Source organism: Polaribacter sp. 2305UL8-11 (assembly GCF_058147165.1).
Window position 1 is genome coordinate 1 of the sequence record NZ_JBYVJW010000012.1, and the last position, 57,671, is coordinate 57,671.

Consider the following 57,671-nt stretch of genomic DNA (forward strand, 5'->3'; position numbering starts at 1 on the left):
TGTCCTGTTCAAATTAACTTTGGGAATATAACAAATCTTGATGTAAAAATTACCAACCATTTTTTGCCACATTACCCGAAAAATATATATAATTGATTTTGAGTAAATAAGATTTCTCCATTACAGTCGAAATGACAAATTTTAATACTTTTCAGACAACCTCTTTTTATTTTTTACAATATAAAGTTTGCAATTATAAAAGGTATTCCCATAAAACATAAATAGCTTAGAAATACAACTAAAAAAGACATTGCTCCTGTACCAAAAGCGTCTTTTGGGTTTTTAAATACTTTGTATAACAAATATGAGATATAGACAAATACCAGAAAATTAAAAATAATTAACTCTCTGTTATAAACCAATCTCGTTAAAATAGCAATAATAGTTGCGTGTCCTACAATAAATGAATTGATGGCTAAATGCTCAAAAAAATTAAATTTTTTAAAAAATAGTCTTGTAAAGATTGATGCGTAGATGATATATGTAAGCCATAGGAATTTCATTTTATTTTTCATAAAATACCCTAATTTCATACCCATTTCTTGAGCCCCAAAAACATCTACTTTTGAAAGTTTAGGAGATGCACCTTTTGGTAAAAAAGAATCTATAAAAAGATAAACACTAATTGTTATAATAGCATAACTAATAGGGTTTAAAATATAGCGTCTTTTACCATTAATATATTTTAAAATTGTTTTTTTAGGATAAAGTGTTAAATGTTTAAGATTATATAACAACCCTTTATCCATATCAACAAAACCAGAAAAAACAGATTGTAAAGTTGATTGAAATGTTATTCTTTGTATGTGCTTTTTTTCGCCACAAGAAGGACAAAAATCTCCTTCAAAATTAATGTTGCAATTTATACATGCCATAAAATGAGCTCTTATTCTTTATAAACACCCATTTCTGCATATTTATCCATTCTTTTGGCAACTAAATCTTTGTCATTCAAATCTTTTAACTCTTTGTAAGCAGCAACAATTTGGTTTTGCACTGCGTTAAAAGCGCCTTCTCTATCTGTATGTGCTCCACCAACTGGTTCTTGTATGATTCCGTCAATTAACTTTAGCTTTTTCATGTCATTACCTGTTAATTTAAGAGCTTCTGCTGCTTGCTCTTTAAATTCCCAACTTCTCCATAAAATTGAAGAACAAGATTCTGGAGAAATAACAGTATACCAAGTATTTTCCATCATATACACTCTATCTCCTACTCCAATTCCTAAAGCTCCTCCAGAAGCTCCTTCACCAATAACAATAGTTATAATTGGTGTTTTTAAACGAGTCATTTCAAAGATGTTTCTTGCAATTGCTTCTCCTTGTCCACGTTCTTCTGCTTCTAAACCAGGATATGCTCCAGGTGTGTCTAATAAAGTAACCACAGGAATTCTAAATTTCTCTGCCATTTTCATTAAACGCAATGCTTTTCTATATCCTTCAGGATTTGCCATCCCAAAATTTCTTAATTGACGTGTTTTGGTATTGAACCCTTTTTGTTGGCCAATAAACATAAAAGATTGATTGCCTATTTTACCTAAACCACCAATCATAGCCTTATCATCTTTCACATTCCTATCTCCATGCAATTCCATAAAAGTATCACCACAAATAGCTTTGATATAATCTAATGTGTATGGTCTGTTTGGATGTCTAGATAATTGGACTCTTTGCCAAGGTGTTAAATTTTTATAGATATCTTTTCTAGCTGTAGCTAGTTTTTTTTCAATTTTTTTGCAAGTTGCACTTACATCTACATCACTTTCTTCTCCAATAATTTGACACTTATCTAATTGATCTAGAAGCTCTTTAATTGGCATTTCAAAATCTAAATATTCCATATTGTAGTTCTCTGATTTTAGTTGTTTGGAGTAACAAACATACTATAAAATTTAATGTTTTTATCAAAAAGTGTTTACTTTTTTCTAACAGTTTTGTTCTTAATTTTCTGTTTTAGTGCAGACTTATTCTTTATAATACCGTTTAAAATTACTACAAATAAAACAATAAATGCACCTAAATAAAATTCTGGATTCATTTTTTCTTTATCTCCAAAGATAAAAAGTGCTAAAATAATGGCGTAAATAGGTTCTAAATTTATAGTAAGCATTACTGTGTAAGGAGATAGGTATTTCATCACTTTAACAGAAGCAATAAATGCATACGCTGTACATACGCTGCTTAAAATAAATAGATAAATCCAATCCATTTTTGCTAATTGAAAAAATGCAATTGAAAAATCAGCATTAAAAAACAAGTAACAAGCTACAAATAAAGTACCAAATAAAAGTTGGTATAATGAAATTGAATTGGCATCATATCTTTTAATAAAAAGTCCATTTAAAACAGCAAATAAAGCACCTAAAAATGAAGATATTAATGCATAAATAATTCCTAATTTGTATTCACTCTCAAAATTAAAGATGATGTATAAACCTGCAATAACAAGAAGTCCAAGAATAATTTCTAATAATTTTATTTTCCTTTTAAAAAAAACAGGTTCTATTAAAGAGGTAAAAAAGGCTCCTGTACTCATTGTTACTAAAGCTATAGAAACGTTAGATACTTTGATGGCTTTGAAAAAGAAAATCCAATGAATGGCAATGATGATCCCAGACACCAAGAACTTTAGCAATCCTTTTTTATCTACATAAAAAGATTTCTTTTTTATTAAAAAGTAAAATGTAATAAATAAAACAGCCAAAGCCATTCTAAAAAAAACAAGTGGTATTGCATTTATAGAAATTAATGCTCCCAGAATTGCAGTAAAACCCCATATAAAAACAATTAAGTGGAGTAAAAGATAATTTTTAAATTTACTTTCTAGCATTTATATATAAATAAACAGCAATACAACCAAAAATTATATTAGGAGTCCAAACATAAATAAAGGAGTTTACACCTGCAACTGCTCCCAAAACTTCAGAAATTTTCATTAAAAAAATATACATAAACATAATTCCAACTCCTATTGCTAAATTTACTCCTGTACCTCCTCTTTTTTTCCTAAAAGCCAAGGCAACAGCTATAATAGTTAGTATATAAGTTGCTATTGGCAAACTCGTTCTTTTGTGTAGTTCTACCCAATAAGCGTTTAAATTTTTTACACCTCTTTTTTTAGAAATGTTTATAAATTTCATTAACTCATTAGAGGGCATTTCTTGTGATAATGCAGATTGATAAATTAAATCTTTTGGTGTAAAGCTTAATACTGTATCTATTTTATTGCCAGAAAAAATACTATCCTTTTTTTTATAAAGTAATCGTTTTCTCCAATTTAAAAGCGTAAAAGTAGAGTCTTTTGTATTGTATCTTATACTATTTGCACTAAACTTAGATTTTAACTTTATACCATCATAAATTTCTGATGTAAAATCATATCCAGAATTACTACTCGTGTTAAAACTTCTAATAAAAATGTAAGTGCTATCTGTTAATTGCAAACTAAAGTCAGAAACATATTTTAGGGCATTTTTTTGTCTGGTATTACTAATAAATTCTTTTTCAAACTTTTTTCTTGTTTTACTACTATTAGGAACCACAAAATGGTTCATTAACAAAGAAATTATTGTAATTAAAGTTGCTCCAACAAAATAAGGATACAAGAAACGCGTAAAAGAAACTTTTGCATTTGTTATTGCAATTATTTCTGTATTGTTAGATAGTTTAGATGTGAATAAAATTACTGCAATAAATAACGCCAAAGGCATAAATGTATTTGCATAATAAATGGTAAAATTTACATAATACTCTTCTACAACTTGATTAAAACCCAAATTGGGATGCTCTAAAAAATTATCAATTTTTTCAGAAATATCAATTGCAATGGCAATAGGAATTAAGATTAGTAAGGTAAAAATAAAGGTTACCAAAAATCTTTTTAATATGTACCAATCTATTATCTTCACTTAGTGTTGTGTAATTATGTAACTGTTTAATTGTGTAATTGTTTACTGCAACTGCAAACTAAAAACTACAATCTCTTGTCCATTTGTTTTACCATTTTATCTTTCCATTCTCTAAAATCTCCTGCTAAGATATGTTTTCTTGCTTCACGAGTTAACCAAACATAAAAACCTAAATTATGAATGGAAGCAATTTGTTTTCCTAACATTTCTTTTGAAGCAAACAAATGGCGTAAATATGCCTTAGAATATAAAGTATCTACAGCAGTTATTCCCATTTCATCTATTGGAGAAAAATCTTCTGCCCATTTTTTGTTTTTAATATTAATGGTACCATGTGCTGTAAATAACATTCCATTTCTTGCGTTTCTGGTTGGCATAACACAATCGAACATATCTATACCTAAAGCAATATTTTCAAGAATATTTATTGGAGTTCCAACCCCCATTAAATAACGTGGTTTTTCTTTTGGTAAAATTGCTGTAACTACTTCTGTCATTGCATACATTTCTTCTGCAGGTTCTCCTACAGAAAGACCTCCAATTGCATTTGCTTGCTGATTTGAATTCGCAATATACTCTGCAGATTGTTTTCTTAAATCTTTATAGGTACTTCCTTGTACAATTGGCATAAACGTTTGTTCGAAACCATATTTGTATGGTAATTTTTCTAGGTGATTTATACATCTATCCAACCATCTATGTGTCATGTGCATAGAACGTTTTGCATAATTATATTCACAAGGATAAGGTGTACATTCATCAAACGCCATAATAATATCTGCACCTATTGTACGTTGTGTTTCCATTACATTTTCTGGAGTAAAAAAATGCATAGAGCCATCTATATGACTTTTAAACTTTACGCCTTCTTCATTGATTTTTCTTCGTCCAGAAAGAGAATATACTTGGTAACCACCAGAATCTGTTAAGATATTTCTATCCCAGTTCATAAACTTGTGTAAACCTCCTGCTTTTTCTAAAATATCTAAGCCAGGACGTAAATATAAATGATAGGTATTTCCCAAAATAATATCAGGATTTACTTGTTCTTTTAACTCTGTTTGATGCACTCCTTTTACAGTACCAACAGTTCCTACAGGCATAAAAATGGGTGTTTCTATTACACCATGGTCTGTAGTAATGCTTCCTGCTCTTGCTTGACTTTTTGGGTCTGTTGTTTTTAAGTCGAATTTCATTGCTGGCAAAGATACTATTATTTAAGAATTGATATAGCAATGAGTTGTTATATAAAACCAAAAATTAATGGTTTGAAATTGCTGGCAAAAATGTGCGTTAAGGATTGACGTGGAAATCCTTTTTTGGAGGTACGAAAAAAAAGATTGTAACAAAAGCCTGACCTGAAAGGAACGCCCTAAAAAAAAAAATTATCTTCGTTTCTTTTTAGATGAAAAACTACTATTTTTTCTTTTATTTTTTGGTGATGATTTTCTAAAAGATGCACTTTTTTTATTAAAATCGTTTTTAGATGGTGCTAACTTTTTCTTAGTAATTTTCTGTTTTGGTTTTTCTTTAGGTATAGAAGCTTCTTCTGTTTTAGAGGATGAGGAAATCATTTTATTAATTTCTTGCATTTCCTCTTCTGTCAATTCTCTCCAGTCTCCAGTTTGTAAATACCCCAACTGTACGTTCATAATTCGAGTACGTTTTAGCTTTGTTACTTGGTAATCTAAATAGTCGCACATACGTCTAATTTGACGATTTAAACCTTGTGTTAGAATAATTTTAAAGATTTTATCGCTAATTTTTTCTACTTTACATTTTTTGGTTATTGTACCCAAAATTGGGATTCCATTTCCCATTTTTTGAATAAAATCATCAGTTATCGATTTGTTTACAGAAACAAAATATTCTTTTTCGTGATTGTTACCTGCTCTTAAAATTTTATTTACAATGTCTCCATCATTTGTTAAAAAAATTAAACCTTCTGATGGTTTGTCTAAACGTCCAACAGGAAACAACCTTTCTGGATAATTAATGTGTTTTATAATATTATTGGGTTCTCTATCATCTGTAGTAGAAACAATACCAACTGGTTTGTTTAAGGCAATATATAACGTTTTATTTTTTGGCTTTACAAGACGACCATCTAATTTTACAACATCTTTTTTACCAACTCTATTTCCTAATTGAGTTGGTTTTCCATTAATAGTAACTCTACCTTCATTTATAAATTTTTCTGCTTCTCTTCTAGAGCATATTCCAGAAGAACTGATGTATTTATTTAGGTTTGTTGTTTTTTGATTATTAGAATCCAAAGAAAAATATTTAAGGCAAAAATAAGTAAAGTTACATTAGTTCTTGATACAATTTTTTATCAAAAAATACTTGAACAAACATTCTTAAAAATCTAAAATTCTATGGTTCTAAAAGTTAAATTAATTCTTGGAGAATTTACTTTTTTTGTAGGTGGTAATCTATGCAACCAATTGGTTTGAGTCCCTTTTTTCATGACCAACAAACTTCCATTTTCTAGAATGATATCAACTCTTTGTTTGTTTTGTTTATGTTTAAAAGAAAATTTACGTTCTGCACCTAAAGATAGTGATGCAATTGCTCCGTTTTTCTTCAACATTTTTTCTCCATCTGAATGATATGCCATTCCTTCTGCTCCTGAATGATATAAATTTAACAAACAAGAATTATAGGTTTCTCCTGTTTCCTTTTCTACTATTTCTTTCAATTCTATTAATTCTTTGGTAAATAGATTTGCTGTTTTGGTTACTTTAGAATAGGTATATGAGAACTCTTCATGTCCATACCAAGCAACTTTTCTTTTGGTAATTATTTTTTTACCAAAGATAATGGCTTCATCATTTTTCCATAGAATTGTTTGCATCAATTGGTTGTAGTAAAAATCACATTGCTTTCTGTTTAAAACAATTCCATGGTAATTTGTAATTCCATCAAAAGGGAGAATGTTTTTTACTTTTTCTGTAGAAAATAAATCCATAAATTAAAGGTACAAAAAAACCTTAAAAATTAATGACAAACTTTAATGATTGCACTTTTTTATAATCGGTTCAGTTTTGTATAATAAAAAAAATCAAAAAACGTCCTAATTTGTATCCTCCTATTGTTTTAGAACTTCTCTAATCTAAAAACTATACTCTCTTTTTTTTGAAGTACTTATTATTGTATTTTAAAATAAATATGATCATTCTTCAAGATTTTATAAAAAAACTGGGAATTAATTTAAGTAATAATTGTAAAGAAGCACTTTCAAAATATTCCATTCTAAAACTAAAAAAAGGAGAATATTTTCTTAAAGAAGGTAATTTATCTAACAAAATAGGCTTTTTAATAAGCGGAAAAATTATTCATTATTATAATATTGAAGGTAAACAAGTTACAAGATGGGTTACAATAGATAAAAATTTTATAACTGGTTTTGTAAGTTTTGTAGAAGAAACACCTAGTTTAGAAAATCTTTTATGCATTAAAGATGTTGAAATAATTATATATAGTAAAAGTTATTTTATAAATACTTTAATGAAATTTGAAGAAATTCAATTTGCTTGGAGAAAAATTTTAGAATTCAATGTAATTGGCTATGAAAATCGTATTTATCAAATGCTAACAACCAATGCAGAAGAAAGGTATTTGAATTTTCTAAAAACACACCCTCAGTTTATATCTCAAGTTCCTCAAAAATACATCGCATCAATGTTAGGGATAGAACCTAGGCATCTTTCAAGAATTCGTAAAAATATTTCAAAAAGCAATTAAATAGACATTTGTCCTTTTTACGAAAGAATTAATATATCAATTTTGTAAGATTAAATCATTTAGCTATAAAATTAAAAAATGGATAGAAGAGAATTTATAATTGGGTCTACTGCATTAATTACAATGACTACATTATCTTGTTATGGTTATGGGACATCTGAAAAAAAATTAAAAGATAAAATAAAACGACCAGATCCCAATAATTTTAAAGACCCCATTTTTAAAGCCATTGCGTATGGTGTTAGCGCATCTAACCCTCATAATACACAAGCTTGGAAGTTTAAAATTCTCAATGATAAGCAAATGCTTCTTTTTGTAGATGTACTAAGAATTTTACCTGAAACAGATCCAACAACTAGACAAATTCATATTGGTTGTGGTTGCTTTTTAGAAACTGCTTCTATTGGCATGACACAAGAAGGCTATTCTTCTAAAATAGAATATTTTCCTAGTGGAGAATATAATATTACAGAAATAGGAGAATTACCTGTGGCAAAATTATCTTTAACAGAAGATATTAATGTTACAAATTCTCCTTTAAACAAAGTGCTTCTTAATAGACGAACCTCTCGATTGCAATTTTCTGATGAAATTATAGATACTAAAACTTGGAATATTATCAATCAATTAATTAATAATAAACATAATAATATTAAATTAATAACAGAAACAAAAATTTTGAATACTATAAGTCCAATTTTATCTGAAGGTATGAAAGTGGAAAGTTACACTTATAGAACCAATGAAGAGTCTAGAAAATGGTTTAGAGAAAATGATGAAAGAATAGAAAGTGAAAAAGATGGAATTAACTTATCAGGAAATGGTATTAAAGGGATAAAAAAATGGTTTGCAGAAAGACAATTAAAAGGCCTTTCTTCTGAAACGTGGAATAAAAAGGAAATAATAGATTACACTTTAAAAAATCATCATAAAAAAGTAAATTCTTCTGCAAATATTATTACAATTACATCAAATTCAAATACTATGGTTGATTGGGTAAAAGCAGGGCAAGATTATTCTCGTCTTCAATTATCATGCTTACTTAATGGTTTTTTTATGCATCCTTTAAGTCAGGTTTTGCAAGAGTTTGATGAAATGAAACATTTAAAGTTAAAATTTGAAACTGCAATGGGAGTAAAAGGAAATGAGAAAATACAAATGGCTTTAAGGTGTGGAAAATCAAGAAAACCTTATCTAACCTATAGAAGAGGTATAAAAGATATGATCGTTTTATAAAATTAAAAAAAATAGACTACCTAATTTTATTTTATTATTAATCTAAAGAGTTTAAAACCTTTTATTTCAATTTTAATAAATATTTGTGAGATATTTATAAGTGAGTTAACAAAATTAAAAAGGAAAAAAAATCTCTTTGAAAAGAAAATAGACTGATATCAGTCTATTTTTTTTAGATATATTTAATAATGAATGAAACAATAGTAGGTTTAGCAATTATTGCAAGTATTTTTATAGGGTATTTTATAAGTATCTCATTAGTAACTACATCTTTTTATAAAAGTCGTGCCAATAATTATCTTTCAATATCGCTATTCTTGATAGCAAGCATAATATTTATAGGTTTTTTTAGCACAAATAATCTTTTTTTTGCTTTTTTAGACAATATAGTTTTAGACCTTCTACTTGGTGCTACTATATTTTCTTATTTTTTAATTCATATTAAGCATCCACTCCTTATTAAAAACAGTTATAAATATATCTATGCACCGTTTTTAATTTCTGTATTGCTCGAAATTTCTATTTCTTTTTCAGAGTATTTTTTAGGCTTAAATAACTCATTTTTTGACCTATTAATAATGAATATTAAAGAAATAACATCAATAGTCTTTAATTTGTTTTTAATTTTTTATGCTAGGAAATTAATATTAAACTCAAAAAATATTTTAAAAGATAAAAAACGATGGTTATTAAGATTTAATTCTTTTATTATTTGTATTATAGTATGTTTTGCTTTAGCTTGGTTAGAAGAATATATATTTTACTCTAGCTATATTTATAGTATTCTATGGATACTAATTGGTTTATTATTTTGGTGGGTATTATATTATGGAATATTTAGACTTCAAATAATAGTTCAAAAAGAGGAAATACATAACTATTTAAGTTCAAAAAAAACACCTATTGTTCGTACTAAAAAGAAAATAAACAGCTCAACTACTTCTAAAATTATTACACAGCTTTATAAGTTAATGGAAGAAGAAGAATTATATAAAAACCCTCTTTTAAGCAGATTAGATTTAGCAACTAGATTGGAGACAAGTGAAGGATATTTATCTCAAATTATAAATCAGGAAATAAATAAAAGTGTCATTCAATTTGTAAACGAGTATAGAATTGAAGCTGCTAAAAATTTATTACATGATTCAGTATTTAATAAATATTCTATAGAAGCTATTGGCTTAGAAGCAGGTTTTAAATCTAAGAGTGCTTTTTACAGTGCCTTTAAAACAAGTTTAGAAATGTCTCCAGGAGCATACAGAAAACTTCAAAAAACTTCCTAATTCGTTAAAACTTACTATTTCAGTACTTCTTACTACTAGAATTTAACTTTTTGTTTTCTTTTCAAATTTACATTTGCAGCATATAAATTTAAAACATAAACAATGAAAAAATTAGTATTAGTAGCTATTGTGGCTATTTTAAGATTGTCAAATGTAAATGCGCAAGAAGTTAAATTTGGAATCAAAGGAGGTTTAAACTTTTCAGAAATTAATTGGAATAATTCAGGAAACCGTTATCGAAACTCAGATTTTAATCTGGGCTTTATGTCAGAAATACCTATCTCTGAAAAATTTTCTTTTCAACCGGAATTGTTGTATTCTGGACAAGGTGGCTCTTCAATTAACTTAAACTATTTAAACATTCCTTTAATGGGGAAATATTATTTAGCAGAAGGACTAAGTATAGAAGCTGGACCTCAAGTAGGTTTTTTACTTTCAGCAAAATCGAATGGTACAAACTTAAAAAGTTCGTTTAACAAACTTGACTTTGGTGCTAATTTTGGTTTAGGCTATAAACTTAAAAATGGGCTTAATTTTGGAGTAAGGTATAATCTAGGGTTATCAAAAATTAACAATACAAATACGGTTAGCCAATTTTCTGGCAAAAGTAAGAATAAATTATTTCAATTATCTATTGGTTACTTCTTTTAGAAAATTAATAACTTTAAATGTAAAAACCCAGGTTAATAAACTTGGGTTTTTACATTCTTTAAATATCATTTTTAAAAATCTAAAAATATAGTAACATATAAAGTATTTATTTTCAAAAGATTTAAACTAAAATAGTCCTGATTTGTTTAATCCTACCATTCTAGTACTTCTACAGCAACAAAATCAGTCTTTTATACTTATTCTCTCTATATTTTTGCTTACTCAAACCTAAAAAATTAATTAAATGAAAACAATATTTTCAAAAAAAACAAATCAAAATAATAATTCGATTTCAAACCTAATTATAATTATACTATTTACAATTACTACAATATCATGTTCAAAATCTGATGATATATGTACAGCAACAAATCTATGTGGAGTATCGCAAGAAATTAAAGATTTAATTTATTTTAAAGGAGAAGAAAACGCTTCAACTGTTATACTTAATGTACAAGGTGGTCCTAGTTCTACTCTCAGCACAAATGAAGTTGATACTTTTTTTGGAGGAGCATTTAATACAACTAATATTTTAATGGCTAATGTAAAACAAACGCTGATGTTAAACCCTAGTATTCTAGAAGGTAATGATATTACATTAGACCAAGCAGTTAATTTTAATACAGAAAGTGTAGAAATACTACATAAAGTTGTTAAATATTTTAAAGATCAAGGTAGAACAGTTTATGTTTTAGGAGTATCATATGGTGCTTTTATAACACAAGATCTTATTGTAAAAAAAGGAATAGATGTAGCTGATAAATATATAATTGTATCTGGCAGATTAGATATGAATGAGATTTTGTGGCAAGGGTTAGCTGAAGGAAAAGAAGCAGGGTTTGTAAATGGAGTTACACCAATGATAGAACCAGCTCCACATCCTGATGTAGTTGAAAGAAATGGTTTAAGATTGCAAGCAGGATTTGGAAAGAACAGATATACGCAACTTTTAAACACTATAAATGATTTATCAAATTTAACATACGTTTATGGTACAATTGATGAAGCTGTTGGAACTCTTACTGCTGAAGAAGTTACCTTTTTAGAATCTAAAAATGCCAACATAGTTTCGGGTCCTTATGATCATACAGACACTTATGAACTTTTAATAGTTCAGACGCTTATTGATCAGTTTGGTGTACATCTTAATTAATAAAAATATACTTATAAATACCTCATTTATTTTTAGAATATTAAAATTTAGTAAAAAGAACACAAATTAGTAAACAATGAAAAAAAACATATTACTATTCGTAATCATATTATTATCAATAATAAATGTAAACGCACAAAAAGAAATAGAATCTTTAACTTACAAAGACACTCAAGATTATACTTTTTTTAAAAAGATAAAAAATAGAACATTAGTAAAAAAATATACCACAATTAATAATAATGTAATTAAAATTGGTGATACTATTGTTTTAGGCAAACCAACCTCTGAAGAATTAAAGACTAGAACTTATTCTTTAGGTTATGGAACTAAGTTAAGAGGAGGATTATCAGATTCAAGAACTACAAGTAAAAAAACGTATGAATTTATTCAAATGGGAAGACCTGCTGGCTTTGGAAATATTATGACCTCTCTAGCTGGTGAATCTCAAATAATGGCAGATATTAAATTAAAAAATACAAAAGCAATTGTAAAAGAAATAAAAGCATATCACAGAGGTAGTAAAAAGAAACCTTTATACCTAGTTATGGTTCTAGGAGAAGTCAATGGTAGAGCTTTTGGTCTAAATAAATATTTAAGTGTTATGGATACTGAGTTAGCAATTGAACTAGGTGAAGTTTTACTAAAAAACAGAAAAATGACTAGAAAAGAAGCAATTTTAAAATTAAAAGAAGCCAAAGAGTTGGTAGAAATTGAAATGATGACAAAAAAAGAGTTTGAAAATTTAAAAAACAAATTACGTCCAATTATAATGAAAAAAACTTATCAGAATTAACCTCATTATATCAACAAAAAATAATCAAATACGTTATAAATCATAAAATAAACAAATGAAAAAATTAAATACTTTATTTTTTGCAATTTCTGCTTTATTGAGCTGTTCTCATAGTAATTGTGAAGGAGAATATAATATTCCATCTCAAAACTTCACTTTTGAAATTATTGACAAAATTAGTGGAGAGAATTTATTTTCAAACGGAACTTTTGTTCCTGAAGAAATACAAATAACTAACACTCTTAATAATCATCCAGTTGAATTTTCATTCATAACAGAAAACAACATACATCATATCCAAATCAAATCAGCTTCTTTAGAAACAAAAATCATAAACCTCAAATTTGTTATTTCGAATAATCATCTTTTTGATTTTTATTCTAATGGTGAATTAATTATGAAAGAATGTTTTAGTTATTTTAAATATAAAGAAATAACAATAAAAGAATCTGAATTTATAATAGACGCTCAAACAGGAGTTTATAAAATTCTTGTAGAGTAAAAACAATTTATAAAATGTCCTAATCCGTAAAATCATTTATATCAGTACATTTAAAATCTTAAAATTAACATTTCATTTTTATTTGAAACATAGATTTGCATCTGTTAATTTAAAAATATAAAATCATGAAAAAAACAAATATAATCTTATTACTTCTAATGTTATCATTCTCACTAATGAGCTTTAGTTATACAAATAGTAATAAACCGAAATCAATAGATATAAATACTATTAGTAATTTAAAACAATATGTTGGTGATTACGTCTATGAGGCAGCTGGAATTACATTAAAGATTTACACAAAAGAGGAAGAGAATAATACCAAACTTTATTTTTACGTATCTGGAGATAGAGAAAGTGAATTAGTTAAAACTGGAAAACACAAATTTTCTTTTAAAACAGAGAGAGAATTTAAAGTAGAATTTAAGAATTTAGAAAATGGTGTTTTTAATGAATTAATTCTAATACAACCACAAGGTACAGTAAAAGCAGTTCGTAATGGAAAGGCAAAAATTGATGATTTAATTAGTATTGATGACAAACTTATCGAGAAAAACTTTTCAGGAGTTATTTTAGTCGCTAAAAATGATAGTATCATATTTAACAAAGCATATGGTAAAAAAAATAGTGAAAAGAATGGGCTAAATGATATAAATACTGTTTTTGATATTTGCTCTATAACAAAGCAATTTACTGCTGCAGGAATAATGAAGCTGTTAATGCAAAACAAAGTTTCAGTTAATGATAAATTATCAAAATACTTTGATGCTGTTCCTAAAGACAAAAAAAATATAACTATTCATCAGTTGTTAACACATTCTTCTGGTTTAATAAGTGATGTAGGAGATGATTATGACACTATTACAGAAGAAAAATTTTTAAAAAAAGTATTTAAAAGTAAACTAATAAGTTCAGTTGGAAAAAAATTTAATTACTCTAATATAGGATATAGCTTACTTGGTTTAATCATTGAGAAAGTTAGTGGATTGGATTATGAAGCTTTTTTAAACAAGGAAATTTTTAAACCCTTAAAAATGAACCATACTGGTTATATAATACCAGAATGGAAAAATAACGAGGTCGCTAACGGTTTTTTAAATGGAAATGAAGCTAAAAAACCAAACGAAGAAAACTGGAGTAAACAAGGCCCATATCTAAATTTAAAAGGAAATGGAGGTATCTTAACAAGAGCAAGTGACTTATTACTTTGGAGCAAAGCTATACAAAACAAAACAATACTAGATGAAGTAACAACCTCTAAATATCTCTATCCGCATTTTCAAACTAATAGTTTGTACAGTAATTATGGTTATGGATGGGGAATAGAAAATAGCAATTCTGAAAATAAGTTGGTGGTTCATGGTGGTGCAAGTGATCTATTTGGTTCAGATTTATGGATATACCCTAATAAAGGAATTACCATCATTGTATTAAGCAATATACAAGAGGAGTATATCTATTCAATAGCTAGAAAGATATCAAATTTTTTATTAGCAAAGTAACAATACTAAATTATACAACAATTATAACTTTTAAGTTAAAACAAAAATGAAAAAAGCAAACATAACTTTATTACTTCTAATGCTATCATTAATACTAACAAGCTTTATTTATAAAAATAGCAACAAGTATCCACCAATGTTAACTAGACATGACAAAAAGGAAGTCGAGTTTCTCAAACTTGCTAAACAATTCGAAAAATATATTTGTCACTTAAACCTACCTGATTGCGAAGGCACAATTATTGCAGATCAATGGGTGTTATCAGCCGCTCATTGTGCCATAGAAATTGTAGATAAATTTAATGCTGGACGAAAACATTTTGTTATTATTAACGGAGATGAAATTGAAGTAGATAAAGTTATAATGTATCCAACTTGGATGACCAGACAAGCTGGTGATGATGATGATATTGCCCTTATACATTTAAAAACAAAACCCAATAATGCGATGCAAGCAAAATTATATATAGATAATGACGAAGTAGATAAACTAATCTATATGGTAGGAAGAGGTGATAAAGGCAATGGGTTGATTGGAGTAAATGGTAACGATGGTAAACAAAGAGGAGCTACAAATAGAATTGAAAGAGCAACTAAAAAATGGTTGTATTGGACATTTGATCATCCAGACACAAAAACAAAATATCTTACAGAGTATGAAGGGATTAGTGGACCTGGTGATAGTGGAGGTCCAGCTTTTATCTTAAAAGATGTAAAGTATACTTAGCAGGAATTAGTTCAGGACAAGACCAAAAAGGTGGAGATGAAGGACTTTATGGTGTAGAAGAATTCTATACAAGAGTATCGCATTATATAAAATGGATTAATGATGAAATGACAGGAAATGGTGCTGTTTCTAATGAAATGCATAGAGTAAAACCGAAAATTGATGCTATTGACCCAAGACCCAAAGCCATATCTATAAATGCTACTACTTTAAAACAATATGTGGGTGAGTATGAAATGCAGGGTATAACTATAAAGGTTTACACAAAAGAGAATGATACTAAGCTTTATTTTTTATTGCCAGAAAATCCGGAATTGGAATTTATTGCAACTAAAGAAAACGAATTTTCTTCTAAGATAATTGAAGGATTTAAATTAGAATTCAAAAAACTAAAAAATGGCGTTTTTAATGAATTAATTATAATACAACCAGAACCTAACGGAATATTAAAAGCGGTTCGTAAATAAAAAAGAATTAAAGTCAAATGGTAGTAATTTTAAAAACAAAATGTATCAATCAAAATTTTCTTTTACATTTATATTAACTTTCATATTAATCTCAAATGTTGGCTTGTCTCAAAATTTAATTTTAAAGGGGACAGTTATGGGAATTAAAAGTGAAAAATTAGCATATGTAAATATTGGAATAAAAAACAAAAATATTGGAACCATATCTAATAAAGATGGTAATTTTAGTTTAAAAATAGATAAAGAAAACAAATCTGATAGTTTATCTTTTTCATATTTAGGTTATAAACAACTTAACATTAAAATTTCTGATATTATTAAGAAAAACATCAGTGAATTTATTCTTAAAGAGGAACTATTCTCTTTAGATGAAGTTATCATTATTTCAAAGAAAACAAAAGTAAAAAAGATAGGAACAAAATCATTTGTTAGTTTTGTTGTTGGCGAGATTCGATCAGATAATAATCAGAATAACAATATTAGAGAGTTTGCAAAAAAACTTAAAATAAAAAAGCCTACAAAACTTTTAGATGTAAATATTGTACTTTCCAATGTAACTATTGGTTCTGCAAGATTTAGAGTAAATTTTTATACTATAAAAAACAATCTACCCTATAAAAAAATAGGTTCAAAAAATATCATCATTGAAAAAGAAATAACAAATGGTTGGAATACCTTCGACTTAAAAAAATTCGATTTACAATTTAAAAAATCAGTCTTTATTACAATAGAATACTTACCTCAAGAATACAAAGAACAAGAACCATTTCGTTATAATGGCCAATTATTAGGAAGATCCATTACTCGTTCATCGAGTTTAGGTAATTGGAATATAACAAAAGGTGCTAAGATAGCAATGTATGTAACAGTAAGGCAATAAATAATTGCAAATTAATAGAAAAAAATATATAGTTATTAAAAATAAAGATGGACAAATTATCAATAATAGGAAGTGGAATTGGAGGGTTAGTTACAGCGCTTTGTTTTGATAAATTAGAAATTAATTATAAATTATATGAACGCAGTCAAACTTTAAAAGAAGTAGGCTCAGGAATCTGGCTATCACCAAATGCTCTACAAGTAATAGAATGGATAAATCCTAAATTATTAATTGAAATACAAAACGCAGGCAATACTTTTAATCGAATTTTAGTAGCTGATCATAAACTAAAGCCAATAATAGACTCATCCCAACAGTTTGTAAAACAAAAATTCGGATATACTACTATGGCAATTCATAGAGGGAAATTGCAGAAGATTCTACATGCTTATTTAAATAAAGAAAATATTCTATTGGGTAAAGAATTTAAAAGTTATTCAAAAAATAATGATAACTCTTACAATATTCATTTTATAGATAATACTTCGATTCAAACAAACTCAATAATTGGTGCTGATGGTATACATTCTAGTGTAAGAAAACATTTGTTCCCTGAAAGTAAATTGAGATACTCAGGACAAACTTGTTGGAGAGGTGTTTCTGATTTTGAACTTATCTCAGGACATAATTCTATTGGGTTTACACTATGGGGAAAAAAACTGCAATTTGGAGTCTCTAAGTTAGAGGAAAATAAAACATATTGGTTTGCCGTAAAATTAAGCAAACCTAATCAAAAGGATGATAAAGAATCATTAAAATTAAAGTTAACTGAAATGTTCTCTGAATTTCATCCAGTAGTAAAAGAGTTAATAAAAAACACATCAGCTGAAAAAATATTTAGGAGAGATTTATCTGATTTAGATTTATTAAAAAAGTGGAATTTTGAAAAAATTTGCCTTATAGGAGATGCAGCACATAGTATGACACCAGATTTAGGTCAAGGAGGTGCACAAGCTATTGAAGATGCTTTTTATCTATCAAATTTTATTAAAAACTCAAAAAATATTGAAAAAGCATTCAATAGATTTTTCCTTTTTAGAAAAGATAAAGTTCATAAATTAGTTAAGCAATCTAGGGTTACATCAAAATTTGCAATCACAAGAAGACCTACAGAAATTATCAGGAATATTATTTTGAGAAGCTATCCAGAAAAACTTATGCAAAAGCAAATGTTAGATTTATATACGATAGATAAAAATATACTTTAGGTTTCAAACAATACATTAATTTCTAAGCAATGGTAACAGTCTTTTAGTACATATAGTTTTTATCAATAAAAATGAAACAAAGTTTAACTTATTATATTACTCTATTAATTATTAAATTAAAGGGTGTAAAAATAGATTTTAGCAGAGACCCAATAGATTTCAAAAAAATTAGAAGAGAAGATGTTCATTGTCCCAAAAGCAAATTTTATAAAAATAATACTCTACAACATTTTAAAATTCTAGATTCCTTAATTACTGAAATTGGGTTGAATAAATGTTCTGATAAACTTTTAATATTTATACACGGAGGTGCTTTTATTTCAGGTCCTGCCAAGCATCATTGGGATACTGCAAAAAAAATTGCTACTCAAACCAATTATAAGATTTGGATGTGTGATTATCCAAAATCACCCGAAAATAAGATATCTAAGATATCAGAAAACATAGATTTAATCTATAAAAAAGCTATTAAAGAATTTCTACCAAATAAAATTTCTTTAATTGGAGATTCCGTTGGTGGAACTTTAATAGTCAGTTTAACTCAACGATTGATTATTAGAGATGTAAAACTGCCGACAAGAATAATTTTGATTACTCCAGTTATGGATGCAAGCTTGTCTAATTCTGAAATAGAAGTAGTTGATAAAATTGATCCCATGCTTTCAAAAACTGGAGTGTTAAGTGCAAAAAAAATGTGCATTGAAAATGATGATTTAAAAAACGTAATGATTTCACCTTTATATGGAAGTTTTGAAGGATTTCCCAATATAACTTTATTTCTTGCCAAAAATGACATTATGTATCCAGATGGAAAGTTAGCTGAAATAAAGATGAAAAAAGCAAATGTAAAACTCAACGTAATTGAAGGCTGCAATATGCCACACATTTGGCCTTTGTTACCAGTAATGAAAGAAGCGAAAATCTCATTAAATGAAATAATTGAAATATTAAAAAATGACTAAAATACATTTAACAAAAAACGCTAGTCAATTATAAAGCAGCAATGAATAAGATAAACCAGTATTTAATTTTAAAAGATAAAAGAAAATTAGGATTTGCTGAATATGGTAACTCAGATGGTTTTCCAATTATTTATTGTCATGGCTCTCAAAGTTCCAGACTTGAGATGCATTATGATATCTCATTCACTTTAGAGAACAATATAAGAATAATTACTATTGATAGACCTGGTCATGGAATTTCAGATTTTAACAAAAATGGTAGCATTTTAAGTTTTGCAAAAGATGTAAAAGAATTAACAAAACACTTAGGCATTAATAAATTTTCAGTAGCAGGAATGTCGGCAGGTTCTCCCTTTGCATTGGCAATAGCTTATTTATTTCCTGATATCATTTATAAAGTTTCAATAATAAGTGGATTTGCACCATTCAATGAAGAATATAAAAAATATTTATCTAAAGAAATTAAATTAATGCTAAACCTTGCAAAATCATTTCCTTATTTATTGAAAATTTTGCTAAAATTTCAAGCAAAATTAATAAGAAAAAATCCCAAAAAAGTTCTAAAAAGTATTTTGAAAATTATGAGTAAACCGGATCAGGAAACTCTAAAAAATAAGAAAGTAATGAAAATTATTGAAATCACATTTAAAGAATCTTTTAGAAATGGTAGTAAAGGCATCGCTTATGAAACTTCTAATATTTTAGTTACAGGTTGGGGGTTTGAATTAAATAAAATTCAAGTCCCAGTTACATTTTGGCATGGAGAAAAAGATAATAACGTTCCATTTGAATGGGCTAAACTAATGACAAATAAAATTAGTCTCGCTTCTTTAAAAAAATATCCTAATGAAGGACATTTATTAATATTTAAATACGCTAAAGAAATATTTACTAATTTAAAACTAAATATTACATAACAATATTTAAGCAGTCAATTATCTATACTACATAGTTTATTTGCGTATTGCTAAATCAATAACTTTATATTACTTTTCGACGTTTTTAAAAATAAAAACCTCGTAATATTTAATTACGAGGTTTTTTTGCGGAGAAAGAGGGATTCGAACCCCCGGACCTGTTACAGTCAACAGTTTTCAAGACTGCCGCATTCGACCACTCTGCCATTTCTCCAAGTGTCTCATCAGGTATTCCCTGAATGCGGATGCAAATATAGAAAGCTTTTTTATTTTCTGAAACAAAAAACACATTATTTTTTATCTTTTTTGGATATCATCTAAAACTTCTATTATTTCATTAATAATCAGCAGTTATATTTAAATACTGAATGTTAGAAATCATTAATTAGAAGCCTGTAATAATAAAATTTCATACACTAGTTTAGTATATTTGCAATTAATATTCTAATTTTCTATTATGTCATTTAATTCTTTCGGAAATTTATTAAAAATTACTACGTATGGAGAATCTCATGGAACTGCCATTGGTGGTATTATTGACGGGTTTCCTGCTGGTTTAGAGGTTGATTTTGATGCGATTCAAGATGAATTAAACAGACGTAAACCTGGTCAATCTAAAATAGTTACTCAAAGAAAAGAACCAGACACTGTAGAATTTTTATCAGGAATTTTTGAAGGAAAGACAACTGGTACATCTATTGGATTTATTATAAAAAACACCAATCAAAAGAGTAAAGATTATAATCACAATACAAATATTTACAGACCTTCTCATGCTGATTATACGTATGATCAAAAATATGGTTTAAGAGATTATAGAGGTGGAGGAAGAAGTTCTGCTCGTGAAACTGCAAATTGGGTGGTTGCTGGTGCTTTAGCAAAACAATTAATTGCAAAAATAAACATCAATGCTTTTACATCTTCAGTAGGTGATATTTTTATGGAAAAACCTTATCAAGATGTAGATTTTTCAAAAACTGAAAACAATATTGTTCGCTGTCCAGATGAAGAATCTGCAGAAAAAATGATTGCTAAAATCAAAGAAATTAGAAAAGCTGGTGATACTATTGGAGGAACCATTACTTGTGTTGCTCAAAATGTTCCTGTAGGTTTAGGTGAACCGATTTTTAAAAAATTACATGCACAATTAGGTAGTGCAATGCTATCAATTAATGCTGTAAAAGGATTTGAATTTGGTAGCGGTTTTTGCGGAGCAAAAATGAAAGGTTCTGAGCATAATGATATTTTTAATGCAGATGGTTCTACTAAAACTAATTTGTCTGGAGGAATTCAAGGTGGAATTTCAAATGGAATGGACATTTATTTTAGAGTAGCTTTTAAACCTGTAGCAACAATTATGAGTTCTCAACAAACTATAAATTCTGAAAACGAAGTTACCGAAATTACTGGTAAAGGAAGACATGACCCATGTGTTGTGCCAAGAGCTGTGCCTATTGTAGAAGCTATGACTGCTTTAGTTTTAGCAGATTTTTATTTATTAAATAGAACAAGAACTGTATAAAAATGTAAAAAGCGAAACACTAAGTTTCGCTTTTTACATTTTATGCTTGTCCTGTAGGACCAAAATTCATTGGAATTGGAGGTTGTTCGTAATCTTTTATTTCTCCATGGGCATCTTCAAATTTTCTTACATTATCTGCTAAAGCTTGAGTTAGTCTTTTTGCATGTTGTGGCGTTAAAATAATTCTCGATTTTACTTTTGCCTTTGGCACACCTGGCATAATATTAATAAAATCTACAATAAATTCTGACATTGAATGATTGATAATTGCCAAATTAGAGTAAGTCCCTTCTGCTATTTCTTGATCTAATTCAATATTTATTTGCCCCTCTTTATTTTGATTTTCTTCCATGATTATGATGTATAATTTGTTTACTGTTTAACTGCGTTCTTAAAGTATTATTAAAAAGAAAAAGTTGAATTGAATAGTGTAATTAACTTACAGTAAACAATTCAACTTTTAAAATATTTAAACGTCTACACGTTTTAGAAACTTTGTTCTATCTCGTCTTTAGGTCCTACTAAAATCTTATCATAAGATCTCATACCTGTACCAGCTGGAATTTTCTTACCAACAATTACATTTTCTTTCAAGCCTTCTAACGTATCTATTTTACCATTTACAGCGGCTTCATTTAATACTTTTGTAGTTTCTTGGAAAGAAGCTGCAGATATAAATGATTTGGTCTGTAAAGAAGCTCTTGTAATACCTTGTAAAACTTGTTCTGCTGTTGCAGGCCTTGCATCTCTTGCTTCTACTAATTTCTGATCATTTCTTCTTAATAAAGAATTTTCATCTCTTAGTTGACGCGCAGATATAATTTGACCTGCTTTTAAGTTTTCAGAGTCTCCAGCATCTTCCACAACTTTCATTCCGTAAATAGCATCATTTTCTTTGATAAAGTCAGTTTTATGGATTAATTGATTCTCCAAAAATAGAGTATCTCCAGAATCTATAATCTTTACTTTACGCATCATTTGACGAACTACAACCTCGAAATGTTTGTCGTTAATTTTTACACCTTGTAAACGATAAACTTCTTGAATTTCGTTAACTAAGTATTCTTGTACTGCAGAAGGTCCTTTAATTCTTAAAATATCAGAAGGAGTTGTAGCTCCATCAGATAATGGCATACCAGCTTTAATAAAGTCGTTTTCTTGAACTAAAATTTGGTTAGAAAGTTTTACTAAATACTTGCTAATTTCTCCTGTTTTAGATTCAACAATAATCTCTCTATTACCTCTTTTAATTTTACCAAAAGAAACCACACCATCAATTTCAGAAACTACAGATGGATTAGAAGGATTACGTGCTTCGAACAATTCTGTTACACGAGGTAAACCCCCTGTAATATCTCCTGCTTTTCCAGATTTTCTTGGTATTTTAACTAATGTTTTTCCGCTTTCTACAGCTTCACCATCATCTACCATTAAATGAGCACCAACAGGTAAACTATAAGAACGTAATGCATTACCATCTTCATCTTCTATAATTAAAGAAGCAATAATTTTCTTATTCTTAGAATCTGTCATTACTTTTTCTTGGAAACCTGTTTGTTCATCAATTTCTACAGCATAATTAATACCCTGTTCTAAATTATCAAACTTTACTTTTCCTGTAAATTCAGAAACAATTACCCCATTAAATGGATCCCATTGTACAATTACATCTCCTTTTTTAATAGACTTTCTTTCTTTGTCAAAAATAATAGAACCGTAAGGTAAAATGTTTGTACTTTGTAATATACCAGTTTTCTTGTCTGTTATTTTAATTTCTGCTGTTCTAGAAATTACAATATCAACTGGGTTACCATCATTATCTTTACCAACAACTGTTCGTAAATCTTCAATAGTAACTTTACCATCAAACTTAGCAATTAATTTATTTTCTTCAGAAATGTTACCTGCAACACCACCAACGTGGAATGTACGTAATGTTAATTGTGTACCAGGCTCTCCAATAGATTGTGCTGCAATTACACCAACTGCCTCACCAATTTGTACTTTGTTTAATGTTGATAAACTCTGTCCATAACATTTTGCACAAATACCTTTGTCAGACTCACATGTTAATGCAGATCTTACTTCTACAGAATCAATTCCAGATTTTTCTACTGCAATTGCTAATTGAGAAGTAATAGGTTGGTTTGCTTCTAAAATTAATTCTTCTGTTAATGGATGATATACATCGCTTAAAGAAACTCTACCTTCTATTCTATCTGATATAGATTCTACAATCTCATCATTTTTCTTTAAAGGTGCTACTTCTAAACCTCTTAATGTACCACAATCTTCTTCATTTACAATTACATCTTGTGAAACATCCACCAATCTACGTGTTAAGTAACCAGCATCAGCTGTTTTTAAAGCGGTATCTGCTAATCCTTTACGTGCACCGTGAGTTGAGATAAAGTATTCAAGAATTGATAATCCTTCTTTAAAGTTAGAAAGAATTGGATTCTCAATAATTTCTCCACCACCAGCTGTAGATTTTTTAGGTTTTGCCATTAATCCACGCATACCAGTTAACTGACGAATCTGTTCTTTAGATCCCCTAGCTCCAGAGTCAAGCATCATATATACTGAGTTGAAACCTTGTTGGTCTTCACGCAAACGTTTCATAGATAACTCAGTTAAATCGTTATTGGTTCTTCCCCAAATATCAATTACCTGATTGTAACGCTCTTTTTGCGTTAACATACCCATGTTATAGTTAGATACAATGATGTCTACCTCTTTATTTGCTTCATCAATCATAGATTGTTTTTCTTTAGGAATAATAATATCTCCTAATGAAAAAGACAACCCACCTTGAAAGGCAAACTTGTATCCCATATTTTTTATTTCATCTAAGAATGCTCCTGTTGTAGGAATATCTGTAGCTTTTAAAATACCACCAATAATTCCACGTAAGTTTTTCTTAGTTAAAACTTCATTAATATAACCAGCAGCAGCAGGAACTTTTTCATTAAATAAAACTCTACCAACAGTAGTTTTTATAATTTTAGTTACTTGCTCTCCATTCTCGTCTATATCTTGAGTTCTTACTTTAATACCAGCATTTAAGTCTACTTTTTCTTCGTTAAAAGCAATCGTAACTTCTTCTGGTGAATAGAAAGTTAGTCCTTCTCCTTTAATTGGTACTTCTGGAGTAGAAATTCTTTCTTTAGTCATATAGTATAAACCAAGTACCATATCTTGAGAAGGTACTGTTACTGGTGCACCATTTGCAGGGTTTAAGATATTATGAGAAGCCAACATTAATAATTGTGCTTCTAAAATAGCTTCTGGTCCTAATGGTAAGTGAACCGCCATTTGATCTCCATCAAAATCCGCATTAAATGCAGAACAAGATAATGGGTGTAATTGGATTGCTTTTCCTTCAATTAATTTTGGTTGAAAAGCTTGGATACCTAATCTGTGTAAAGTAGGAGCCCTGTTTAATAAAACTGGATGTCCTTTAATTACATTTTCTAAAATATCCCAAACAACTGGTTCTTTTCTATCTATTATTTTCTTTGCAGATTTTACTGTTTTTACAATTCCTCTTTCAATTAATTTACGGATTACAAAAGGCTTATAAAGTTCAGCTGCCATATCTTTTGGGATACCACATTCTGACAATTTTAATTCTGGTCCAACAACAATTACAGAACGTGCAGAATAATCAACACGTTTTCCTAATAAATTTTGACGGAAACGTCCTTGTTTACCTTTTAAGGAATCTGATAAAGATTTTAAAGGTCTGTTAGATTCTGTTTTTACTGCTGATGATTTACGTGTGTTATCAAATAATGAATCTACAGATTCTTGTAACATACGCTTTTCATTACGTAAAATAACTTCTGGAGCTTTTATTTCAACTAATCTTTTTAAACGATTGTTTCTAATAATAACTCTTCTATATAAGTCATTTAAATCTGAAGTTGCAAAACGACCACCATCTAATGGAACTAAAGGACGTAATTCTGGTGGAATTACTGGTATTGCCTTCATAATCATCCACTCAGGATTATTCTCTCTATTTTTTTGAGAATCTTTAAATGCTTCTACAACATTTAAACGTTTTAAAGCTTCAGTTTTACGTTGTTTAGACGTTTCTGTGTTTGCTTTGTGTCTTAATTCAAAAGATAAAGATTCTAAATCTATACGTGCTAATAAATCAATCAAACACTCTGCACCCATTTTAGCAATAAACTTATTTGGGTCTGCATCATCTAAATATTGATTTTCTTGTGGAAGTTCATCAACAATATCTAAGTATTCTTCTTCTGTTAAGAAATCCATTTTTTGTAATGGTTCTCCTTCTACATTTTTTGCAATACCTGGTTGAATTACTACGTAACGTTCGTAGTAAATAATCATATCTAACTTTTTAGATGGTAAGCCTAAAAGGTATCCCATTTTGTTAGGTAATGATCTAAAGTACCAAATATGAGCTACTGGTACAACTAAATTGATGTGCCCTACTCTATCTCTACGTACTTTCTTTTCTGTTACTTCTACCCCACATCTATCACAAACAATACCTTTGTAACGAATTCTTTTGTACTTACCACAAGCACATTCATAATCCTTAACAGGACCAAAAATACGCTCACAGAATAAACCATCACGTTCTGGTTTGTGTGTACGATAATTTATAGTTTCTGGTTTTAAAACTTCACCTTTAGAAACTTCTAAAATTGCTTCTGGTGATGATAAACCAATTGAGATTTTATTGAACTTTTTTACAGTGTACTTCTCTTGTTTTCTTGCCATGTCTTTTAATAAGTATTCAGTTGGCAGTATTCAGTTTCCAGTAACAAAACTGCTACTGGAAACTGGTTACTGAAAAAATTTATTCTTCTAACCTAACGTCTAATCCTAAACCTTTCAGTTCATGCATTAATACGTTAAACGATTCTGGTAAACCTGGTTCTGGCATAGACTCACCTTTTACAATACTTTCGTATGTTTTGGCTCTACCCATTACATCATCAGATTTTACAGTTAAGATTTCTCTTAAGATGCTTGATGCTCCATATGCCTCAAGTGCCCAAACTTCCATCTCTCCAAAACGTTGTCCTCCAAATTGTGCTTTACCACCTAAAGGTTGTTGTGTAATTAATGAGTATGGTCCTATAGAACGTGCGTGCATTTTATCTTCAATCATGTGTCCTAACTTAATCATATAAATGATACCAACTGTTGCTGGTTGGTCGAAACGTTTTCCTGTTCCACCATCATAAAGATAAGTATGACCAAATCTTGGTACACCTGCTTCATCAGTTATTCCATTAATTTGCTCTAAAGATGCTCCATCAAAAATTGGTGTTGCATATTTAGTTCCTAATTTCTGACCTGCCCAACCAAGAACAGTTTCATAAATCTGACCAATATTCATACGAGATGGTACCCCTAATGGATTTAAAACGATGTCTACTGGAGTTCCGTCTTCTAAGAAAGGCATGTCTTCTGCTCTTACAATACGAGCAACAATACCTTTATTTCCATGACGTCCTGCCATTTTATCACCTACTTTTAACTTACGTTTTTTAGCGATATATACTTTAGCTAATTTTAAAATTCCTGCTGGTAATTCATCACCTACAGAGATTGTAAATTTTTGACGTCTTAAAGAACCTTGCAAATCATTAACCTTGATTTTGTAGTTGTGAACTAACTCTCCTACTAAATCATTTAATTCTTTATCTGTTGTCCAAGAACCTGTTAAATGAATATAATCATCAACAGAATTTAACATTTTTAAAGTATATTTTTTACCTTTTGGTAAAACTTCTTCTCCTAAATCGTTAAATACACCTTGTGAGGTTTTTCCACTAATTAAAGTGAATAATTTCTCAATTAATTCGTCTTTTAAGCTTTCGAATTTAGAAACAAAAGATTGTTCTAAAGTTGCTACTGCTTCTTTATCTCTTAATCTTTTATTTTTATCTTTAACAGCTCTTCTAAATAATTTTTTATCAATTACTACACCTCTTAATGATGGAGAAGCTTTTAATGATGCATCTTTTACATCTCCTGCTTTATCACCAAAAATAGCACGTAATAACTTTTCTTCTGGAGTTGGGTCAGATTCTCCTTTTGGTGTAATCTTACCAATTAAGATATCACCAGGATTTACTTCTGCTCCAATTCTTATCATTCCATTTTCATCTAAATCTTTAGTAGCTTCTTCAGAAACGTTAGGAATATCATTAGTTAACTCTTCAGTTCCTAATTTTGTATCTCTTACGTCTAAAGAATACTCATCAATATGAATAGATGTAAATATGTCTTCGCGAACAACTTTTTCTGAAATTACGATGGCATCCTCAAAGTTATACCCTTTCCAAGGCATAAAGGCTACTTTCATATTTCTACCTAAAGCTAATTCTCCTTTTTGTGTTGCATAACCTTCACAAAGAACTTGTCCTTCTTCAACTCTATCACCAGTTTCTACAATAGGTTTTAGGTTGATAGATGTTCCTTGATTTGTTTTTCTAAATTTTATTAAGTTGTAAGAAACTTCATCAGAGTCAAAACTTACTAGTTTTTCTTCTTCTGATCTATCATACTTAATCGTAATTTTATTTGCATCTACGTACTTTACAACACCTGCTCCTTCTGCATTGATTAAGATTCTTGAATCTTTTGCCACTCTACGTTCTAAACCTGTACCAACAATTGGAGATTCTGGACGTAATAAAGGAACTGCTTGACGCATCATGTTTGATCCCATCAAAGCTCTATTCGCATCATCATGTTCTAAGAAAGGAATTAAAGATGCAGAAATTGATGCAATTTGATTTGGTGCAACATCCATATAATTAATCGCATCTGGATTAACAACAGGAAAATCACCTTCTTCTCTTGCAATAACTCTATCTAAAACAATAGTTCCATCTTCTTTTAGTTCTAAATTAGATTGGGCAATTTTCATACCTTCTTCCTCTTCTGCACTTAAGTAGATTGGTTCTTCTCCTGCAACAACTCCATTATCAACTTTACGATATGGCGTTTCTATAAACCCTAAGTTATTCACTTTTGCAAATACAGAAAGTGAAGATATTAAACCAATATTTGGTCCCTCAGGAGTTTCAATCGGACATAAACGACCATAATGTGTATAGTGTACATCACGAACCTCAAAACCTGCTCTTTCTCTTGATAAACCACCAGGACCAAGTGCAGATAATCTACGCTTATGTGTAATCTCTGCTAATGGATTGGTTTGATCCATAAATTGAGATAGCTGATTCGTTCCAAAGAAAGAATTAATTACAGACGATAATGTCTTTGCATTAATTAAGTCGATTGGAGTAAAAACCTCATTATCGCGCACATTCATACGCTCACGTATTGTTCTAGCCATACGTGCTAAACCAACACCAAACTGACCTGCTAATTGCTCTCCAACTGTTCTTACACGTCTATTAGATAAGTGATCTATATCATCTACTTCTGCCTTAGAATTAATTAACTCGATTAAATATTTAATAATTGTTATAATATCTAATTTTGTTAATACTTTTTGATCTATAGGCTCATTTAACTGAAGTTTTGTGTTCATTCTAAAACGACCAACTTCACCTAAATTATAACGTTGTTCAGAAAAGAATAACTTATCTATAATACCTCTTGCAGTTTCTTCATCTGGCGGTTCTGCATTACGTAATTGTCTATAGATATGTTCTACTGCTTCTTTTTCTGAATTTGTAGGATCTTTTTGTAAAGTATTGTGAATAATAGCATAATCTGCCATATCATTATCTACTTTATGTAGTAAAATGGTTTTAGCTCCTGCTTCTATTATTTCATCAATATGTTCTTTTTCTAAAATTGTATCTCGATCAAAAATAATTTCATTTCTTTCGATTGATACAACTTCTCCAGTATCTTCATCCACAAAATCTTCATGCCAAGTTTTTAAAACTCTAGCTGCTAATTTGCGACCTAACACTTTTTTAAGACCAGCTTTAGAAACTTTTACTTCTTCTGCTAAGTCAAAAATTTCTAAAATATCTTTATCTCTTTCAAAACCAATGGCTCTGAATAATGTTGTTACTGGTAATTTTTTCTTTCTATCAATATAAGCATACATTACTTGATTGATATCGGTAGCAAACTCAATCCAAGATCCTTTAAAAGGAATTACTCTTGCTGAATATAATTTTGTACCATTTGCGTGGAAAGATTGCCCAAAAAATACACCAGGTGATCTGTGTAATTGAGAAACGACCACACGCTCTGCACCGTTAATTACAAAGGTACCAGAGTTTGTCATATAAGGGATTGTACCAAGATAAACGTCTTGTACAATTGTTTCGAAGTCTTCGTGTTCTGGATCTGTACAATATAATTTTAGACGTGCTTTTAAAGGTACACTATGTGTAAGACCTCTCTCAATACATTCTTGAATTGAATATCTTGGTGGGTCTACAAAGTAGTCTAAAAATTCTAATACAAATTGATTTCTTGTATCTGTAATTGGAAAGTTATCCATAAAGGTTTTATACAAACCTTCTTCACCTCTTTCTTCTGCTTTAGTTTGAAGTTGGAAAAAATCTTGAAAAGATTTCACCTGAATATCCAAGAAATCTGGATACTCCTTAATCATTTGAGAAGTTGCGAAGTTGATTCTTTCAGTAGTGTTTTTCGTTGCCAAAAGAGAATATTTTTTTTGATTAAAATCTGAATTAAAATAAAGAACGAATATATACACAAAATGGTTTAGGCCTAAAAACCAAAGTTCTTAGTACCTAAACCTAAATTTGTTTTCCTGCTAAACCCTAGGCCTAATCAGGAATTGTTAGCTTACTTAAGCTCTACTTCAGCTCCAGCTTCTTCTAAAGATTTTTTAAGACCTTCTGCCTCATCTTTAGATACACCTTCTTTTACTGCTGCAGGAGCACTATCTACGATACCTTTAGCTTCTTTTAATCCTAAACCAGTTAATTCTTTAACTAATTTTACTACTGCAAGTTTAGAACCACCTGCTGCAGTTAAGATTACGTCAAACTCTGTTTGCTCATCTGCTGCATCATCTCCACCACCTGCTGCTGGTCCTGCTACTGCTACTGCTGCTGCTGCAGGCTCGATACCATACTCATCTTTTAAAATAGTAGCTAATTCATTAACTTCTTTTACTGTTAAGTTAACTAATTGCTCTGCGAAATCTTTTAATTCTGCCATTTTAATTGTTTTTAAAAATTTTATTTATTTTAGTTTATTTGTGCGCGTAATTATTTTTCAGATAATGTTTTGATAATACCTGAAAGTGTTTGACCACCTGATTGTAATGCTGAAATAACATTTTTAGCTGGTGATTGTAATAATCCAATGATTTCTCCAATCAATTCTTCTTTAGATTTAATGTCTACTAAAGCATCTAATTGATCATCACCAATGTAAACAGATTCCTCTGCAAATGCACCTTTTAATAAAGGTCTATCTTTAGTTTTCTTTCTAAATTCTTTGATTAATTTTGCTGGAGCATTTGCTGCTTCAGAAATCATCATTGATGTATTACCTTTTAAAACTGATGGTAAGTCTCCAAATTCTTTATCTGAAGCTTCCATTGCTTTTTCAAGTAACGTATTTTTAACAACTGATAACTGAACACCTGCTTTAAAACAAGCTCTTCTTAAATTAGAAGTAGTCTGTGCATCTAAACCAGATATATCTGCTAAGTATAATGTGTTAGTCTCTGCTAATACTGCTGTTAAATCTTGTATTACTTGTGATTTCTCTTCTCTAGTCATAATTATAAGTTTTAACGTATTAAACAGCTTTCACATCAACCTCAATAGAAGGACTCATTGTACTTGACATGTAAACGCTCTTTACATAAGTACCTTTTGCGGTTGTTGGTTTTAATTTAATAATTGTTTGTATTAATTCGTTTGCATTTTCTTCAATTTTCTTAGCATCAAAAGATACTTTTCCAATTGCAGCATGAACGATACCAGTTTTATCAACTTTAAAATCGATTTTACCAGCTTTTACATCTTGAACAGCTTTTGAAACATCCATTGTTACTGTACCTGTTTTTGGGTTAGGCATTAAACCTCTAGGACCTAAAATTCTTCCTAAAGGACCTAATTTACCCATTACACTAGGCATGGTAATAATTACGTCTACATCTGTCCATCCTCCTTTAATTTTTTGAAGGTACTCATCTAACCCAACATAATCTGCACCTGCTGCTGTAGCGTCTGCTTCTTTATCTGGAGTTACTAATGCTAAAACTTTTACATCTTTACCAGTTCCATGAGGTAGTGTTACTACACCTCTAACCATTTGGTTTGCTTTACGTGGATCAACTCCTAAACGAATTGCTAAATCTACTGATGCATCAAACTTTACATTAGTAATGTCTTTGACTAGCGCTGAAGCAGCTGCTAAATCATAAGATTGAGTTTTATCAACCTTAGCGTAAGCTTCTTTTTGCTTTTTTGTTAATTTTGCCATTTTACTACTTTTTATAAAGTTTATGCAGGTGCATTACCTTTTACTGTTAATCCCATAGAACGAGCTGTACCTGCAATCATTCGCATTGCTGAAGAAACTTCAAAGGCATTTAAATCTACCATTTTATCTTCTGCAATTACTTTAATTTGATCCCAAGTAACAGATGCTACTTTTTTCCTGTTTGGTTCTCCTGAACCTTTTTTAATTTTGGCCGCTTCTAGTAACTGAACTGCTGCAGGAGGAGTTTTTACGACGAAATCAAATGATTTGTCTTTGAAAACAGTAATAACAACAGGTAAAACTTTACCTTGTTTGTCTTGCGTTCTTGCATTGAACTGTTTACAAAACTCCATAATGTTAACACCAGCAGCTCCTAAAGCGGGTCCGACCGGCGGCGATGGATTCGCTGCGCCTCCCCTTACTTGTAATTTAACTACTTTACTAACTTCTTTTGCCATTTTTAAATGTTTAATGATTTATTTTAAGTTGGAAGCCAAAAAATAAATCGGTATATATATTTGTGTAACAATTATATCTTTTCTACTTGCATATAACTTAATTCCAATGGTGTTTTTCTTCCGAATATTTTAACCATTACTTCAAGTTTACGCTTTTCTTCATATACTTTTTCAATAGTTCCGTCAAATCCATTAAAAGGACCATCAACAACTTTTACAGTTTCACCAGTATTAAAAGGAATAGCAATGTTTTCATCTTGAACTGAAAGTTCATCAACTTTACCTAACATTCTATTTACTTCGGATTTACGCATAGGAACAGGTTCTCCACCTTTTGTTTCACCTAAAAAACCTATAACACCAGTAATTGCTTTTATAACATGAGGAACTTCTCCTGAAAGATTCGCCTCAACCATAATATATCCTGGAAAGTAAACTCTTTCTCTATTAACTTTTTTCCCATTTCTAATTTGAACAACTTTTTCTGTTGGTACGATAACCTGACTTACATAATCTGATAATCCAACTCTAGAAATTTCTGTTTCAATGTATGCTTTTACTTTATTTTCTTGTCCACCAATGGCTCTAACAACATACCATTTCATTACTGAATCAGTTGCCATAATTAACTTGGTTTAAACATTTCAAAAAAGTTATCTAATCCCGTTTGAAAAACATAATCTATACCAGCTACTGCTAATGCGAATAAAATTGTAAAAACTGCAACAGTTACAGTTGTTTTTTGCGCATCTTCCTTAGAAATCCACGTCATGTGATTACTTAATTCGTCAAAAGAATCTCTGATATATTGTATAAAGTTCATCTTACTTATTTTATTTTGCACGGATTGAGGGACTCGAACCCCCGACACCTGGTTTTGGAGACCAGTGCTCTACCAACTGAGCTAAACCCGTCTCTATTATTTATTCATAAAGGCGTCCCGTAAAAACGGGACACCCTTTAAATTTATTAATTAATAAACTAATTGAATTTAGTCTAATAATTCAGTTACTTGACCAGCTCCAACAGTTCTACCTCCCTCACGGATTGCAAAACGTAAACCAACATTTAATGCGATTGGCTGAATTAAGTCTACTGTAATTGTTAAGTTATCTCCTGGCATTACCATTTCAACTCCTGAAGGCAAGTTAATTGTACCTGTAACATCTGTAGTTCTCACATAGAACTGCGGACGGTAGTTGTTATGGAATGGAGTATGACGTCCACCTTCTTCTTTTTTAAGAACATATACCTCTGCCTTAAATTTAGCATGTGGAGTTACAGAACCTGGCTTACAGATTACCATACCTCTTTTAATATCTTCTTTTGCGATACCTCTTAATAAAATACCTGCATTATCTCCAGCTTCACCTCTATCTAAGATTTGACGGAACATTTCAATACCAGTAATAGTAGAAGACATTTTTTCTGCTCCCATACCAATAATATCTACAACATCTCCTGTATTAGCAATACCAGTTTCGATACGACCTGTAGCTACAGTTCCACGACCAGTAATTGAGAATACATCTTCAACAGGCATTAAGAAATCTTTATCAACCTCTCTTAATGGCTCTTCAATCCAAGTATCACAAGCTTCCATTAATTCTAAAACTGTATCAACCCATTTTTGCTCACCATTTAAAGCCCCTAAAGCAGAACCAGAAACAACAGGACCATTATCTCCATCATATTCATAAAAAGATAACAATTCTCTTACTTCCATATCTACTAATTCTAAAAGCTCCTCATCATCAACCATATCTACTTTGTTTAAGAAAACAACGATACGAGGAATCCCTACTTGACGACCTAATAAGATGTGCTCTCTAGTTTGTGGCATAGGACCATCAGTTGCAGCAACAACTAAAATAGCACCATCCATTTGAGCAGCACCAGTTACCATGTTCTTTACATAATCCGCGTGACCTGGACAATCTACGTGAGCATAGTGACGATTAGCTGTTTGATATTCTACATGTGAAGTATTAATTGTAATACCTCTTTCTTTTTCTTCTGGAGCATTATCAATCTGATCAAAAGATCTAGCTTCAGAGAATCCTGCATCAGCTAATACTTTAGTAATAGCCGCAGTTAAAGTTGTTTTACCGTGATCTACGTGCCCGATAGTACCAATATTCAAGTGTGGTTTCGAACGGTCAAAAGTTCCTTTTGCCATAATTATTGATTTTAATTCTTAGTTTAAATATATTTAGTGTCTAATAATACGTATTAATTGAGCCAGCGATGGGATTTGAACCCACGACCTCATCCCTACCAAGGATGTGCTCTACCAACTGAGCTACACCGGCTTTATTGGTATTAATTTGAGAAAGACAGGATTTACTTCGACTGCGCTAAACACAAGCTCCTAACCCCATCTATTTGCTGCTAAAAAAATAAAGTATAAAACTAAATTCTTTTTTACAACAAAACTCTTTGAGCGAAAGACCGGGTTCGAACCGGCGACATTCAGCTTGGAAGGCTGACGCTCTACCAACTGAGCTACTTTCGCAAAATGTAAATTGTGGGGAGAGCAGGATTCGAACCTGCGAAGACATAGTCAACGGAGTTACAGTCCGTCCTCGTTGGCCGCTTGAGTATCTCCCCTGTAATTTACTATTTTAATGAACTTATTTTTTATTGTTTTTGAGCCGATGGAGGGACTCGAACCCACGACCTGCTGATTACAAATCAGCTGCTCTAGCCAGCTGAGCTACATCGGCTTTTATTGCAAAAAAACAACCCGCTATTTCTAACGGATTGCAAATGTATAAAGTTTTTTTATAATCTAAAACTTTTTGTAATTATTTTTTCTCTTTTTTTTCTCTTTTTATGAAATCAAAGAATCTCTGTGTTTTTCTTTTGATCTTTTTAATTGTCTTTTAAGGTTATCTACCGAAGAATTTACACCTTCTTCAAAGGTTTTTGTTTCTCTTTTTATAATTAATTCGCTTCCAGGAATATTTATTTTTACTTCTGTTAATTTATTTTCTTTATCACTTGTATTTAAAACTTTTAAAAAAACTTCTGCATCTACAATTTTATCGTGGAATTTTGTTAATGACGAAACTTTCTCTTCTACGAATTTGATTAACTCTTTGTCTGCATTAAAGTTTACGGATTGTGTGAATACTTTCATACTTCATTCATTTTTTATTGCTCCTAGGGTGAGCTTGGTTATACACTTTTTTTATGGCATCAAGACTATTATGTGTATAGACTTGAGTGGAAGCTAAAGATGAATGCCCTAGCAATTCTTTAACTGAGTTTAAATCTGCCCCTTCATTTAAGAGATGCGTAGCAAACGAATGTCTTAAAATATGAGGACTTTTTTTCTCTTTTGAAGAGACTCTACTAAAGTAAGAATTTATAATTCTGTAAACAAGAGTTTCGTATATTTTATTTCCTCTTTTTGTAATAAAAAGTTCTTCTAAACCTGTTGAAAATTCTTGCTTTAAGTCTAGATATTGTTTTAATGTTTGAATTACAGAATTTAACAAAGGAATAAACCTTTCTTTATTTCTTTTTCCTAGAACCTTAATGGTCTGATCCGAAAGGTTAATATCTTTTTCTTTTATATTTATAAGTTCAATTCTTCTAACTCCTGTGGAATAAAAAAGCTCTACAATTAATTTGTTTCTAATTGATGTAAAATCGTTGTCTACCTCTAACTCATTAATTGCTGCATTTATTTCTTTTGGACTAAAAGGAACTTGTACTTTCTTCTCTACTTTGAGCGCTCTATGTTTGGAAAGTGGGTTTACAGTAATTTGATGTGTTTTTTGTAAAAATTTATAAAACGACTTTAAAGAACTTATTTTTCTATTAATGGTTCTATTTGATATTTTTAAATCTACTAAAGAAACAATCCAATTTCTAACCTGACTATAATTGACTTCAGATACGTTTTCTTGATTATACTCCGTAACCAAAAAATCTCTAAAAGAAATTAAATCGTTTTTGTACGCTGTTATTGTATGTATAGAATACTTTTTTTCTAAAGACAAATATTCTAAAAATGCGTTTATCAATGGTTAGTGGTTAGTGGTTAGTGGTTAGTGGTTAGTAAAATTACAAAATTTTATGCATAAAAAAATCTCGTATCAAAAATTGATACGAGATTTAATTTTTTAAGAATTAGATTCTGATTCTATCAGAATTAGTTTAACTTGTAATTTTTACTTCGTCTTTTGGATTTGTAAAAATTGAGTTTCACTAACCTACTTCTTCTTGTGTTCTTAATTTTTGAACGTAAGATGCTTTAATTCTTTGAGCTCTCTTAGCAACAGATGGCTTTGTAAAGTTTTTTCTGTTACGCAAGTTTTTCATAGTCTTTGTACGATCAAATTTTCTTTTGTAACGTTTTAAAGCTCTATCTATATTTTCTCCTTCTTTAATTGGTATAATTAACATAAGTTGGCACCTCCCTTCATAAGTATCTTAAATATTTTTAAACAGTTAAACTGTTGATTTATAGTTTTTGGACTGCAAAGATAAATATTAATTATGAATTACAATTTAATTTTGCAATTTCTTTTATAAAGTGGTTTGCGTTAGGGATTGAAATGGCATCCTTTTTTATGCTAAACTCGATTCGATATTTGTTTTGATTATTTTACTTACTTTTTTTAAATTGAAAGATGCTGAACTAAATTCAGTATAAAAAAGATATAATGGAAAGCCCGACCTTTAGGAAACGCCCTAAATAGTTGTTAGTTGTTAGTTGTTAGCAAAAATAAAATTTTCCAGCTTTTGAAACTTTGAAACTAAATATACTATGTTGCTGGTTTGTATTCTTTCTTATCGATTACCATTTTTGCGATAATTGAAAATAATTTTCGCAAAAGGGCAATCAAAAAAAACTAAGTTGCTGGTTTATACTCCTTTTTATCAATTACCATTTTTGCGATAATCTCTTTTAGGATTTCAGAAGTTCCTCCTCCTATAGGACCTAATCTACTGTCTCTTAGTAAACGAGCCATTGGATATTCTTCCATATAACCATAACCTCCTAATAATTGCAGCGCATCGTAAATAACTTCGTCTGCCATTTTTGTTGACAATAATTTAGACATACTTGCCTCTTTTACAACATACTGACCGTCATTTAAACGCTTGGTAATTGAATAATTATATTCTTTACACATGTCTACTCTACTTGCCATTTCTGCAATTTTGTGCCTTAATACTTGAAATCTGTCTAAAGACTTCCCAAAAGCAACTCTTTCTTCCATATATTTAATAGCATAATCCATTGCAAATTCTGCTCTTGCATGTGCATTTACACCCATTATTAAACGCTCTAAAGCAAAGTGTTGCATAATGTATGGAAACCCTTTACCTTCTTCTCCCATTAAATTTTCTGCTGGAATTTCTACATTATCAAAAGCAATTTCTCCTGTATCTGATGCTTTCCAACCTAATTTATCTAATTTGGTTGCTGATACTCCTTTAGAATCTCTATCTACAACAAATATGCTGATTCCTTTATATTTGTCTGAAGGATCTGTTTTTGCTGCAACAATTAAATAATCTGAGTAGACTCCGTTTGTAATAAAGGTTTTTGAACCATTTAAAATATACTTATCTCCTTGCTTGATTGCTGTAGATCGCATTCCTGCAACATCACTCCCACCAAAAGGTTCTGTGATACATAAACAACCAACCAAGTCTCCTTCTACACTTGGTGCTAAATATTTTTTCTTTTGAAAATTGTTACCTTCTTTATTCAAATGCGTCATTGCTAAATATACATGTGCCCACATTGCTGCTGCAAATCCGCCAGAATTAATTTTTTGCAATTCTTCTAAAAAGATAACTGTATAAAATAAATCTAGATTCATACCTCCAAATTCTTCTGGAGTATTCAAACCAAAATAACCCATTTCTCCAAATTTCTTCCATATAAAACGTTCTATGGTTCCTGTTTTTTCCCATTTTTCTATATGAGGTACTACCTCTTTTTGTAAAAACTCTTTGAAACTTGCACGAAAAGATTCGTGTTCTTCAGTAAAATACATACTGTTCATTAGGCTTGAAATTTGTTTGTTTATTCAGCCACCAAATATAAGACTATTCTATCATACTTTTCTAAAGGAAAACCATCGATATTTTTTAATTCTGAAATATGTTGAAGTTCTGCAACTTCATCTCTATAGTTAAAAATTTTCTTACAGAGTTCGTAATCTATATAAGGATTTTTTAATAACTGCTTGAATTCTATTGTATTTACATTTTGTTTTTTAATAATCGGTTTTTCTATGATTTTAAAAACTGAAAGTACTTTTTGAACAACTTCTTTATCTAAGCCCCAAACTTCATTAAGTTGACTTTCGAAAGAAAATCCTTGTAATTTAGAACGATACTTAATAATTCTTTCTGAAAAAGCTGGGCCAATTCCACTGATTGTTTGTAAATCTTCTGCTGTTGCTTTGTTAATGTCTGTAGTTGATAATTTTATTGCTTTCTTTTTATAAGAATTGTTATAACTAGATTTCTCTACTTCACTCGAAATGGCTCCTCGTTTTGAATTTTGTTGGTTTCTTTTTACAACCCAATCTGGAAATTTAAAATAAGGTGCAATTTTATTGAGTAAACTATCTGATATTTTTGTTACTTGTTGAAATTCTTTTTTAGAATTGACAAACTTATTTTTTTCTCTAAATGCTAATAATCTATCAATTTCTTCTAAAGACATTCCTAATTGCTCACCTTTATAATCTGTGATATAATTAGGGTTGAATGGATAAATCTTTGGTTTTCGGTTTTCTAATTCTATGGTTTTTAAACTATCTATCTGTTTATGATATGCTAAAATTTGTGGCGAATCTTTTTCTATTTTTTCATCGGAAGAAAAATCACCAAAAACAATAAAAGATTGTAAGGTGATAATAAGAATTGCCAATAAAAAAATCCCATTTCTTTGGTTTTTGTTATACCAGAAATGGGATTTAAATATTTTCATAAATTACTTTTTACGCTTCTCTACTTTTAATAGCATTCATGTACTTGGCTAATTCTGCTTTTACTTTTGGAGCTAAAATTACCAAACCAATCATATTAGGAACCATCATAGCAAATACCATGGCATCTGAGAAACCAATTACAGAACCTAGACTTGCTGCAGCACCAATTACTACGAAGATACAGAAAATTACTTTATAAGTATATTCCATTTTTTTAGATCTTCCGAATAAATATACCCAACCTTGAAAACCATAATAAGACCAAGAAATCATAGAACTAAATGCGAATAATACAACTGCAACTGTTAATACATAAGGGAACCAAGAAATCGCTGACTCGAATGCTCCAGAAGTTAATAAAATTGCTTGTGCATCATTTAAAGAAGCATTTTCTGCAGCTACATTTCCTGTAATAATTAATACTAAAGCTGTCATTGTACAAACCACAACAGTATCAATAAATGGTTCTAATAACGCAACCATTCCTTCACTTGCTGCATATTTTGTTTTTACTGCTGAATGCGCAATAGAAGCAGATCCAATACCAGCTTCGTTTGAAAAAGCTGCTCTTCTAAATCCTTGTACTAAAACTCCAACTGCTCCACCTGCAATTCCTTCTGGACTAAATGCACCGTTAAAAATTTGACCAAACGCTTCACCAATCATATCGTAATTATAGAAAATTACATATAAAGATGCTGCTACATAAATTGCCACCATAAAAGGCACAATTTTGTCTGTTACTTTTGCTATTTTTTTGATTCCTCCAATAATAACAACACCTACTAATACTGCCATTACTATACCAAAAGCCCAACCATATCCGTTTAAGAAAGACTCTTTACCACCAGTTATATTCTCTACTAATTGAAACGCTTGGTTTACCTGAAACATGTTACCTCCACCAAAAGAACCTCCAATTACAAAGATTGCAAATAATGCTGCCAATATTTTTCCTAAAGTTTTGTTTTTTAATCCTTTTGTTAAATAGTACATTGGCCCACCATAAACGGTTCCATCTGCTTCTATATCTCTATATTTTACACCTAATGTACATTCTACAAACTTAGATGCCATTCCTAAAAAACCTGCAATAATCATCCAAAAAGTAGCACCTGCACCACCAATAGAAACTGCAATTGCTACACCTGCAATATTACCCAAACCAACAGTTGCAGACAATGCTGCTGTTAGTGCTTGGAAGTGAGAAACCTCTCCTTCATGACCTTCTACTCTAATAGTATCTGGATTATCTTCTTCGCCTGTAAACTCTGATTTTGCGATTTCTACTTTATGGTCTTTTCTTCCTTCTAAATCATCATATTTACCTCTAACAATATTTATAGATGTAAAAAAACCTTTAAAGTTGATAAAATTAAAATAAAAAGTAAAATATAATGCTCCTAAAATTAACGGAAATAACACCCAATATACACTGATTGTATCTGTAAATGGTATTTGATAAAAAACAATATCTACAAACCAGCCAGTTGCATTACCAAATGCCTCATCTATCTGTTGATCTAATCCTTTTTCTTGTGCAAATGTTAATAATGGTGCTGCTAAAAGCAACAATGAAAGAAGTTTTTTCTTCATAATGTAATTAGTTAGTTTATAATTATCGGTTCGCAATATCATAAAAAATTGAACTTTTGACAACTTTTAAGCGTTAAATATGATTTTTATATTAAGGTTTCTTTAAATTTTTGTAAATCTTCTTTAAAAGATGTTGGATAAAAATCTAATTCTTTATTTGTCTTTGTTAAATCGAAACCTGTTTTTGCTGGTCTTGCTGCTCTTTGATTTAAAGTTGATGTAGCTATGGGTTTTATAAAGTTTTTATCTAGTTGAAAAGCATCTGCAATTTGTTGCGCAATTTCATAAACACTTAGCAACTCTTTTGAGGAGATGTTATAAATACCTGTTGCTTTTTTATCCATAGAAATTTTACAAGCCATTGCCAACTCTTCTACATAAGTTGGCATTCTATATTGGTCGTTTACAATGGTTATTTCTTTTTCTTGCTCTAACATTGCTTTTACCCAAAGTACAATGTTACTTCTACTCATATCAAACACTTTCCCAAAAACCAGAATAGTTCTAAGAATTGTAAAGTTTATAGTAGAATTTGTTAAAACTTCTTCTGATTTCAACTTAGACAAACCATAGTAACTTAATGGGTTTGGAGTATCAGTTTCTTTGTAATAGCCTTTCTTACCATCAAAAATAAAATCTGTAGAAATATGAATTAAATGTGCGTTGATTTTTTTTGAAATTTCTACCAACCATCTAACCACAGTTACATTTAATAAATCACAAGCTTCTTTATTTATTTCGCAATCATCTACTTGAGTCATTGCTGCTGTGTTGATGATAAAATTTGGCTGAATCTCTAAAATCGAACTTTTTAGTTTTTCTTTATCAGTAATATCAATAGAAATGTAAGAAAAATCTTCTCTACCACTTCTATTTTCTCCTCTTGAGAAACCAAAAACTTCGTATTTTTCTTTTTCTTTTAATAATAAATTTAATAATGATTGGCCAAGCAAACCATTACTCCCTGTAATTATTACTTTATTCATTTTTTTTTATAATTATGAGATTTTTGTCCATTTAAAACAACAGTATCCTAAAACAATTCTCTTAATTTTATAATTTGTTCTGGTCTTCCTAAAACTATTAAGTGAGAGTCTTCTATTAACTTAACATTTGCTTCAGGATTAATTATATAATCTTTATCAGGATTTCTATAACCAATTACTGTACAGCCAGTTTGCCTTCTTAAATCCAAATCTAAAATAGTTTTATTTAAGTATTTTTTTGGCAACTCATTTACATCAATCTCCTCTAAATTTGCAGTAGTTTCTCCTTCTATAGTTAATCTGTCTACAAATTCGATTACATCTGGTGTGGTTACTAAAGATGCCATGTGATTTCCACCCAATTTATCTGGCATAATTACGTTATCTGCACCAGCTATTTTTAATTTGCTGTAAGAAGATTCGTTTGAAGCTCTACTAATAACTTTACAATTCTTATTTAATTGACTCGCTGTTAAAACCACAAATAAGTTATTTGCGTCAGAAGGTAAAGCTGTTATTAAATAAGATGCTTTTTCTATACCTGCATTTAATAATGTTTCATCTAAAGTTGCGTCTCCATTAATATTTAATAAATCTTCTGAATCTAAATATTCAGACATTTCTTTATCTTTTTCTACAACCACAAAATCTTTATTGTAGTTTTTTAGTTTTAAAATTGCCTGTTTTCCATTTCTTCCATAACCACAAACAATGGTGTGCCCTTTTAAATTTGCTATTTGTTTTTCCACTTTTCTATGTTTAAAATGTTCAAATAATCTACCACTTACTAAATATTCTGAAAATGATGAAACTGCATAACCAAAAACTGAAATACTAGTTAAAATTAAAAAAATTGTAAAAATTTTCTCTTCAGATGTAAATGGCTGCACTTCTCCAAAACCTACTGTAGTTATAGTTATAACAGTCATGTACAGTGCATTTACAAAAGAATAATTAGAAAGTAACATGTACCCAACTGTTCCTATTGTAATTATAGAAATTACGAGAAATAATGTTTTATTAATTTTAGATTTTAGTAAATTCATTGTTTATAAGTCAAAAACCGAACTTCTTTTAGTATAAACCATATCTTTTAATTTTAATAAGAATGCCAAAGTAAGGTACAAACCAAAAGACAAACCTACTGTAAAAAAAGTAACGTAAATAAAAAACAGGCGTACATTTAATGCACGTATTCCTAGCCTGTCTGCAAATCTTGAAAAAACTCCAAAACCATTTCTTTCTAAAAAATGTCTGATAGAATTTATAAATTTCATTCTTTTTTCTTTAATTTCAAAGATACCATTTTATAATAATTTGAGTTCGGCTTAACAATAAAAATGAATTGGTTTGATTAACTTTGCGTTTTTCTGTAAAATCCGCACTTTTGAAAGACCAAGAATACATAGAAGTTTACGGAGCAAGAGCTCATAATTTAAAGAATATAGATGTAAAAATTCCGCGAGAAAAACTTGTTGTAATAACAGGTTTGAGTGGAAGTGGAAAATCTTCTTTAGCTTTTGACACTATTTATGCAGAAGGTCAAAGACGATATATAGAAACATTTTCTGCGTATGCAAGACAGTTTTTAGGCGGATTAGAAAGACCTGATGTTGATAAGATTGACGGACTTTCTCCAGTAATTTCAATAGAACAGAAAACCACCAACAAAAGTCCACGTTCTACTGTTGGAACTATTACAGAAATTTACGATTTTTTAAGGCTACTCTTTGCAAGAGCTGCAGATGCTTATTCTTACAACACTGGCGAAAAAATGGTGAGTTATTCTGATGAACAAATCAGGCAACTCATTTTAAAAGATTTTGCTGGTAAAAAAGTAGCCATTTTAGCACCTTTAATCAAATCTAGAAAAGGGCATTATCGTGAATTGTTTGAGCAAATTTCTAAACAAGGTTTTGTTAGAGTTCGAGTTGATGGAGAAATCAAAGAAATAGAAAAAGGAATGCGTTTAGATAGATATAAAACGCATGACATAGAGGTTGTTATTGATAGGTTAGCAATAAACGAATCTGCTGAAAAACGCTTGGAAGAAACCATAAAAACGGCTTTATATTCTGGTAATAATATAATGATGGTAATTGATGTTGATGATCATAATCCACGTTATTTTAGTCGTGAATTAATGTGCCCAACAACAGGAATTGCTTATCCGAATCCAGAGCCAAATACGTTTTCTTTTAACTCGCCAAAAGGAGCTTGTAATTCTTGTAATGGATTAGGAATTACAAATGAAATCAATCTTAAAAAAGTGATTCCAGACACTTCTGTTTCTATAAAAAATGGCGGAATTATCCCTTTAGGTGAACAAAAAAATAGCTGGATTTTTAAGCAACTTCAAAACATTGCAGAGCGTTACAAATTTAAACTAACAGATGCCATAAAAGACATTCCTAAAGAAGCTCTAGACATCATTTTAAATGGTGGTAATGAGTCTTTTGAGATACAATCTAAAACAGTTGGAGTTACCAGAAATTATAAAATTGATTTTGAAGGAATTGTAGCCTTTATCAACAGTCAATACAACAATGCAGAAAGTACTTCTATAAAACGTTGGGCAAAAGGTTTTATGGATGAAGTTTCTTGTGCTACTTGCTCTGGAAAACGTCTTAAAAAAGAAGCACTTCACTTTAAAATTACAGATAAAAACATCAGTGATTTAGCTCAAATGGATGTAACTGAGTTGGCTGCTTGGTTTAAAAATATTGAAACAAATTTATCTGAAAAGCAACTTACAATTGCATCAGAAATATTAAAAGAAATTAGAACCAGAATTCAGTTTTTATTAGATGTTGGCTTAGATTATTTAACCTTAGACAGAACCTCTAAATCACTTTCTGGTGGAGAAGCACAAAGAATTCGTTTGGCAACCCAAATTGGCTCTCAATTGGTGGGAGTTTTATATATTTTAGATGAGCCAAGTATTGGTTTACATCAAAGAGATAATCAAAAACTGATAGATTCTTTAATAAAATTACGCGATGTTGGTAATTCTGTTTTAGTGGTTGAACATGACAAAGACATGATGGAACATGCAGATTTTGTTTTTGATATTGGACCTGGAGCAGGAAGACATGGAGGAGAAATTGTAAGTGCAGGAACTTTTAAAGAATTAAAAAAACATAAAACGCTTACTTCAGATTATTTAACAGGTAGAAAAGAAATTGCAGTTCCTAAAAAAAGACGAGTAGGAAATGGAAAAACCATTAAACTAAAAGGTGCTTCTGGCAACAACTTAAAAAATGTTTCGGTTGAATTTCCTTTAGGAAAAATGATTTGTGTAACTGGTGTTTCTGGAAGTGGAAAATCAACACTAATCAACGAGACTTTATACCCAATTTTAAACGCCCATATTTACAGAGGAGTAAAAAAACCAATGCCTTATAAAAAGATTGAAGGCTTAGAACACGTAGATAAAGTTATTGATATAGACCAATCTCCAATTGGTAGAACTCCACGTTCTAACCCAGCAACCTACACCAAAACTTTTGATGAAATTAGAAGTTTATTTGCCAAAACTCCAGAAGCTGCAATTCGTGGTTACAAACCTGGGAGATTTTCTTTTAACGTAAAAGGAGGACGTTGTGAAACTTGTCAAGGAGGAGGAGTTCGTGTGATAGAAATGAATTTTTTACCTGATGTTCATGTAGAATGTGAAACCTGCCAAGGAAAACGTTTTAATAGAGAAACTTTAGAAATTCGTTACAAAGGAAAATCTATTTCTGACGTTTTAAATATGACTATTGAAGATGCTACAAACTTCTTTGAAAACATCCCAAAAATCTATAGAAAACTAAAAACCATTAAAGATGTTGGTTTAGGCTATATTACTTTAGGACAGCAATCTACCACACTTTCTGGTGGAGAAGCGCAAAGAATAAAATTAGCTTCAGAACTCTCTAAAAGAGATACAGGAAATACGTTTTATATTTTAGACGAACCCACTACTGGCTTGCATTTTGAAGACATTAGAGTGTTAATGGACGTATTAAACAAATTGGCAGACAAAGGTAACACTGTTTTAATTATAGAACATAATTTAGATGTTGTAAAACTCGCAGATTACATTATTGATGTTGGTATGGAAGGTGGAAAAAAAGGCGGAAAAATTTTAACCACAGGAACACCTGAGCAAGTTGCAAAACATAAAACAAGTTATACTGCTAAGTTTTTGAAAAAAGAGTTGAGCTAAATTATTTATAGCCAATTAAAATATCTTTGGCTTTTAAAACTTTTTCTACATAAGATTTAAAAGCTAAGTATTCTTCTTTTTTAATTTCTTCTAAACTTGTATTTGCTGTAATTTCTACCTTTAAAATATTTTCCTTAATTGAGCTAAATTTAATTTCATAAGAATGATTTTTAAAAGAAAACTTTTTGTTTTCTGGAATTTCAATCATTTTTTTGCCCTTAGGAATTTCTACATTGTAAGTAGTTTTATAATAATTAGCGTTTTCATAATTCTGATAAAATATAGAATATTTTCTATCCTCTAAACTAATAATATCTGCACTATAAGCGTGAGATACCATTGGTAATTTAAAAAAGGTCATAGAACCCATTTCATTCATCTTATTGTTTAAGTGTAGTGTAGAGTTATAAGACAAAATATCTTTCCCTTTTTGGGCATAAATATTTGTAATAGTGTCTAAAACCACTCCATTACCAATTCTATCTTTAAAGTCTGTTGCTATTTCTTTTTTTATCAACTCATAATTACCTTGGTTTAAAATACCAAAGTATGCAGAAGCTAAACTTCCTGTTATTTCTGAGTGTATTTGAATTTTTTGAGTTTTATTTTCATCAACTTTTAAAGAAACATTGGTTATTAAATTAGAAGGTTTTCCTTTTAAATCTGTTAAATGAAATAAATCGTATGTTTTGTTTTTATCAATTTTATATGGAATTTCTAAAGCAGTTGCATTTAATAAACTGTTTGGTATGGATTTAAAAGGCAAGTTATTGTCTGTTAATTCTAAGAACTGATCTTCTCCATTTAATTTTACTTTTACAATGCAATGATTAAAGTCTTGAGAAGGCAAAACAATAGATTTCTTCCCATAATCTGAGGTTAATACCAATACCAAGTTCACATCTAAACCTGCTTTTCTTCCAAAAGTTGCAAATAGTGTAGAGAAATCTTTACAGTCACCCAATTTAGTAGCTATGGTTTTTGCTGGTTTTTGCGGAATAAAACCACTTTGTTTAAAATTAACAAAGCTGTAGGTAAAGTTATTCATAATATAATAGTAAATTCTTCTTGCTCTTTCTTCTTCGGAAAGTGTTAGAATATTCTTTTCAGGAAAAATTTCTTTAAACTTTTTTTCTACCTCAAAATTAAGTACAGACTGCGATCTTACTAAGTCAGAATACCAATTTGCAATATCATTCCAGGAATTGATTGTACTTATATGAACATATCTTGCAAACTCAGAATTTGATGGCATGTAATCTTCGCTTTTTGGAAGTTCTTTTGCATTTAATAACTCCCAATTATGTACCTCATATTCACCTACTTCTTTTTTAGAATAATCTAATTTACCATTTGTAACTTTTGATGCAAATTTTAAAGTTTTTGGTGCTACTAAAGTATACTTTGTTTTAAGGCAAAAACTTTCTGAATCAAATTGATAAGAATCTGTAAAGTCTTTATAAAACCTTCCTGTTCCATTAGAAGTTGTTTCATAATAAAGATGAATTACATCTCCTACTTCTAACCCATTAAAAACAAATTTAGATTTACTTTTCTCTGCTGGAACAATACTACCATCACTTTTTATAATTTCAGATTTTAAAATTGTATAGCCTCCTGTAAGTCCCAAATCATACTCTTTATAATCTTCTATTCCGTTTTTTGAAGTGATTTCATACAAGAGTAAAGATTTACTTTTTAAACTTCCTGTTTCATATAATTGTATAGCTCTATTATCTAATAATATATTGCTACCATAATTGTTATCTTTATATTTATTCCTGTTATTTTTGACATAAGTATATACATCTTGCTCTAGAAAATCAGCTAAAATATTTGCCTTTCTTTTTAAATTTTCTATTTTTTTTAAAAGAGATGTATTTCCATTATTGTAGATTAAAGATTGTTCGTAAAATTCTAAACCTTCCTCTTTTTTACCTGTTTGAATTAAAGCTGTCCCCATTAATTGCATTGCATCAAAGGAATAAGGGTAATTTTTTAAAATTTGTTCTAAATATTTTATAGATTCTTTATACTGTTTATATTTATGAAGCTTTTTAACTAATTTAAAATACATGTAATTTTCAGACGGAAAATCATTTACATAATCTTTATATAAATTAATAACATCTTCTTTACGATCTTGTTTATCATAAAAACCAACCAAACCATTTAAAATAGCAACATTAAATTTTGATTCTAAAATTTTTTCATATTCTTTAATCGCTTTTCCTTCTTCTTGGAAAATCTTATCATACAATGGAATAAATTTTTGAAGTACCATTACTCTATCTGAAGCCTCCTCTTTTATTAAATTCATGGTTTTCTTTAAAGCGACCAGATCTTCATTTCTAATATCTAAAACAAACTTTGTAACCAAACTAATTACTGGATAATCTGTAGCATTTTTAAGTTGTTCTAAATATTTTTCTAACTCTATAATATTCATACTACCAAGCTCTTTAGAGTTTGTTGCTCTTTTTAAGAGAGAATAATAGTAGTTAGGATCATCTAAAATTATGTTTTTATTAAGCTCTTTTACCAAATTAAAATTTCTTTCATAGCTATAAATAATAGATTTAAGAACTCTTAATAATGATGCCTTTTTGTAGTTTTCTATAATTGGGTTTATTACTTTATTAGCTTCTTTATACTTCTGATTTCTAAGATAAGTAGATATTAAAGCGTATTGATTTAGAAAATTTGATGGATTTTTCGCAACTTTATTTTTAAAATAATCTTCAATACTATTTGTTACTTTTTTAGGATTAACAGTTGCTAAAGAACCTTTATTATATGTTTTATAAACATTAGAAAACGTTACATTAGTTAATGGATTTCCATTAAAATCAGAAAATCTAGCTATAAAATAAGGTGTTCCATTACTTTCTGCATTTTTTATTAATAGCCTATTTGTACCTTTAGATAAGTTTACATTTACTGTATAAGCATCAATATCTGTGTTTACATCATTAATATTTTCATAAATCAAAACATCATTTAACCAAACTTTAAAAGCAGATGAATTTCCTATTCTTAACTGTACTCTTTGACTTTTATCAGATTCCACAAAGGTTTGTGCATAATGTACTCCATAACCAAATTCTGAATGATTGCTATAAAATTGATAAGATTCTTTTGTAAAATCTTTATGAGGCGTATACCAATTTACAAATCCGTTTGAATTTGCATTAAAGTCTTTTTTTGATTTTGCAATACTTTCTGGTTCATAAGAAGTATCTAATCCACTTTGATTTAAATTTTCGAAAACCCCACAAAACTGCCAATTTTTAATAACTGGAATTTTAGAAATATACTCTTTGTAGCCTTTAAAATTTTTATTATCTCTTTCTAAAATAGCTTTTAAATAAAGCAAAGCATATTTAATGGTTTTATTATTAATATCATCTGCATTAATATTTCTAATTACACTACTATTTTTAGAATGAAAACCGTTTACTAAATAATTATCAAAAAGGTAAGAGTTTGTCCATAAAGCATACAAATAGTATTCAAAATCTTTAAACTTTGTTAGTTGCTCTACAAAATTTTTAGACCCCCCATTTATAAGACCATTTTCTTTTCTCAAAATTTCTTTTTCAATAAGTGTTTCTAAAGATTTTTCGTAATCTTTTACATTTTTCTCAAAAAAAGTATAAGCTTCTTTTGTTTTATTTTTTAGTAATAAATCCCAATAACTATTAAAATTATATGTTTGAGAAAACAAACTAAGTTTTGTAGAAAAAAGTAAAAATAGAATTGGTAAAAAGACCTTGAATTTCATAATATTTTTTTTTGAAAAGCAAATCTAAATAATTTAAAAAACATATTAAGGTAAATAATAGAAGTTCTTAAAAAAAGAGTTAATTTAGCAAGCCTTTTTTAGTAAAAAAGCCTTTAAATTTTTTGATTTATGACAAGTGACGATAGAAAAATAAGAGAAAAACTACAACAAAAAACCTGGAACGAAATAAAAACCAATGATTCTTGGGCCATTTTTAAAATCATGGCAGAATTTGTAGATGGTTACGAACGTTTAAGTAAAATTGGCCCTTGTGTATCTATTTTTGGTTCTGCAAGAACAAAGCCAGATCACCCATATTATAAATTGGCGGAAGAAGTTGCTTTTAAACTAACTCAAAATGGTTTTGGTGTAATTACAGGTGGTGGACCAGGAATTATGGAAGCTGGTAATAAAGGAGCAAACAGAGGTAAAGGACTTTCTGTTGGTTTAAACATAGAATTGCCTTTTGAGCAACATGACAATCCTTGGATTGACTCTGGAAAAAGCTTAGATTTTGATTACTTTTTTGTTCGTAAAGTAATGTTTGTAAAATACTCTCAAGGCTTTATTGTAATGCCTGGTGGTTTTGGTACAATGGATGAATTATTTGAAGCCATTACCTTAATTCAAACTCATAAAATCGGTAGATTCCCTATTGTTTTAGTAGGAAAAAAATTCTGGAGTGGTTTATTAGATTGGATTAAAAACACACTTTTAGAAGAAGGAAATATTAGTGAAAAAGATTTAAATCTTTTTAGATTGGTAGACACTGCAGATGAAGCTATTGAGCATTTGAACAAATTCTATTCTAAATACAAGCTAAAACCTAATTTTTAAAATGTTTTTTAAAAGAGTTGTTTTATTATTTTTAGTTACTTGGCCTGTAATAACTTACAGTCAAACCAACATAAAAACCATGTTTTATAATACATTAAATTATAATTCAGACATAGAAAGCCAAAACAGAACACCTCATTTAAAAACAATTTTAGAGGCAGTGCAACCAGACTTATTTATGGTTTGTGAAATGAAAAACGAAATAGCTTCTAATTACCTTTTTAAAAATGCAGTTTTACCTTTTAAAAATAGCTTTAAAAAAGCACCTTTTAAATATAGCCAATCTCCTGCTACTAGTTTACTACAAATGGTATATTACAATTCTAAAAAATTAATTTTAGAAACAACAGCTGTCATACCAACTGGAATTAGAGATATAAACCATTACACATTTAAATTAAACACTGTAAACTCTGACACTAATCCTATTAAAATAGAAGTTTTTGTAACTCATTTAAAAGCTTCTAGAGGTTTAGAAAACAGGCAAAAAAGATTAAACTCTGTAAATAATTTTATTAGAGAGTTAGAAAGATTACCTCTTAATAGCAACATTATTTTTGCAGGAGACTTTAATTTTTATACAAGTAATGAAGAAGGCTTTTCTAAATTGATTGATAAAAATAATTCTATAAAAATTATTGATCCTATAAACAGGTTATGCCCAAAGTTTCCTGATGATGGAAAGGATTATTATGATGTTGACCATGATGCAACTTATTTTTGGAATAATAGTTCTTTTAGCGATGTTCATTCGCAATCTACAAGAACATTTACATTAACAGATGGTGCAGGTGGTGGTATGGATGATCGTTTTGATTTTATATTAATGTCCGAAAATTTAAAAACCAACACCAATTTATTTTACAAAACAGGTTCTTACAAAGCTATTGGTAATAATGGTAATTGTTACAATTCTTTTGTCAGTAGTACTAGTTGTACAGGAAATTTTTCTCAAAACTTAAGAAATGCGTTGTATCAATTTAGCGATCATCTACCTATTGTTATGGAACTAGAAACGCCACAAAATGTTTTATCTACAGATAAATACAATACTTTTAATTTTTTAAGTACAACCATTACAGCTACTCACTTAAAAATAAATACGTCTCTTTTAACAAATAAAAAAATAGTAATTTTAAATCATCTTGGACAAGTTGTAAAACAGCAATTTATTAATAGTGATAAAATTTTAAATATAGATGTTAGTAGCTTATCAAAAGGGGTTTATTATTTAAAAGCAGAATCTTACAAACCTTCGAAATTTGTAAAAATTTAATTGAAAAGAAAATATCACATATCATATTTATGTTTTTTGCTAACATTAATTTGTGCTGCACAGCAAAATTCAATAAAAATCAAAGGGATATTAGATGTAAAAAACAATCAATTAAAACTACAACAAGAGACTATTTTTTACAACAATTCAGACTCTATACTCGCAAAAGTCTATTTTCATAATTGGGCAAATAGTTTTAAAGATAGGAAAACACCACTGTCTAAAAGGTTTGTAGAAGATTTTAGAAAAGATCTTTATTTTGCTAAAAAGAAAAATTTAGGATATTCTAAAATTAAAAATGTTTCTACAAGTTTCGAAAATATTTTTTTTGATGAATTAAAAGCCCATCCAGATATTTTAGAAATTGATTTAAAAAAACCTCTAAATCCTAGCGATAGCGTAAAAATCACAACTACTTATCTTGTTAAAATACCCAATGCAAAATTTACAGGTTATGGAGTTACAAATAAAGGTTTTCATCTTCGTTTTTGGTATTTAGCACCTGCTGTTTATAAAAATGGTTGGCAATTAATGAGCAACTTAAATTTAGACGATTTATATGAAAACCCAACAAATTTTACAATTAACTTAGATGTTCCTAAACAATATATTCTAGAGAGTAACCTACATCAATACAAAACAAAAAAAGATAGTGTTACAAATTATTACTTAGTTGGTAAAAACAAAACCGATGTTCTCATTAACATTAGTAAACAACCTAAAAATAAAGTTTTCAAAACAAAAACAGTAACTGTTCATACAGATGTTTTTGACAAAGAAATAGATTCAAATTTAATGAGAGATCTTTTAAATAGAGAACTCTTATTTTTAGAAGAATATTTAGGTAAATATCCTCACCAAGATATTTATGTAGACAAAGCTACACAAAGAAAAAACCCTATTTACGGTCTAAACCAATTGCCTCGTTTTTTAAGTCCTTTTTCTGATGTCTTTAAATGGGATTTGACCATATTTAAAGCCATTTCAAAAAAATATATAGACAATACGCTTTTATTAAATAGGAGAAAAGATTATTGGCTATTAGAAGGTATCCAAAATTATTTAATGTTAGAATATGTTCAGCGTTTTTACCCAGAAATTAAGCTATTAGGTAAATTTTCTGATAAATGGCTCATCAGAAATTTTAATATTTCTAAACTAAAATTTAACGATAAATACCAATTTGTATATCAATTTACATCTAGACAATTTTTAGACCAAGCCTTAACCACTTCTTTAGACTCCTTATCTAATTTTAATAGAAGAATTGTTAATAATTACAAAGCAGGTTTAGGATTCAAGTATTTAAAAGAATATTTAGGAGGCAATGTACTTGATGAATCAATTAAAGAATTATATCAAAAAAATAGATCTAAAAATATTTCTAGTGATGTTTTTAGGCAAATTTTAGCTAAAAATACAACCAAAAAAATAGACTGGTTTTTTGGCGATTATATAAATACTAGCAAGAAAATAGATTATAAAATTACTGAGGCAAAAATTGAAAAAGACAGTATACAAATAACCATAAAAAACAAAAGAGATATAACTACCCCAGTTGCATTATATGGTATTAGCAATAAAAAAGACATTCGTTTTAAAAAATGGATTAATGATATAGATAGCACTAAAACCTTTAAAATACCTAAAGGTAATTTTGAAGATTTGGTGTTAAACTTTGAAAACATTTACCCAGAACACAACACCTTAAATAATTGGGAAAATTTAGAAAATAAACTTTTTAATAAACCTGTAAAATTTTCTTTTTTTAAAGATATAGAAAACCCCAACTACAATCAGTTTTTTTACCAACCCAATTTATCCTACAACTTTTATAATGGTATAATTTTGGGGGCAAAAATTCATAACAAACCTATTATTGCAAGAAATTTTGAATTTAAAATTTCTCCAGCCTTTGCCTTTAAGAGTAAAAATGTAATTGGTAGTTTTTCTTTTTTATACAATCAATATTTCGAAAAAACCAATATCTATAAAATAGCTTATGGAGTAGCAGGAAACAGCTTAGATTATGCACCAAATTTAACCTACAGGTCATTTATACCTTTTGTAAATCTTGTATTTAAAAGAAAGTCGTTAAGAGATGCTGGCTCTAAATTTATTACTGCAAAAATACTTCATATAGACAAAGAAGTAGCACCACAAGCTACTGAAACAGAACAAGATAATTACAATATATTTAGTTTAAGTTACAATTATAACAGAATAGATATGATTAAAGAACTTAGATATAAATTTGCTACAGAAATTGCAGAAAATTTTTCTAAAGTAGATGCAGATATTAGATATCGTTCTTTAACCACTTCAGATACTCAACTAGATTTTAGAATCTATGCTGGTGCTTTTTTAAGCAATAAAACAAGTGGAGATTATTTTAGTTTTGGATTAGATAGGCCTAATGATTATTTATTTCAGCTTAATTATTTTGGTAGATCTGAAGATTCAGGAATTTTTAGTCAACAATTTATTATTGCAGAAGGTGGTTTTAAATCTGTTTTACCCACAAGATTTGCAAATAACTACATGTTAGCTTTTAACTCTAGTGTTGGTTTGTGGAGATGGGTTGAGTTTTACAATGATGTTGCCTTTCTTAAAAATAGAGATGCACCTACTTATTTTGCTTATGAAAACGGAATTAGGCTTAATTTTATTCATAATATTTTCGAAATTTACTTTCCTATGTACTCTAATAATGGTTGGGAACTTACACAAAGTGCTTATCCTCAAAAAATAAGATTTACAATTACTGGAGATTTTGGTGCCATCTTTAATTTTTTTAGAAGAGGCTTCCTATAAACTTAATTTTTGCACTAGATTTTCATAATTTCTTTGAATTATCTTCAGTTAAAAAGTAGTTAATTACCTTAAAATTATCATATTCTTAATAAAAATTTTATTTTTTTAAATATCAACTAAAAAAGTTATATTTGCAAAACCATAAAATTTCTATAAAATGCTACAAGAAACACATTCTAAGACAAATGAAAAACTTTCTTTTGAAGACTTTAAAGCTGAAGTTTTAAATGATTATAAAATAGCAAAAGTTAGTAGAGAGTGTAGTTTATTAGGAAGACGTGAAGTACTTACTGGAAAAGCAAAGTTTGGTATTTTTGGTGATGGAAAAGAAGTACCACAATTAGCAATGGCAAAAGCCTTTAAATTAGGCGATTTTAGATCTGGCTACTACAGAGATCAAACTTTTATGATGGCTATTGGAGAGTTAACTGCACAACAATTTTTTGCAGGTTTGTATGCTCACACTAGCATAGAAGCAGATCCAATGTCTGCTGGAAGACAAATGGGAGGGCATTTTGCAACTCATAGCTTACATGAAGATGGTTCTTGGAAAAACTTAACAAAACAATACAATTCAAGTTCAGACATTTCTCCAACTGCAGGACAAATGCCGCGTTTGTTAGGTTTAGCTCAAGCATCTAAAATTTATAGAAATGAGAAAAGCGTGCAACATAAAAGTAACTTTTCTATTAACGGAAATGAAGTTGCTTGGGGTACAATAGGAAACGCAAGTACAAGTGAAGGTTTGTTTTTTGAAACCATAAATGCTGCTGGAGTTTTACAAGTACCAATGGTTATGAGTGTTTGGGATGATGAATATGGAATATCTGTACACGCAAAACACCAAACTACTAAAGAAAGTATCTCAGAAATTTTAATGGGTTTTCAAAGAGAAAATGATAAAAACGGGTATGAAATTATAGTTGTTAATGGTTGGGATTATGTACAATTAATTGATGTTTATAATAGAGCTGCAAAAATAGCAAGAGAAGAGCATGTACCAGTTTTAATACATGTAAAAGAGCTTACACAGCCTCAAGGACACTCTACTTCTGGTTCTCATGAAAGATATAAAAACAAAGAAAGATTAAATTGGGAAAAAGAATTTGATTGTATCGAAAAAATGCGTCAATGGATTTTAGATTTCGAATTAGAAACAGCATCTGGAGAAACATTAAGATTTGTAACTTCTGAAGAAGATTTAATTTTAATTGAAAAAGATGCAAAAAAAGAAGTTAGAAATGCAAAAAGAAACGCATGGACAGCTTTTATTAACGAAATAAAGATTGAAGCATCTACCTTAACGCAATTATTAGATAAAATTGCTTTAAAAAGTAAAAACAGGGTTTTTATAGAAAAGCACAAAGAAGATTTGCTAAGTATTACAGAACCTAACAGAAAAGATGTTTTATCTTGTGCTAGAAAAGTACTTCGTTATTTAAAAGATGAAAGTTTTTCTGAAAAAATACTTTTGCAAGATTTTATAAAACAAATTTTTAAAGAAGCAAAACACAAATACTCATCTTATTTATTAAGCGAATCTAGTGCTAGTGCCTTACAAGTTTTAGAAAAAGAGCCTCATTACTCTGAACAAAAAAACTCTGTAGATGCTAGAATTTTAATGAGAGACAATTTTGATGCTATCTTAAAAAAACATCCAGAAGTTGTTATTTTTGGAGAAGATGCAGGTTATATTGGTGATGTAAATCAAGGTTTAGAAGGACTTCAAGAAAAATATGGCGAAATTAGAATTTCTGATACAGGAATTAGAGAAGCCACTATTGTTGGTCAAGGAATTGGATTGGCTATGAGAGGCTTAAGACCCATTGCAGAAATTCAATACTTAGACTATTTGTTGTACGCGCTTCAAATTATGAGCGATGATTTAGCAACTTTACATTACAGAACTTTTGGTAAGCAAAAAGCACCATTAATTATTAGAACTAGAGGTCATAGATTAGAAGGTATATGGCATGCAGGTTCTCCAATGGGTGGTATTATTAATAATGTGAGAGGAATACACGTTTTAGTTCCTAGAAATATGACAAAAGCTGCAGGTTTTTACAACACACTTTTAGAGGGTGATGATCCTGCTTTAGTTATAGAATGTTTAAATGGTTATCGATTAAAAGAAGAACTACCAACTAATTTAGGAGAATTTAAAACACCAATTGGTGTTGTAGAAACAATTAAAACTGGAGTTGATATTACTGTAGTTTCTTATGGTTCTACTTTAAGACTTGTACAAGAAGCAGCAAAAGAATTGTTGCAAGTTGGCATAGATATAGAAATTGTAGATGCGCAAAGTTTACTACCTTTTGATTTGAATCATGATTGTGTAAAAAGCTTAGCAAAAACAAATAAGTTATTAGTTGTAGACGAAGATTTACCTGGAGGAGCTTCTGCATATATTTTGCAAGAAATTTTAGAAAATCAAAATGGTTATATGTATTTAGATAGCAAACCAGCCACTTTAACTGCCAAAGAACACAGAACTGCTTATGGTACAGATGGAGATTACTTTTCTAAACCTTCTACAGAAGATATTTTTGAGAAAATCTATGAAATTATGCACGATTTTAATCCAACAAAACACAAAAGCTTGTATTAAAACAACACGTTACAAAAACTTTAAAAGCTCAAAAAAAGATTTTTTTTGAGCTTTTTTTTAGAAAACAATATTTAGAGTTTAAAAAATTAATTTACCTATTGTCAATTCTTCTTTAGTATTTTTTAGTCTTACTAATTGCACTTTTTTAACTTCTTTTTTAGTTCCATAATTTTTAAAAGTAGTTACTTTTAAAAATGTTGGGCCAGATATTTTTTG

At 29.4% G+C, this 57,671-nt stretch carries 48 protein-coding genes and 6 tRNA genes (1 of these 54 running past the window's edge); 20 read left to right on the forward strand and 34 right to left on the reverse strand.

The window, feature by feature from the left end; genetic code table 11:
- Positions 1 to 173: 173 nt before the first annotated feature.
- The 7 genes from ACY2RW_RS11480 to ACY2RW_RS11510 all read right to left on the reverse strand — a co-directional run bounded on the left by ACY2RW_RS11480 (position 174) and on the right by ACY2RW_RS11510 (position 6,878).
- The gene (locus ACY2RW_RS11480) at positions 174 to 875 is read right to left on the reverse strand and encodes a DUF3667 domain-containing protein (RefSeq protein WP_490122875.1); all 702 of its coding nucleotides are present in this window, start codon (positions 873 to 875) and stop codon (positions 174 to 176) included.
- 11 nt (positions 876 to 886) lie between these two features.
- Positions 887 to 1,840: an acetyl-CoA carboxylase carboxyltransferase subunit alpha gene (locus tag ACY2RW_RS11485; protein WP_490122876.1), complete on the reverse strand. Its 954-nt coding sequence runs from the start codon at positions 1,838 to 1,840 to the stop codon at positions 887 to 889.
- 74 nt (positions 1,841 to 1,914) lie between these two features.
- Entirely contained in the window at positions 1,915 to 2,829 is a 915-nt protein-coding gene (locus ACY2RW_RS11490) for a DMT family transporter (protein WP_490122877.1), read from the reverse strand.
- Positions 2,816 to 3,907, reverse strand: coding sequence for an LptF/LptG family permease (locus tag ACY2RW_RS11495; RefSeq protein ID WP_490122878.1), 1,092 nt, complete (start codon positions 3,905 to 3,907; stop codon positions 2,816 to 2,818). The genes ACY2RW_RS11490 and ACY2RW_RS11495 overlap by 14 nt, the downstream gene beginning before the upstream one ends.
- Positions 3,908 to 3,972: 65 nt before the next feature.
- On the reverse strand, positions 3,973 to 5,103 hold the full coding sequence (gene tgt, locus ACY2RW_RS11500) for a tRNA guanosine(34) transglycosylase Tgt (protein ID WP_490122879.1): 1,131 nt from the start codon (positions 5,101 to 5,103) through the stop codon (positions 3,973 to 3,975).
- 189 nt (positions 5,104 to 5,292) lie between these two features.
- Positions 5,293 to 6,183, reverse strand: a complete 891-nt coding sequence (gene rluF, locus ACY2RW_RS11505; protein ID WP_490122880.1) for a 23S rRNA pseudouridine(2604) synthase RluF — start codon at positions 6,181 to 6,183, stop codon at positions 5,293 to 5,295.
- Positions 6,184 to 6,275: 92 nt separating this feature from the next.
- Positions 6,276 to 6,878, reverse strand: coding sequence for an alpha-ketoglutarate-dependent dioxygenase AlkB family protein (locus ACY2RW_RS11510; protein WP_490122881.1), 603 nt, complete (start codon positions 6,876 to 6,878; stop codon positions 6,276 to 6,278).
- 200 nt (positions 6,879 to 7,078) lie between these two features.
- Here ACY2RW_RS11510 and ACY2RW_RS11515 point away from each other — a divergent pair, with 200 nt between their 5' ends.
- From ACY2RW_RS11515 to ACY2RW_RS11580, 14 genes are all read left to right on the forward strand, one after another.
- Positions 7,079 to 7,654 (forward strand): Crp/Fnr family transcriptional regulator, encoded by a 576-nt coding sequence (locus ACY2RW_RS11515; protein ID WP_490122882.1) that lies wholly within the window; start codon positions 7,079 to 7,081, stop codon positions 7,652 to 7,654.
- Between the two features lie 78 nt (positions 7,655 to 7,732).
- Positions 7,733 to 8,890 carry an Acg family FMN-binding oxidoreductase gene (locus ACY2RW_RS11520; protein ID WP_490122883.1) on the forward strand — a complete coding sequence of 386 codons (1,158 nt, stop codon included), beginning with the start codon at positions 7,733 to 7,735 and terminating at the stop codon, positions 8,888 to 8,890.
- Between the two features lie 188 nt (positions 8,891 to 9,078).
- Positions 9,079 to 10,173, forward strand: a complete 1,095-nt coding sequence (locus ACY2RW_RS11525; protein ID WP_490122884.1) for a helix-turn-helix domain-containing protein — start codon at positions 9,079 to 9,081, stop codon at positions 10,171 to 10,173.
- 102 nt (positions 10,174 to 10,275) lie between these two features.
- Positions 10,276 to 10,824: a porin family protein gene (locus tag ACY2RW_RS11530; protein ID WP_490122885.1), complete on the forward strand. Its 549-nt coding sequence runs from the start codon at positions 10,276 to 10,278 to the stop codon at positions 10,822 to 10,824.
- Between the two features lie 244 nt (positions 10,825 to 11,068).
- The gene (locus tag ACY2RW_RS11535) at positions 11,069 to 11,977 is read left to right on the forward strand and encodes a hypothetical protein (RefSeq protein ID WP_490122886.1); all 909 of its coding nucleotides are present in this window, start codon (positions 11,069 to 11,071) and stop codon (positions 11,975 to 11,977) included.
- A gap of 76 nt (positions 11,978 to 12,053) precedes the next feature.
- Positions 12,054 to 12,773, forward strand: coding sequence for a hypothetical protein (locus ACY2RW_RS11540; RefSeq protein ID WP_490122887.1), 720 nt, complete (start codon positions 12,054 to 12,056; stop codon positions 12,771 to 12,773).
- A gap of 55 nt (positions 12,774 to 12,828) precedes the next feature.
- A complete protein-coding gene (locus ACY2RW_RS11545) occupies positions 12,829 to 13,275 on the forward strand; it encodes a hypothetical protein (protein WP_490122888.1) in 447 nt (148 codons plus the stop codon).
- 125 nt (positions 13,276 to 13,400) lie between these two features.
- Positions 13,401 to 14,777 carry a serine hydrolase domain-containing protein gene (locus tag ACY2RW_RS11550; protein ID WP_490122889.1) on the forward strand — a complete coding sequence of 459 codons (1,377 nt, stop codon included), beginning with the start codon at positions 13,401 to 13,403 and terminating at the stop codon, positions 14,775 to 14,777.
- Positions 14,778 to 14,823: 46 nt separating this feature from the next.
- Positions 14,824 to 15,504 carry a trypsin-like serine protease gene (locus ACY2RW_RS11555; RefSeq protein ID WP_490122890.1) on the forward strand — a complete coding sequence of 227 codons (681 nt, stop codon included), beginning with the start codon at positions 14,824 to 14,826 and terminating at the stop codon, positions 15,502 to 15,504.
- 107 nt (positions 15,505 to 15,611) lie between these two features.
- Positions 15,612 to 15,971, forward strand: a complete 360-nt coding sequence (locus ACY2RW_RS11560; protein ID WP_490122891.1) for a hypothetical protein — start codon at positions 15,612 to 15,614, stop codon at positions 15,969 to 15,971.
- 136 nt (positions 15,972 to 16,107) lie between these two features.
- Positions 16,108 to 16,851, forward strand: coding sequence for a carboxypeptidase-like regulatory domain-containing protein (locus ACY2RW_RS11565; RefSeq protein ID WP_490122892.1), 744 nt, complete (start codon positions 16,108 to 16,110; stop codon positions 16,849 to 16,851).
- A 47-nt stretch (positions 16,852 to 16,898) separates the two neighbouring features.
- The gene (locus tag ACY2RW_RS11570) at positions 16,899 to 18,059 is read left to right on the forward strand and encodes an FAD-dependent monooxygenase (RefSeq protein ID WP_490122893.1); all 1,161 of its coding nucleotides are present in this window, start codon (positions 16,899 to 16,901) and stop codon (positions 18,057 to 18,059) included.
- A gap of 71 nt (positions 18,060 to 18,130) precedes the next feature.
- Entirely contained in the window at positions 18,131 to 19,021 is an 891-nt protein-coding gene (locus ACY2RW_RS11575; protein WP_490122894.1) for an alpha/beta hydrolase, read from the forward strand.
- A gap of 41 nt (positions 19,022 to 19,062) precedes the next feature.
- The gene (locus ACY2RW_RS11580) at positions 19,063 to 19,938 is read left to right on the forward strand and encodes an alpha/beta fold hydrolase (RefSeq protein ID WP_490122895.1); all 876 of its coding nucleotides are present in this window, start codon (positions 19,063 to 19,065) and stop codon (positions 19,936 to 19,938) included.
- A 129-nt stretch (positions 19,939 to 20,067) separates the two neighbouring features.
- On the opposite strand, the gene ACY2RW_RS11585 is transcribed toward ACY2RW_RS11580, so the two are convergent.
- Positions 20,068 to 20,152: transfer RNA gene (locus ACY2RW_RS11585), tRNA-Ser, on the reverse strand.
- 243 nt (positions 20,153 to 20,395) lie between these two features.
- Between ACY2RW_RS11585 and aroC the strand changes: the two genes are divergently transcribed.
- Positions 20,396 to 21,460 (forward strand): chorismate synthase, encoded by a 1,065-nt coding sequence (gene aroC / locus ACY2RW_RS11590; RefSeq protein WP_490122896.1) that lies wholly within the window; start codon positions 20,396 to 20,398, stop codon positions 21,458 to 21,460.
- A gap of 40 nt (positions 21,461 to 21,500) precedes the next feature.
- On the opposite strand, the gene ACY2RW_RS11595 is transcribed toward aroC, so the two are convergent.
- The 24 genes from ACY2RW_RS11595 to ACY2RW_RS11710 all read right to left on the reverse strand — a co-directional run bounded on the left by ACY2RW_RS11595 (position 21,501) and on the right by ACY2RW_RS11710 (position 43,200).
- Positions 21,501 to 21,812, reverse strand: a complete 312-nt coding sequence (locus ACY2RW_RS11595) for a DUF3467 domain-containing protein (RefSeq protein WP_490122897.1) — start codon at positions 21,810 to 21,812, stop codon at positions 21,501 to 21,503.
- Between the two features lie 134 nt (positions 21,813 to 21,946).
- On the reverse strand, positions 21,947 to 26,221 hold the full coding sequence (gene rpoC, locus ACY2RW_RS11600; protein WP_490122898.1) for a DNA-directed RNA polymerase subunit beta': 4,275 nt from the start codon (positions 26,219 to 26,221) through the stop codon (positions 21,947 to 21,949).
- 79 nt (positions 26,222 to 26,300) lie between these two features.
- A complete protein-coding gene (rpoB, locus tag ACY2RW_RS11605) occupies positions 26,301 to 30,110 on the reverse strand; it encodes a DNA-directed RNA polymerase subunit beta (protein WP_490122899.1) in 3,810 nt (1,269 codons plus the stop codon).
- A gap of 149 nt (positions 30,111 to 30,259) precedes the next feature.
- A complete protein-coding gene (rplL, locus tag ACY2RW_RS11610; protein ID WP_208078166.1) occupies positions 30,260 to 30,637 on the reverse strand; it encodes a 50S ribosomal protein L7/L12 in 378 nt (125 codons plus the stop codon).
- 50 nt (positions 30,638 to 30,687) lie between these two features.
- The gene (gene rplJ, locus ACY2RW_RS11615) at positions 30,688 to 31,206 is read right to left on the reverse strand and encodes a 50S ribosomal protein L10 (RefSeq protein ID WP_490122900.1); all 519 of its coding nucleotides are present in this window, start codon (positions 31,204 to 31,206) and stop codon (positions 30,688 to 30,690) included.
- A 19-nt stretch (positions 31,207 to 31,225) separates the two neighbouring features.
- Positions 31,226 to 31,915, reverse strand: coding sequence for a 50S ribosomal protein L1 (rplA, locus tag ACY2RW_RS11620; protein WP_490122901.1), 690 nt, complete (start codon positions 31,913 to 31,915; stop codon positions 31,226 to 31,228).
- 20 nt (positions 31,916 to 31,935) lie between these two features.
- Positions 31,936 to 32,373: a 50S ribosomal protein L11 gene (rplK, locus tag ACY2RW_RS11625; protein WP_490122902.1), complete on the reverse strand. Its 438-nt coding sequence runs from the start codon at positions 32,371 to 32,373 to the stop codon at positions 31,936 to 31,938.
- Positions 32,374 to 32,444: 71 nt separating this feature from the next.
- A complete protein-coding gene (nusG, locus tag ACY2RW_RS11630; protein WP_490122903.1) occupies positions 32,445 to 32,996 on the reverse strand; it encodes a transcription termination/antitermination protein NusG in 552 nt (183 codons plus the stop codon).
- A gap of 2 nt (positions 32,997 to 32,998) precedes the next feature.
- On the reverse strand, positions 32,999 to 33,196 hold the full coding sequence (secE, locus tag ACY2RW_RS11635) for a preprotein translocase subunit SecE (protein ID WP_490122904.1): 198 nt from the start codon (positions 33,194 to 33,196) through the stop codon (positions 32,999 to 33,001).
- 18 nt (positions 33,197 to 33,214) lie between these two features.
- A tRNA-Trp gene (locus ACY2RW_RS11640) sits at positions 33,215 to 33,287 on the reverse strand.
- Between the two features lie 77 nt (positions 33,288 to 33,364).
- Positions 33,365 to 34,552, reverse strand: a complete 1,188-nt coding sequence (tuf, locus tag ACY2RW_RS11645; protein ID WP_462860672.1) for an elongation factor Tu — start codon at positions 34,550 to 34,552, stop codon at positions 33,365 to 33,367.
- Positions 34,553 to 34,612: 60 nt separating this feature from the next.
- Positions 34,613 to 34,685: transfer RNA gene (locus tag ACY2RW_RS11650), tRNA-Thr, on the reverse strand.
- A gap of 130 nt (positions 34,686 to 34,815) precedes the next feature.
- Positions 34,816 to 34,888 (reverse strand) — tRNA-Gly (locus ACY2RW_RS11655).
- A gap of 13 nt (positions 34,889 to 34,901) precedes the next feature.
- Positions 34,902 to 34,983: transfer RNA gene (locus ACY2RW_RS11660), tRNA-Tyr, on the reverse strand.
- 42 nt (positions 34,984 to 35,025) lie between these two features.
- Positions 35,026 to 35,099: transfer RNA gene (locus ACY2RW_RS11665), tRNA-Thr, on the reverse strand.
- A gap of 107 nt (positions 35,100 to 35,206) precedes the next feature.
- On the reverse strand, positions 35,207 to 35,515 hold the full coding sequence (hpf, locus tag ACY2RW_RS11670) for a ribosome hibernation-promoting factor, HPF/YfiA family (RefSeq protein ID WP_490122905.1): 309 nt from the start codon (positions 35,513 to 35,515) through the stop codon (positions 35,207 to 35,209).
- A 7-nt stretch (positions 35,516 to 35,522) separates the two neighbouring features.
- Positions 35,523 to 36,407 (reverse strand): tyrosine-type recombinase/integrase, encoded by an 885-nt coding sequence (locus tag ACY2RW_RS11675; RefSeq protein ID WP_490122906.1) that lies wholly within the window; start codon positions 36,405 to 36,407, stop codon positions 35,523 to 35,525.
- 184 nt (positions 36,408 to 36,591) lie between these two features.
- The gene (gene rpsU / locus ACY2RW_RS11680) at positions 36,592 to 36,789 is read right to left on the reverse strand and encodes a 30S ribosomal protein S21 (protein WP_088323159.1); all 198 of its coding nucleotides are present in this window, start codon (positions 36,787 to 36,789) and stop codon (positions 36,592 to 36,594) included.
- Between the two features lie 449 nt (positions 36,790 to 37,238).
- A complete protein-coding gene (locus ACY2RW_RS11685; RefSeq protein WP_490122907.1) occupies positions 37,239 to 38,405 on the reverse strand; it encodes an acyl-CoA dehydrogenase family protein in 1,167 nt (388 codons plus the stop codon).
- 20 nt (positions 38,406 to 38,425) lie between these two features.
- Positions 38,426 to 39,340 carry a helix-hairpin-helix domain-containing protein gene (locus tag ACY2RW_RS11690; protein WP_490122908.1) on the reverse strand — a complete coding sequence of 305 codons (915 nt, stop codon included), beginning with the start codon at positions 39,338 to 39,340 and terminating at the stop codon, positions 38,426 to 38,428.
- A 10-nt stretch (positions 39,341 to 39,350) separates the two neighbouring features.
- Positions 39,351 to 40,937, reverse strand: a complete 1,587-nt coding sequence (locus ACY2RW_RS11695; protein ID WP_490122909.1) for an alanine/glycine:cation symporter family protein — start codon at positions 40,935 to 40,937, stop codon at positions 39,351 to 39,353.
- Between the two features lie 86 nt (positions 40,938 to 41,023).
- Positions 41,024 to 41,923 (reverse strand): SDR family oxidoreductase, encoded by a 900-nt coding sequence (locus tag ACY2RW_RS11700; RefSeq protein ID WP_490122910.1) that lies wholly within the window; start codon positions 41,921 to 41,923, stop codon positions 41,024 to 41,026.
- Positions 41,924 to 41,970: 47 nt separating this feature from the next.
- Positions 41,971 to 42,969 carry a potassium channel family protein gene (locus ACY2RW_RS11705; RefSeq protein ID WP_490122911.1) on the reverse strand — a complete coding sequence of 333 codons (999 nt, stop codon included), beginning with the start codon at positions 42,967 to 42,969 and terminating at the stop codon, positions 41,971 to 41,973.
- Between the two features lie 3 nt (positions 42,970 to 42,972).
- Positions 42,973 to 43,200 carry a PspC domain-containing protein gene (locus ACY2RW_RS11710; RefSeq protein ID WP_490122912.1) on the reverse strand — a complete coding sequence of 76 codons (228 nt, stop codon included), beginning with the start codon at positions 43,198 to 43,200 and terminating at the stop codon, positions 42,973 to 42,975.
- A 110-nt stretch (positions 43,201 to 43,310) separates the two neighbouring features.
- Between ACY2RW_RS11710 and uvrA the strand changes: the two genes are divergently transcribed.
- Complete coding sequence (gene uvrA / locus ACY2RW_RS11715; RefSeq protein WP_490122913.1) at positions 43,311 to 46,133, forward strand: excinuclease ABC subunit UvrA; 2,823 nt, start codon at positions 43,311 to 43,313, stop codon at positions 46,131 to 46,133.
- Between the two features lies 1 nt (position 46,134).
- On the opposite strand, the gene ACY2RW_RS11720 is transcribed toward uvrA, so the two are convergent.
- A complete protein-coding gene (locus ACY2RW_RS11720) occupies positions 46,135 to 49,917 on the reverse strand; it encodes a transglutaminase domain-containing protein (protein ID WP_490122914.1) in 3,783 nt (1,260 codons plus the stop codon).
- A 129-nt stretch (positions 49,918 to 50,046) separates the two neighbouring features.
- On the opposite strand from ACY2RW_RS11720, the gene ACY2RW_RS11725 reads away from it, so the two are divergent.
- The 4 genes from ACY2RW_RS11725 (at position 50,047) to ACY2RW_RS11740 (ending at position 57,455) form a co-directional block, all read left to right on the forward strand.
- A complete protein-coding gene (locus ACY2RW_RS11725) occupies positions 50,047 to 50,754 on the forward strand; it encodes an LOG family protein (protein ID WP_490122915.1) in 708 nt (235 codons plus the stop codon).
- 1 nt (position 50,755) lies between these two features.
- Positions 50,756 to 52,030, forward strand: coding sequence for a T9SS type A sorting domain-containing protein (locus ACY2RW_RS11730; RefSeq protein ID WP_490122916.1), 1,275 nt, complete (start codon positions 50,756 to 50,758; stop codon positions 52,028 to 52,030).
- A 36-nt stretch (positions 52,031 to 52,066) separates the two neighbouring features.
- Positions 52,067 to 54,844 carry a gluzincin family metallopeptidase gene (locus tag ACY2RW_RS11735; protein ID WP_490122917.1) on the forward strand — a complete coding sequence of 926 codons (2,778 nt, stop codon included), beginning with the start codon at positions 52,067 to 52,069 and terminating at the stop codon, positions 54,842 to 54,844.
- Between the two features lie 157 nt (positions 54,845 to 55,001).
- Positions 55,002 to 57,455 (forward strand): alpha-ketoacid dehydrogenase subunit alpha/beta, encoded by a 2,454-nt coding sequence (locus ACY2RW_RS11740; protein WP_490122918.1) that lies wholly within the window; start codon positions 55,002 to 55,004, stop codon positions 57,453 to 57,455.
- Between the two features lie 78 nt (positions 57,456 to 57,533).
- Here the strand turns inward: ACY2RW_RS11740 and ACY2RW_RS11745 are convergent, their stop codons facing one another.
- Positions 57,534 to 57,671, reverse strand: the 3' end of a protein-coding gene (locus ACY2RW_RS11745; RefSeq protein ID WP_490122919.1) for a DUF2135 domain-containing protein. It continues 3,231 nt past the right edge of the window; 138 of the gene's 3,369 nt are visible here — the last part of the coding sequence; the start codon falls outside the window, past its right edge; it ends in the stop codon at positions 57,534 to 57,536.

Coding starts and splice junctions, on each gene's coding strand:
- rplK (WP_490122902.1), bottom strand. CDS start 32,373: ATGGCAAAAGAAGTTAGTAAAGTAGTTAAATTACAAGTAAGGGGAGGC.
- rplJ (WP_490122900.1), bottom strand. CDS start 31,206: ATGACTAGAGAAGAGAAATCACAAGTAATACAAGATTTAACAGCAGTA.
- ACY2RW_RS11565 (WP_490122892.1), top strand. CDS start 16,108: ATGGGAATTAAAAGTGAAAAATTAGCATATGTAAATATTGGAATAAAA.
- ACY2RW_RS11490 (WP_490122877.1), bottom strand. CDS start 2,829: ATGCTAGAAAGTAAATTTAAAAATTATCTTTTACTCCACTTAATTGTT.
- ACY2RW_RS11550 (WP_490122889.1), top strand. CDS start 13,401: ATGAAAAAAACAAATATAATCTTATTACTTCTAATGTTATCATTCTCA.
- aroC (WP_490122896.1), top strand. CDS start 20,396: ATGTCATTTAATTCTTTCGGAAATTTATTAAAAATTACTACGTATGGA.
- ACY2RW_RS11730 (WP_490122916.1), top strand. CDS start 50,756: ATGTTTTTTAAAAGAGTTGTTTTATTATTTTTAGTTACTTGGCCTGTA.
- ACY2RW_RS11540 (WP_490122887.1), top strand. CDS start 12,054: ATGAAAAAAAACATATTACTATTCGTAATCATATTATTATCAATAATA.
- ACY2RW_RS11485 (WP_490122876.1), bottom strand. CDS start 1,840: ATGGAATATTTAGATTTTGAAATGCCAATTAAAGAGCTTCTAGATCAA.
- hpf (WP_490122905.1), bottom strand. CDS start 35,515: ATGAAAGTATTCACACAATCCGTAAACTTTAATGCAGACAAAGAGTTA.
- ACY2RW_RS11535 (WP_490122886.1), top strand. CDS start 11,069: ATGAAAACAATATTTTCAAAAAAAACAAATCAAAATAATAATTCGATT.
- ACY2RW_RS11725 (WP_490122915.1), top strand. CDS start 50,047: ATGACAAGTGACGATAGAAAAATAAGAGAAAAACTACAACAAAAAACC.
- ACY2RW_RS11740 (WP_490122918.1), top strand. CDS start 55,002: ATGCTACAAGAAACACATTCTAAGACAAATGAAAAACTTTCTTTTGAA.
- ACY2RW_RS11570 (WP_490122893.1), top strand. CDS start 16,899: ATGGACAAATTATCAATAATAGGAAGTGGAATTGGAGGGTTAGTTACA.
- ACY2RW_RS11515 (WP_490122882.1), top strand. CDS start 7,079: ATGATCATTCTTCAAGATTTTATAAAAAAACTGGGAATTAATTTAAGT.
- ACY2RW_RS11690 (WP_490122908.1), bottom strand. CDS start 39,340: ATGAAAATATTTAAATCCCATTTCTGGTATAACAAAAACCAAAGAAAT.
- ACY2RW_RS11480 (WP_490122875.1), bottom strand. CDS start 875: ATGGCATGTATAAATTGCAACATTAATTTTGAAGGAGATTTTTGTCCT.
- rplL (WP_208078166.1), bottom strand. CDS start 30,637: ATGGCAGAATTAAAAGATTTCGCAGAGCAATTAGTTAACTTAACAGTA.
- ACY2RW_RS11510 (WP_490122881.1), bottom strand. CDS start 6,878: ATGGATTTATTTTCTACAGAAAAAGTAAAAAACATTCTCCCTTTTGAT.
- ACY2RW_RS11520 (WP_490122883.1), top strand. CDS start 7,733: ATGGATAGAAGAGAATTTATAATTGGGTCTACTGCATTAATTACAATG.
- ACY2RW_RS11595 (WP_490122897.1), bottom strand. CDS start 21,812: ATGGAAGAAAATCAAAATAAAGAGGGGCAAATAAATATTGAATTAGAT.
- ACY2RW_RS11560 (WP_490122891.1), top strand. CDS start 15,612: ATGACAGGAAATGGTGCTGTTTCTAATGAAATGCATAGAGTAAAACCG.
- rpoC (WP_490122898.1), bottom strand. CDS start 26,221: ATGGCAAGAAAACAAGAGAAGTACACTGTAAAAAAGTTCAATAAAATC.
- ACY2RW_RS11710 (WP_490122912.1), bottom strand. CDS start 43,200: ATGAAATTTATAAATTCTATCAGACATTTTTTAGAAAGAAATGGTTTT.
- ACY2RW_RS11695 (WP_490122909.1), bottom strand. CDS start 40,937: ATGAAGAAAAAACTTCTTTCATTGTTGCTTTTAGCAGCACCATTATTA.
- ACY2RW_RS11705 (WP_490122911.1), bottom strand. CDS start 42,969: ATGAATTTACTAAAATCTAAAATTAATAAAACATTATTTCTCGTAATT.
- tgt (WP_490122879.1), bottom strand. CDS start 5,103: ATGAAATTCGACTTAAAAACAACAGACCCAAAAAGTCAAGCAAGAGCA.
- ACY2RW_RS11700 (WP_490122910.1), bottom strand. CDS start 41,923: ATGAATAAAGTAATAATTACAGGGAGTAATGGTTTGCTTGGCCAATCA.
- ACY2RW_RS11545 (WP_490122888.1), top strand. CDS start 12,829: ATGAAAAAATTAAATACTTTATTTTTTGCAATTTCTGCTTTATTGAGC.
- tuf (WP_462860672.1), bottom strand. CDS start 34,552: ATGGCAAAAGGAACTTTTGACCGTTCGAAACCACACTTGAATATTGGT.
- rpsU (WP_088323159.1), bottom strand. CDS start 36,789: ATGTTAATTATACCAATTAAAGAAGGAGAAAATATAGATAGAGCTTTA.
- ACY2RW_RS11580 (WP_490122895.1), top strand. CDS start 19,063: ATGAATAAGATAAACCAGTATTTAATTTTAAAAGATAAAAGAAAATTA.
- nusG (WP_490122903.1), bottom strand. CDS start 32,996: ATGGCAACTGATTCAGTAATGAAATGGTATGTTGTTAGAGCCATTGGT.
- ACY2RW_RS11530 (WP_490122885.1), top strand. CDS start 10,276: ATGAAAAAATTAGTATTAGTAGCTATTGTGGCTATTTTAAGATTGTCA.
- ACY2RW_RS11575 (WP_490122894.1), top strand. CDS start 18,131: ATGAAACAAAGTTTAACTTATTATATTACTCTATTAATTATTAAATTA.
- ACY2RW_RS11720 (WP_490122914.1), bottom strand. CDS start 49,917: ATGAAATTCAAGGTCTTTTTACCAATTCTATTTTTACTTTTTTCTACA.
- secE (WP_490122904.1), bottom strand. CDS start 33,196: ATGAACTTTATACAATATATCAGAGATTCTTTTGACGAATTAAGTAAT.
- rplA (WP_490122901.1), bottom strand. CDS start 31,915: ATGGCAAAATTAACAAAAAAGCAAAAAGAAGCTTACGCTAAGGTTGAT.
- ACY2RW_RS11555 (WP_490122890.1), top strand. CDS start 14,824: ATGAAAAAAGCAAACATAACTTTATTACTTCTAATGCTATCATTAATA.
- ACY2RW_RS11685 (WP_490122907.1), bottom strand. CDS start 38,405: ATGAACAGTATGTATTTTACTGAAGAACACGAATCTTTTCGTGCAAGT.
- ACY2RW_RS11525 (WP_490122884.1), top strand. CDS start 9,079: ATGAATGAAACAATAGTAGGTTTAGCAATTATTGCAAGTATTTTTATA.